At 61.1% G+C, this 57,671-nt stretch carries 43 protein-coding genes and 1 riboswitch (2 of these 44 only partly in view); of the genes, 37 read left to right on the top strand and 6 right to left on the bottom strand.

Going from position 1 to position 57,671, the window contains the following annotated elements; all coding sequences use genetic code 11:
- The 11 genes from GXP70_RS26220 to GXP70_RS26170 form a co-directional block, all read left to right on the top strand.
- Positions 1 to 674: the final stretch of a golvesin C-terminal-like domain-containing protein gene (locus tag GXP70_RS26220; RefSeq protein ID WP_162359541.1), read on the top strand. The gene continues 2,236 nt to the left of window position 1, outside the view; the window shows 674 of its 2,910 coding nt (coding positions 2,237-2,910); its start codon lies beyond the left edge, outside the window; its stop codon occupies positions 672 to 674.
- A 148-nt stretch (positions 675 to 822) separates the two neighbouring features.
- Positions 823 to 1,941: a peptidylprolyl isomerase gene (locus GXP70_RS26215; RefSeq protein WP_162359540.1), complete on the top strand. Its 1,119-nt coding sequence runs from the start codon at positions 823 to 825 to the stop codon at positions 1,939 to 1,941.
- 383 nt (positions 1,942 to 2,324) lie between these two features.
- Positions 2,325 to 4,688: a bifunctional diguanylate cyclase/phosphodiesterase gene (locus GXP70_RS26210; RefSeq protein WP_162359539.1), complete on the top strand. Its 2,364-nt coding sequence runs from the start codon at positions 2,325 to 2,327 to the stop codon at positions 4,686 to 4,688.
- Positions 4,689 to 4,946: 258 nt separating this feature from the next.
- Positions 4,947 to 6,710 carry a sensor histidine kinase gene (locus tag GXP70_RS26205; protein WP_162359538.1) on the top strand — a complete coding sequence of 588 codons (1,764 nt, stop codon included), beginning with the start codon at positions 4,947 to 4,949 and terminating at the stop codon, positions 6,708 to 6,710.
- Positions 6,703 to 8,325, top strand: a complete 1,623-nt coding sequence (locus GXP70_RS26200) for a response regulator transcription factor (protein WP_162359537.1) — start codon at positions 6,703 to 6,705, stop codon at positions 8,323 to 8,325. Before GXP70_RS26205 ends, GXP70_RS26200 begins: the two co-directional genes overlap by 8 nt.
- Positions 8,326 to 8,493: 168 nt before the next feature.
- Positions 8,494 to 9,441 (top strand): ABC transporter permease, encoded by a 948-nt coding sequence (locus tag GXP70_RS26195; protein ID WP_404822371.1) that lies wholly within the window; start codon positions 8,494 to 8,496, stop codon positions 9,439 to 9,441.
- A 20-nt stretch (positions 9,442 to 9,461) separates the two neighbouring features.
- Positions 9,462 to 10,424 (top strand): carbohydrate ABC transporter permease, encoded by a 963-nt coding sequence (locus tag GXP70_RS26190; protein ID WP_162359536.1) that lies wholly within the window; start codon positions 9,462 to 9,464, stop codon positions 10,422 to 10,424.
- Positions 10,425 to 10,488: 64 nt separating this feature from the next.
- Positions 10,489 to 12,099 (top strand): ABC transporter substrate-binding protein, encoded by a 1,611-nt coding sequence (locus tag GXP70_RS26185; RefSeq protein ID WP_162359535.1) that lies wholly within the window; start codon positions 10,489 to 10,491, stop codon positions 12,097 to 12,099.
- An 83-nt stretch (positions 12,100 to 12,182) separates the two neighbouring features.
- Entirely contained in the window at positions 12,183 to 13,091 is a 909-nt protein-coding gene (locus GXP70_RS26180; RefSeq protein ID WP_162359534.1) for a phytanoyl-CoA dioxygenase family protein, read from the top strand.
- A 95-nt stretch (positions 13,092 to 13,186) separates the two neighbouring features.
- Positions 13,187 to 15,790 (top strand): sugar-binding protein, encoded by a 2,604-nt coding sequence (locus GXP70_RS26175; protein WP_162359533.1) that lies wholly within the window; start codon positions 13,187 to 13,189, stop codon positions 15,788 to 15,790.
- A 69-nt stretch (positions 15,791 to 15,859) separates the two neighbouring features.
- Complete coding sequence (locus GXP70_RS26170) at positions 15,860 to 17,026, top strand: peptidylprolyl isomerase (RefSeq protein WP_162359532.1); 1,167 nt, start codon at positions 15,860 to 15,862, stop codon at positions 17,024 to 17,026.
- A 301-nt stretch (positions 17,027 to 17,327) separates the two neighbouring features.
- On the opposite strand, the gene GXP70_RS26165 is transcribed toward GXP70_RS26170, so the two are convergent.
- The gene (locus GXP70_RS26165; protein WP_162359531.1) at positions 17,328 to 18,197 is read right to left on the bottom strand and encodes an alpha/beta hydrolase; all 870 of its coding nucleotides are present in this window, start codon (positions 18,195 to 18,197) and stop codon (positions 17,328 to 17,330) included.
- Positions 18,198 to 18,399: 202 nt separating this feature from the next.
- Here GXP70_RS26165 and GXP70_RS26160 point away from each other — a divergent pair, with 202 nt between their 5' ends.
- From GXP70_RS26160 to GXP70_RS26120, 9 genes are all read left to right on the top strand, one after another.
- The gene (locus tag GXP70_RS26160) at positions 18,400 to 18,957 is read left to right on the top strand and encodes a GNAT family N-acetyltransferase (protein WP_162359530.1); all 558 of its coding nucleotides are present in this window, start codon (positions 18,400 to 18,402) and stop codon (positions 18,955 to 18,957) included.
- 177 nt (positions 18,958 to 19,134) lie between these two features.
- Positions 19,135 to 20,175: a zinc-dependent alcohol dehydrogenase gene (locus tag GXP70_RS26155; protein WP_162359529.1), complete on the top strand. Its 1,041-nt coding sequence runs from the start codon at positions 19,135 to 19,137 to the stop codon at positions 20,173 to 20,175.
- Positions 20,175 to 20,507: a cupin domain-containing protein gene (locus GXP70_RS26150; RefSeq protein WP_162359528.1), complete on the top strand. Its 333-nt coding sequence runs from the start codon at positions 20,175 to 20,177 to the stop codon at positions 20,505 to 20,507. The genes GXP70_RS26155 and GXP70_RS26150 overlap by 1 nt, the downstream gene beginning before the upstream one ends.
- A gap of 25 nt (positions 20,508 to 20,532) precedes the next feature.
- Complete coding sequence (locus GXP70_RS26145; RefSeq protein ID WP_162359527.1) at positions 20,533 to 21,045, top strand: phosphoesterase; 513 nt, start codon at positions 20,533 to 20,535, stop codon at positions 21,043 to 21,045.
- A complete protein-coding gene (gene coaD, locus GXP70_RS26140; protein ID WP_162359526.1) occupies positions 21,042 to 21,518 on the top strand; it encodes a pantetheine-phosphate adenylyltransferase in 477 nt (158 codons plus the stop codon). Before GXP70_RS26145 ends, coaD begins: the two co-directional genes overlap by 4 nt.
- Before the next feature lie 210 nt (positions 21,519 to 21,728).
- Positions 21,729 to 21,808: riboswitch (ZMP/ZTP riboswitch) on the top strand.
- Between the two features lie 64 nt (positions 21,809 to 21,872).
- The gene (locus GXP70_RS26135; protein WP_162359525.1) at positions 21,873 to 22,721 is read left to right on the top strand and encodes a bifunctional 5,10-methylenetetrahydrofolate dehydrogenase/5,10-methenyltetrahydrofolate cyclohydrolase; all 849 of its coding nucleotides are present in this window, start codon (positions 21,873 to 21,875) and stop codon (positions 22,719 to 22,721) included.
- 259 nt (positions 22,722 to 22,980) lie between these two features.
- Complete coding sequence (locus tag GXP70_RS26130) at positions 22,981 to 24,681, top strand: outer membrane protein assembly factor BamB family protein (RefSeq protein ID WP_162359524.1); 1,701 nt, start codon at positions 22,981 to 22,983, stop codon at positions 24,679 to 24,681.
- A 673-nt stretch (positions 24,682 to 25,354) separates the two neighbouring features.
- Complete coding sequence (locus tag GXP70_RS26125; RefSeq protein ID WP_162359523.1) at positions 25,355 to 26,335, top strand: helix-turn-helix transcriptional regulator; 981 nt, start codon at positions 25,355 to 25,357, stop codon at positions 26,333 to 26,335.
- Positions 26,332 to 27,516 carry a hypothetical protein gene (locus GXP70_RS26120; protein WP_162359522.1) on the top strand — a complete coding sequence of 395 codons (1,185 nt, stop codon included), beginning with the start codon at positions 26,332 to 26,334 and terminating at the stop codon, positions 27,514 to 27,516. Before GXP70_RS26125 ends, GXP70_RS26120 begins: the two co-directional genes overlap by 4 nt.
- An 851-nt stretch (positions 27,517 to 28,367) precedes the next feature.
- Here the strand turns inward: GXP70_RS26120 and GXP70_RS26115 are convergent.
- The 3 genes from GXP70_RS26115 to GXP70_RS26105 form a co-directional block, all read right to left on the bottom strand.
- Entirely contained in the window at positions 28,368 to 28,742 is a 375-nt protein-coding gene (locus tag GXP70_RS26115; protein WP_162359521.1) for a YciI family protein, read from the bottom strand.
- A gap of 251 nt (positions 28,743 to 28,993) precedes the next feature.
- On the bottom strand, positions 28,994 to 29,692 hold the full coding sequence (locus GXP70_RS26110) for a ThuA domain-containing protein (RefSeq protein ID WP_162359520.1): 699 nt from the start codon (positions 29,690 to 29,692) through the stop codon (positions 28,994 to 28,996).
- A gap of 12 nt (positions 29,693 to 29,704) precedes the next feature.
- Positions 29,705 to 30,430, bottom strand: coding sequence for an SDR family NAD(P)-dependent oxidoreductase (locus GXP70_RS26105; RefSeq protein ID WP_162359519.1), 726 nt, complete (start codon positions 30,428 to 30,430; stop codon positions 29,705 to 29,707).
- A gap of 280 nt (positions 30,431 to 30,710) precedes the next feature.
- On the opposite strand from GXP70_RS26105, the gene GXP70_RS26100 reads away from it, so the two are divergent.
- The 11 genes from GXP70_RS26100 (at position 30,711) to GXP70_RS26050 (ending at position 47,978) form a co-directional block, all read left to right on the top strand.
- Positions 30,711 to 33,065: a response regulator gene (locus GXP70_RS26100; protein WP_162359518.1), complete on the top strand. Its 2,355-nt coding sequence runs from the start codon at positions 30,711 to 30,713 to the stop codon at positions 33,063 to 33,065.
- A 15-nt stretch (positions 33,066 to 33,080) separates the two neighbouring features.
- Positions 33,081 to 34,886, top strand: coding sequence for a cache domain-containing sensor histidine kinase (locus GXP70_RS26095; RefSeq protein WP_162359517.1), 1,806 nt, complete (start codon positions 33,081 to 33,083; stop codon positions 34,884 to 34,886).
- Positions 34,887 to 34,962: 76 nt separating this feature from the next.
- The gene (locus GXP70_RS26090; protein WP_162359516.1) at positions 34,963 to 36,369 is read left to right on the top strand and encodes an ABC transporter substrate-binding protein; all 1,407 of its coding nucleotides are present in this window, start codon (positions 34,963 to 34,965) and stop codon (positions 36,367 to 36,369) included.
- 475 nt (positions 36,370 to 36,844) lie between these two features.
- Positions 36,845 to 39,856, top strand: coding sequence for an extracellular solute-binding protein (locus tag GXP70_RS26085; RefSeq protein ID WP_162359515.1), 3,012 nt, complete (start codon positions 36,845 to 36,847; stop codon positions 39,854 to 39,856).
- A 22-nt stretch (positions 39,857 to 39,878) separates the two neighbouring features.
- Complete coding sequence (locus tag GXP70_RS26080) at positions 39,879 to 40,832, top strand: carbohydrate ABC transporter permease (RefSeq protein ID WP_162359514.1); 954 nt, start codon at positions 39,879 to 39,881, stop codon at positions 40,830 to 40,832.
- Between the two features lie 15 nt (positions 40,833 to 40,847).
- Entirely contained in the window at positions 40,848 to 41,711 is an 864-nt protein-coding gene (locus GXP70_RS26075) for a carbohydrate ABC transporter permease (protein ID WP_225442556.1), read from the top strand.
- A gap of 12 nt (positions 41,712 to 41,723) precedes the next feature.
- Entirely contained in the window at positions 41,724 to 43,145 is a 1,422-nt protein-coding gene (locus GXP70_RS26070; protein ID WP_162359513.1) for a hypothetical protein, read from the top strand.
- The gene (locus tag GXP70_RS26065) at positions 43,142 to 43,789 is read left to right on the top strand and encodes a Yip1 family protein (RefSeq protein WP_162359512.1); all 648 of its coding nucleotides are present in this window, start codon (positions 43,142 to 43,144) and stop codon (positions 43,787 to 43,789) included. Before GXP70_RS26070 ends, GXP70_RS26065 begins: the two co-directional genes overlap by 4 nt.
- A gap of 13 nt (positions 43,790 to 43,802) precedes the next feature.
- Positions 43,803 to 46,070 carry a DUF5696 domain-containing protein gene (locus GXP70_RS26060; protein ID WP_162359511.1) on the top strand — a complete coding sequence of 756 codons (2,268 nt, stop codon included), beginning with the start codon at positions 43,803 to 43,805 and terminating at the stop codon, positions 46,068 to 46,070.
- Positions 46,071 to 46,073: 3 nt separating this feature from the next.
- A complete protein-coding gene (locus tag GXP70_RS26055) occupies positions 46,074 to 46,943 on the top strand; it encodes a carbohydrate ABC transporter permease (RefSeq protein WP_162359510.1) in 870 nt (289 codons plus the stop codon).
- 21 nt (positions 46,944 to 46,964) lie between these two features.
- Complete coding sequence (locus tag GXP70_RS26050; protein WP_162359509.1) at positions 46,965 to 47,978, top strand: carbohydrate ABC transporter permease; 1,014 nt, start codon at positions 46,965 to 46,967, stop codon at positions 47,976 to 47,978.
- 578 nt (positions 47,979 to 48,556) lie between these two features.
- Here the strand turns inward: GXP70_RS26050 and GXP70_RS26045 are convergent.
- Together GXP70_RS26045 and GXP70_RS26040 are read right to left on the bottom strand one after the other, a co-directional pair.
- Positions 48,557 to 50,233: a sensor histidine kinase gene (locus GXP70_RS26045; RefSeq protein ID WP_162359508.1), complete on the bottom strand. Its 1,677-nt coding sequence runs from the start codon at positions 50,231 to 50,233 to the stop codon at positions 48,557 to 48,559.
- Complete coding sequence (locus GXP70_RS26040) at positions 50,230 to 50,916, bottom strand: response regulator transcription factor (RefSeq protein WP_162359507.1); 687 nt, start codon at positions 50,914 to 50,916, stop codon at positions 50,230 to 50,232. Before GXP70_RS26040 ends, GXP70_RS26045 begins: the two co-directional genes overlap by 4 nt.
- Before the next feature lie 317 nt (positions 50,917 to 51,233).
- Here GXP70_RS26040 and GXP70_RS26035 point away from each other — a divergent pair, with 317 nt between their 5' ends.
- The 6 genes from GXP70_RS26035 to GXP70_RS26010 all read left to right on the top strand — a co-directional run.
- Positions 51,234 to 53,870 (top strand): ArnT family glycosyltransferase, encoded by a 2,637-nt coding sequence (locus GXP70_RS26035; protein ID WP_162359506.1) that lies wholly within the window; start codon positions 51,234 to 51,236, stop codon positions 53,868 to 53,870.
- Positions 53,871 to 53,891: 21 nt separating this feature from the next.
- Positions 53,892 to 54,902, top strand: a complete 1,011-nt coding sequence (locus GXP70_RS26030) for a glycosyltransferase family 2 protein (protein WP_162359505.1) — start codon at positions 53,892 to 53,894, stop codon at positions 54,900 to 54,902.
- Positions 54,899 to 55,303 (top strand): GtrA family protein, encoded by a 405-nt coding sequence (locus GXP70_RS26025; protein WP_162359504.1) that lies wholly within the window; start codon positions 54,899 to 54,901, stop codon positions 55,301 to 55,303. Before GXP70_RS26030 ends, GXP70_RS26025 begins: the two co-directional genes overlap by 4 nt.
- Before the next feature lie 2 nt (positions 55,304 to 55,305).
- The gene (gene galU / locus GXP70_RS26020) at positions 55,306 to 56,229 is read left to right on the top strand and encodes a UTP--glucose-1-phosphate uridylyltransferase GalU (protein ID WP_162360685.1); all 924 of its coding nucleotides are present in this window, start codon (positions 55,306 to 55,308) and stop codon (positions 56,227 to 56,229) included.
- A gap of 221 nt (positions 56,230 to 56,450) precedes the next feature.
- The gene (locus tag GXP70_RS26015) at positions 56,451 to 57,233 is read left to right on the top strand and encodes a phytanoyl-CoA dioxygenase family protein (RefSeq protein WP_162359503.1); all 783 of its coding nucleotides are present in this window, start codon (positions 56,451 to 56,453) and stop codon (positions 57,231 to 57,233) included.
- A 227-nt stretch (positions 57,234 to 57,460) separates the two neighbouring features.
- Positions 57,461 to 57,671, top strand: the 5' portion of a protein-coding gene (locus GXP70_RS26010) for an NUDIX hydrolase (protein WP_162359502.1). It continues 266 nt past the right edge of the window; only the first 211 of its 477 coding nucleotides appear in the window; its start codon is at positions 57,461 to 57,463; its stop codon lies off the right edge, out of view.

Here is a 57,671-nt window from a genome sequence, read left to right as displayed (position 1 = left end):
TGGCCAACGACAAAGTCGTCGCCGACGCCGTGAAGTTCCAATACCTGGCCGACTTCGGACTGGACAGCATCGCCACGGTGTCTGTCGCGCCTGACAAGTCGCAGCTCAAGACGGGCGACACGACGATCTTGGCCGTCATCGGCGCAGACGCGGCAGGCAAGACGCTCGATCTGACCAAAGAAGCGGTCGCCATTACGTATTCAAGCGACGCGTCTTCCGTCGCCTCCGTATCGGCGCAAGGCGTCGTAACCGCTGTTGCCGCAGGCACGGCCCATGTGCAGGCGGTCGTGACCATTAACGGCCGCGACATCGCCTCTGCTTCTGCGGCGATCATCGTCGGCAACGGTTTGACCGTCTCGACGCCGTCGTTCGCGAACGGCGACGGCACGCCGCTTGCGTCGTTGCAGCCGAGCGGCATCGTCAAAGTCTCGACGACGATCGTCAACTCCACGGACGCCGATCAGAGCGTGTCATTGATCGTGGGCGTGTACAACGCGAACGGATTGCTGGTATCCACGACGGAGAACGCGAATGTGAAAACCTTTACGAACCAGACGCTGACGGCTACGGTCGTGCTGCCGGCGAATACGAACGGCGTGAGCATCCGCGCATTCGTATGGGACGGCAAGTCGATGATGCATCCGCTTGCGGGCAAGACCATCTTCCCGCACTGAGAGGCGGCGTCTGACCGTTGTCTTGGCTGATATGGAAAGCCGGAAAGGGAGAACGCCAGAAAGGTAGAAATGTAGTAAGACAGGAAGGCAGACTGGCGCTTCAGCGAACCGGCTTGAAGCCGTTTATTCCGAAGGGAGACTTGCGACGATGAGAAACGCGGTTCTGAAATCACCGGCGCGCCCGCTGCCCGCGCGGTTGCCCGCATTCCTCCATAAGCGGCTTCGAGTCATCGTATTGACTGCCGTCGCGCTGCTGCTGGCCGTTATCGCCGTCGTCGCGCTGCTCGTGCAGCGCGGCGGAGGCGACTCCGGGCTGCGCGTTGCCGCCACCGCGGGCGGGGAGCCCATAGTCAAGGAAGAGCTCCGGCAGGCGATCGCGGCGCAGAAGGCGAAGACGGCGGCATACTTCAAAGCCGCCTACGATGCCGACGACGAACCGGGCTTCTGGACGAACACGTACGGAGGCGAAGTGCCGCTGACGAAGCTGAAGCAGGATGCGCTTGCGCAAGCCGTGCAGCTGAAGGTGCAGCAGGCGATGGCGAAACGGGAGGGGCTGACGGACGATATCTCGTACGCCTCGTTCCTGAAGCAATTGAAGGCGGAGAACAAGCGCAGGGCGCATGCGGGGAGCGACGATCCGGGCGTATACGGTCCGGAGCAATACACCGCGACCGCCTACTACAGTCTGCTGAACTCCAATCTGATCGGCGCCTTGAAGGGCAGGCTCGAGGCAAGCATGACCTGGTCGGACGACCAGCTCCGCGCCTTCTATAACGCGCATGCCGACGAGCAATTCACGGAACGGGCGGCGATTCAAGCCGAGGCCATCTCCGTCCCGTTCGGCGACGGCGCGGCGTTCACCGCCGACGAGGCGGAAAGCGCGGCGGCGTCCATCGCGGCCAAGCTCGATCAAGGCTTGTCGGCGGAGGAAGCCGCGGCGGCATTCCAAGGCAAAGCGGCCGTAACGGCGATCAATCTGGACGCGGATACGGCGCGCGAGGCTTCGCTGGAGACGCCGAAGCTCGTCTCGGCGGTACAGCAGCTCCAGGCGGGCGATCATTCCGCCGCGTTCCGGGAGAACGGCGCTTTCGTCGTCGCCGTCGTGACGGCGCGCGGAGCGGGCAAGACGCATCCGTTCGAGGAGGTCAAGGAGGCCATCGCGGCGCAGCTGGCCGACGAAGCCTACGACGCGCTGGTCGCCAAGGCCGTCAAGTCGGCCGCGGTCGTCATCGATCACGAGGTTTACGACGCGATCGGCCTCGACTAGGCGGCAGCCGCGCTTTGCCGGCTGCGGCATGACAGCAGGATCTGCGTGCCGGCTGACGTTGCGTGCCAGCTGACCGTGCGGACCGGCTAACCGCGCAAAATCGGCCATCCGCGCCGCGCCAGCGAGCCGTTCCCCGTACCATCCGGCCGTTCGAACCGGCCATCTGCGTGACCGGTTAAGCATCCCTTCATACGATCACGGAAGTGCAACAGCCGAGCAGCCCGCTCCCATTCGGAAGCGGGCTGTTTTTTTTATGTGAAATTCAAGGGTTTTTCGATTTCGTTCAGAATTAAAAGAGGAAGAATTTTGTAAATTGAAGCGGAATATTGTCGAATGAAGGCGGAAATGGTCATGGAGATCGGCGATATAAAGAGGTGGATCGTATGCGGTTCTTTAACGTAAGGACAAAATTGATTTTCTCCGTCTTGATCATTCTATCCCTATCCTGCGTGCTGATCGGCTGGTTCTCCTACGGAACGGCCTATAGGCAGGTATCCAAGAAGACGCTCGAGGGAATGCGCCGGAATGTCGAAATCCTCAACTGCTCCATCGAGCAGACGATCGAGCTGCGCAAACGCGAAACGCTGCTCATCGCGGGCTTGACGAATGCCGGGGACATCGGGCCGCGCCAAGGGGACGAAGACCCGGCGATTCGCGCGATGCTCGACGGGCTCATCAAGCAAAATCCGGAAATGGGCAATCCGCTCGTGGCGTCGGATCAAGGCGCTTATATGATTTCGCCGAAGTCGGCCGTGTTCACGGATCCCGATTACGATCCCCGAGGACGGGACTGGTACAAGCTGGCGATGGCGAACCCGGGCGAAGCGATGCTGTCCCGGCCGATCCTGTCCAAAGTGAAGGATGCCGGATACGTGGTGCCCGTATCGGCAGCGACGGCGGACCGACGGGGCGTGTTCGTCATTTCCATTCCGCTGGCCGAATGGACCCGCAGCGTGAATCAGTCGAAAATCGGCGAGAGCGGCTTCGTCTATATGCTGGACAGCGACGGGGGCTTCATTGCCGGCCCGCAGGGAGCGATCGGCACGAAGGCCGAGGCCGAGCCGTATGCCTCGATCCTTGCGCGGCCGTCGGGCGCGATCAGGTACAAGGCGGATGGCCGGCAGAAACAGGCGATCTTCCTGACCAATGACCTGACCGGATGGAAGATCGTCGGGGAAATCGATCAGGAGGAGATCAATCAAGCCGTTCGTCCCATCTTCCAAACGACGCTGTTCGTCCTGCTCGGCGCGCTTCTGCTGTCGGCGGGCATCATTTCGCTGATCATCCGTTCGATTATCCGGCCGCTCCATACGCTGGCCGCCGCCTCCGATCGGATCGGCGAAGGCGATTTGTCGGGGCATGTGACGATCGACAGCGACGACGAGTTCAAGAAGCTGGGCGATGCCTTCAATCATATGGTCGATTCGCTGCGCACGTTCGCCTTCTACGATCCGCTGACGAATTTGCCGAACCGCAGGCAGTTCGCGAACAGCATGCAGCGTGCCGTCGAGCATGCGGAAGCGGCCGGCGCGAAGCCGGCGATCGTCTTCCTCGACATCGACAACTTCAAACGGATCAACGATACCCTCGGCCATACCGTGGGCGATGGGCTGCTGGGGCAGGCGGCGAACAGGCTGACGACCCATTTTGGCGCGGAAGGCACGGTTGCGCGGTTCGGCGGAGACGAATTCGTCATTCTGCTGGAAGACGCGCCGGACCGGGAACGATTGAAGGCGTTGATGGATACGATCGGCGAGCTCTTCCTGCCGCCCTTCATGATCCAGGAGCAGCGGATTGTCGTGAAGGCGAGCATAGGCGCCGCCGTCTATCCGGAGCACGGCCTGTCGGGCGAGGAGCTGCTGAAGAACGCGGATACGGCGATGTATCGGGCCAAAGAGCTGGGCAGGAACAACGCGCAATTCTTCGAGGGCGGGATGAACGACGCCGTCGTCAAGAAATCGCGGATGGAGCAGGCGCTGCGCACGGCGCTGGACAACAACGAGCTGAGCGTGCATTACCAGCCGCAGCTGGAGACGACGACGGGCCGCATACGGGGCTTCGAAGCGCTGGCGCGCTGGCATCACCCCGAGCTGGGAGCCATCTCGCCGATGGAATTTATTCCGATCGCGGAGGAAGCGGGACTGATCGGGCGGATCGACGCATGGGTCATGCGGGAGGCATGCCTCAGAACGGTCGAATTGCAGCGCGCGTTCGGCAAGCCTTACAGCATCTCGGTCAACGTCTCGGCGGTAGAGCTGAGACAGTCCGGCCTGGCCGAGATCATCGCGCGGACGCTGCGCGATACGAAGCTGCGGCCGGAATGCCTCGAGATCGAAATTACCGAGAGCGTATTGATCGACTCGCTGGAGAGCTCGACCGCCGTCCTGCGGGAAGTGGAGCGCCTGGGCGTGCGAATCGCCCTGGACGACTTCGGCACCGGCTACTCCTCGCTCAGCTACTTGATGTCGCTGCCGATCCATACGCTCAAGATCGACAAGTCGTTCATCCAGAACATGGCCGCCGCGGCAGGCGAGAAAGCGATTGTCGAATCGATCATCGCGCTCGTGCATAAATTGGGACACCAGGTCGTCGCCGAAGGCATCGAAACGGAGGAGCAGCTTGCGCTGCTTAAGAATTGGGATTGCGACTATGTGCAAGGGTATTTGCACAGCAGGCCGGTCCCCGAGCCCGACCTGCCGAGCCTGATTGCCGCGCGCGAGGCGGCTGCCGCCGTCGATCGCGGTTAGCGGCATGATGCGCCGCACGGCAGAGCGAGGCCCCGCAAGGCTATCCTTCCAAGCGGCAGCGCCGAAAGGATAGCCTTCTTGTTGCGTTCGCTAGTATAATGTTGGAACAGGATTTCCCTTCCAACGGTTGTGGGCGGCAGGAACGGGCGCGGGGATCGTAGAATGTGTTATCGCATTTTCGACCCCGGAGTGCTACGCTAGGATTAGATCTAACGGATTAGGAGAGTCGTGTTTGAATGCGGAGGCGGGTAGATCGTCATGGTTCGGAAAAAACGTACGCTGCGGTATAAATTCATCATCGGCTTCATCATTGTCACCGTTCCTCTCATCCTGTTTCTATTCTATAACAACTATTACGCGATGAACGTCGTGCGGGAACAGGTGTCGCAGTCCAACAGCAACCTGATCTCTACCCAGGCGGCGAAGCAGGACATTGCCCTGGGGCAGACCGTCAGCTACCTGCTCAAGCAGACGGCCAGCAATCCGTCCTACCCGAATTTGTTAACGCTCTCATCGTATCCGGAGGAGAGCGGCGACTACTTCTTCGCCAAGCAGTCCTTGCTCAATTCGTTCGATCAGGACCAGGGCTCCTATAAGGAAGTCGATACGTTCTTCGTCTATCTGGACAAGCCGAGCAGACTGATCACGAGCCAGCGCTCGTACGGCGAAATCGAGCGGTATCACCATGTGCTCGACGAATACTTGTCCAATACGAAGCTTCGGCAAGTGCATGCGTGGGATATCATCCAAACGGAAGACGCCAATTATTTCGTCCGCATCGAGCGGGTGGCCGACGCCGCGATATTCGTCGGCGCCTTGATCAAGGCGGAGACCTTGATCGACGAGCTGAACGCGGCGCCGCTCGATTCCGGGCTGGAGGAGCTGCTCGTCTCCAACGCGGGCGTGCCGCTCACGGCAACGACGCTGACGGACGAAGACGTCGCGAATATCGAGCACAGCTTGAAGAAGCCCGGCAGCGAGGCTTACCGTAAGTTCAACCGCGAGAGCGGCCTCGGCTATCTGGCCGTCAGCGCCGCGTTCGCGCAGGCGCCGGCGCACATGATCGCCATCGTGCCCGAGAACAGCCTGCTGAAACAGCTGTTCTATTTTCAGTGGGCGATCTATCTGATTCCGGTGCTGGGGCTGATCGTTATCGTATTCTATTCGATCTTCCTCAAGCGGACGCTGCTCAAGCCGATGCAGGCGCTCATGTCCGGCATGCGGCGAATCATGCACGGCGACCTCAGCGTCCGGCTGAAGGAAGGATCGTCGTTCGAGTTCGCCTTCCTCATCGATACGTTCAACGGCATGGCCGGCCAGATCAGCCGGCTCAAGATCGACGTGTACGAAGGCATGCTGAAGAAGCAGGAGGCCGAGTTCAAGCATTTGCAGGCACAGATCAACCCGCATTTCTACCTGAACTCGCTGAATATTATCTACAGCCTCTCGTCCCTGCGGAAGAACGACCTGGTCGAGAAGATGACCGAGCATCTGGCCGATTATTTCCGCTTCATTACGCGGGCGCACCGCGAAACCATCACGCTTTCGGAAGAAATCGACCACATCTCGAACTATTTGGAAATCCAGAAGCTGCGCTTTCCCGACAAGCTGGCGTTCGAGGTCGATATTCCCGGCAGCTACGCCGAATATCCACTGCCGCCGCTCACGATCCAGCCCTTTATCGAAAACGCTGTCATTCACGGTATGCCGGAGGAGGAACGGCTCTACGTCATTTCGATTGCGGTCAACCCGCTGCCGAATGGCGGCGGCTGCGAGATCGTCATCGCCGATAACGGCCGCGGGCTGCCGCCGGATAAGCTGCGGCAGCTGCAGACCGGCGCCTCGGAGAGCGGCGGGGAAGGGGCCGGCGGGCTCGGCATCTGGAACGTCAAGCGCCGGCTCGGCATGATTTACGGTGACCGGGCGGAGGTCCGGTTCTCCGCCGGCGAGCCGGCGGGCACGGTGATCGGCATTCGGCTGCCCGTGGAACGGGATAACGAAGGAGGAGACAGCGATGTATAACGTGCTCGTCGTCGATGACGAGAAATATGCCGTTGAGGCGATCATGAATTGTATCGACTGGCCGTCGATCGGCGTTACCGGCTTGTTCAGCGCCTACGGCGTCAAATCCGCCAAGGAGCAGCTGCAGGCGAACCCCGTCGATATCATCATATGCGACATCGAGATGCCCGGCAGCAACGGGCTCGATCTGCTGGAATGGGTGAACGAGCATAAACCGGACACGCTGACGATCTTCTTCACCGGCCATGCGAATTTTGCGTATGCGCAGCAGGCCATCCAGCTGGGCGGCTTCGATTATTTGCTGAAGCCGGTCAAGCACAAGCAGATCGCGGAGGTCGTCTCGCGGGCATGCGAGAAGCTGCGGCAGGAGCGGAACAAGCGGGACTACTCGGAGCGGTACGAGAAGTACGCCCGGCTGTGGGAATCGCAGAAGCCGCTGCTATGGGAGAAGTTCTGGCGGGACGTGCTGGAAGCGCGCGTCATGCCGGGCGGCGGGCGGCTTACGCAGGCCATCGAGACGTACGGCCTGCCGATTACGCCGCAGACGCGGGTCAGGCCGATTCTGCTCAGCGTCGAGGAGTTCCGCGAAGCGTTCAGCAAGCGGGACGAGGAGATTCTGGAGTACGCGCTGCTCAAGAGCGCGGAGGAGATGTTCCTGGATTCCCGAAGGGGCGCCGTTATCCGGGATGCGGGCGGCGTGCTGTTCGTGCTGCTCTACGAAGACGAGGGGGCGCTCGGCGAAGAGCAGCTTGCCGACGTGTGCGGCCGATACATGCAGGCGTCGTCCGCATACTTCTATTGCCGCTTGTCCTGCTACATCGGCGAGCCCGCGGACATCGGCGGGCTGACGGAGACGTATCATGCCTTGCTGGAGATGGAGCAAAGCAGCGTGGCGGCATCGGAGACGGTCATGTTCCTGCGGGAGTTCGGCTTCGAGCGGAGCGGCCGGCAGCAGGCGCAGGCGCCGGCCTGCATCGACTGGGCGGAATGGATCGTCCTGTTCGAGGCGGGCAAGAAGACGGAGCTGCTGGAGCGGCTGTCCGCGGCGTTCAAGGAGCTCGCCGGACAGCCGGTGACGCACGAGTCGCTGGAGGCCGTCTATTATTTGCTGCTGCATATGGTGTACCATGTCTCCCACCGGAAAGGCTGGCCGGCCAAGGAGGTCGTCGGCGCCAAGCTGCTTGGCGGCGAAAGCTCCGCGACGCGGTCGCTTGCCCGTCTGAAGAGCTGGGCGGAGCGCCTGCTGACGGCCGGCATGGACTACTTCAGCCAGCATGAAGGCGATCACCGCGCGAATATCGAGAAGGTGAAGAATTACATTCAGGCGAATATCCGGGACGTCAACCGGGAGGATATCGCCGCGCACGTCTATCTGAATTCCGCGTATCTGTCCCGCCTCTTCAAGAAGGAGACCGGCCAGTCGCTGATGGACTTCATTATTCTGGCCAAGATCAATCAGGCGAAGATTCTGCTCACGGAGACGAACCAGAAAATCAGCGATATCGGCGATGCCTTGGGCTACGAGAACTTCTCGTATTTCGGCAAGGTATTCAAGAAGACGGTCGGCATTACCCCGCAAGAGTATCGCAAACGCTATCAGAGCATCGTCGGCTGACCGCGGCGCGCGCGGTCCCGGACAACCTCAACCCCTGCCAAGCTGCTTGGCGGGGGTTTGTCATAATAACGTCATCTATGTCATTTCTGTTCCTATCTGCTCCCATCGATCTCTTCTACAATAGGTCTAGAACAAAATCGATGTCGAAATAAACATGAGGTGAATGTACTGAACACGGAATTGAGAAGAAAACGCTTTTCGTTCGGCCGCAAAGTATATAAGAACCGCTACTTGCTGCTGATGATGCTCCCCGGAACGCTCTACCTGCTGATCAACAACTACCTGCCGATGTTTGGCACGCTCATCGCCTTCAAGAAAATCGATATGAACTTGCACTACTGGTGGCTCACCAGTCCATGGATCGGCTTCGACAACTTCAAGTTTCTGTTCAAGACGTCGGATGCCTGGATCATTACCCGGAATACGGTGCTGTACAACGCGCTGTTCATTACCATCACGCCGGTCATCGCCGTCACCTTCGCGATTCTGCTCAATGAGCTGCGCAACCGGATCGCCGCGCGATTCTATCAGAACATCATGTTCCTGCCCTACTTCCTCTCAGCGGTCGTCGTCGGCTATCTCGGCTATTCCATGCTCAGCGTGGAGTTCGGCTTCATCAATACGCATATTCTCGAACCGCTCGGCATGGATGCCATCGCCTGGTACAACGAGCCCAAGTATTGGCCGTACATTCTTCCGCTCATCTACATCTGGAAGAACATCGGTTATTCCACGGTCATCTACTTGGCGGCCATCGTCGGCATCGATAACGAATACTACGAGGCTGCCCTAATGGACGGCGCGTCCAAATGGCGGCAGGTCGTCAGCATCACGCTGCCCCAAATCCGGCCGATCATTATCATTCTTATGCTGATGGCCGTCGGACACATCCTGAACGCCGACTTCGGTCTCTTCTATCAGGTGCCGCTCGATTCCGGCTCGCTGTATCCGACGACCAACGTTATCGACACGTACGTGTACCGCGCGCTGCTTTCGCTAGGCGACATCGGCATGTCCTCCGCGGCAGGCTTGTACCAATCGGCAGTCGGCTTCGTGCTCGTCTTGACCGTCAACCTGATCGTCCGCAAAGTCAATAAAGAGAGCGCATTATTTTAAAGAAGGGAGCGACAACCGCAATGAGCATTACGACTGCGCAGGCTCCGGCAGCCGCGGCCGGCGCCTCCAACCCAAGGAAAGCCAAACGCATCAATTCGATTTCGAGCGGCTCCAATCTGGTCGTCAACGTCTTCTTCATTCTCTATAGCATCGCCTGCTTGTTCCCGATCCTGCTCGTCATCTCGGCTTCGCTGTCCGACGAGAACGCGATTACGCTGCACGGCTATTCGATTATTCCGAAAGTGTGGAGCACCGCCGCCTACCATTACCTCAGCTACGACATGCATAAAATCATGCTGGGCTACGGCATCTCCATCGCCACGACGATCATCGGCAGCATCGCCGGCATGCTCATGACGGCCTTGTACGCCTATCCGCTGTCGCGCATGGATTTTCAATTCCGGGGCTTCTTCTCCTTCTTCATCTTCTTCACGATGATTTTCGGAGGCGGTCTCGTACCGAGCTATCTCGTCTATTCGAATATCCTTCACTTGAAGGATACGCTGTTCGCCCTGATCATTCCCGGCTTGCTCATGAGCGCGTTCCTCGTGCTGACGACGCGGACCTTCTTCCAGCAGACGATCCATCCGTCGATTCTGGAATCCGCGCAGATCGACGGGGCAGGCGAGTTCCGCATCTTCTTCGGCATCGTGCTGCCGCTCTCGCTGCCGGTCATGGCGACGATCGGCCTGTTCTACACGCTGGGCTACTGGAACGACTGGTTCAACAGTCTCGTCTACATCAACAACGACAAAATGGTCAATCTCCAGTACATGATGTACCGCGTCATGCGCAACCTGCAGTTTCTGCAGTCCAACGCCCAGAGCAATACGGCCGTCGGCGCGCAGGAAATCGCCAAGATTCCGAGCGAAACGGTGCGGATGGCCATGTGTATCGTCGGCATGGGTCCGATCGTGCTCGCGTATCCGTTCTTCCAGCGGTATTTCGTCGCCGGCCTGACCGTCGGCGCGGTGAAAGGCTAATCCCGGGTTTCCGGTTAGCATACAGAACAATGGCATCATTCTAAAAAACAGGAGGGTTCCTACGATGAAAGGCCTAAAAAGCAAAGGATTGACAGCCTTAGCCGCTACTTTCGCGGTGTCCGCGCTGCTCGCGGGCTGCGGCAGCAATAACGACAACTCCGGCGGCAGCGCCGATTCCGGCGGCACGAACGCCGCGGCTTCGAACGATTCCGCGGCAACCAACGCAGCGAATGGCGGCGGCACGAATACAGCGGCGAACGACGGCGGCGGTTCCGACGCGGCCAAGCTGGAGCCGTACACGATCAAATGGTTCGTGCCGGGCGCCGCTTCCCAGAAGGATCAAGCGCTGGTCAACGAGGAAGTCAGCAAATATTTGAAAGACAAGATCAATGCGTCCTTCGACCTCGAAGTCATCGACTGGGGCAGCTGGGACGACAAAATGAACTTGAAATTCGCGTCCAGCGAACCGTTCGATCTCTTGTACACGGCTGCCTGGAACGGCTTCTCGACGAAGATTTCCCAAGGCAACATCATCGACCTGACGGACCTGATCGACAAGGACGCGCCGGATGCGAAAGCCGTCATCGAGCCTGCGCTGCTCGAAGGCTCCAAGGTGAACGGCAAGAACTACGGCATGCCGACCAATAAGGAAATGGCGACGCAATGGGGCGTTATGCTCCGCAAAGACCTCGTGGACAAATACAACATCGACATTACGACGATCAAGAAGCTGGAAGACCTGGAGCCGTACTTCGATATCATCAAGAAGAGCGAGCCTGGCGTTACGCCGTTCTATCTGAACAAGGACATTTCGCTGCTCAACGTATGGAACTCCAACAATTTCGACCACTTCGAAGGCGGCGCCGGAACGCTCCCGCTCGGACAAACGGACTTCAAGCTGATCAACGGCCTTGAAACGCCCGAGGCGAAAGCGGGCTACGATCTCATCCATTCGTGGTACCAGAAAGGCTACGTCAACAAAGACGCGGCAACGCTGCAGGACTTGAGCGGCGGTCTGAAAGCGGGCAAGGCGTTCTCGTATCCGGAGCAGCTGAAGCCGGGCAAAGACGCCGAAGTCAGCACGGCAACGGGCGTGCAATGGGTGCAGGTCGAGCTGACGCAGCCGATCATCGGCACCGGCGACACGCAAGGCGCGATGACGTCGATTTCCCGGACGTCCAAAGACCCCGATCGCGCGATGATGTTCCTGAACTTGCTGTATACGGATAAATATTTGGTCAACCTGATCGCCTTCGGCATCGAAGGCAAGCACTACAAGAAAGTCGGCGACAACACGATCGATTTCGCGGACGGCGTGACGGCCCAGACGTCGGGCTACAACCTGAACCAAGCGTGGCTGTTCGGCAACCAGTTCAACGATTACCTGTGGGCGAACGAAGATCCGCAGAAGTGGCAGAAGTTCATGGACTTCAACAAAGCGGCGAAGAACGACGCCTTGCTCGGCTTCGTCTTCGATCCGACGAACGTGAAGACCGAAGCGGCAGCCATCTCCAACGTCGGCAAGGAATTCAACTCGGGTCTCCAATCCGGCACGCTCGATCCGAACGTGTACCTGCCGAAGTATATCGACAAGCTGAAGGCGGCCGGCATCGAGAAAGTCATCGCCGAGGAGCAGAAGCAGCTCGACGCATGGCGTGCGGCCAAAGGCCAGTAAGTGTGATCTAGGCTGGGAAGTCAGTGCTCTCGCGGCGCTGGCTTTCTCGCCGTATTCAGGACGGAAAGCGAAGGTGCGGCATCATGGAGAACAAAGTATTGACGAGAGAGCAAATCGCGCATTTCATCGAACGCGGCTGGGTGAAGGTCGAAGAGGCGTTCCCGCGCGAGCTGGCGCTGGAATGCCAGCAGTTCATCTGGGAGAAGCTGGCCCAATTCGGCGTTGACCGGGAAGACCGCGGCACATGGCAGCGGCCGATGTACTACCTGCGGGAAGCGTATGACGGGGGCGCCTTCGACCGCTGCAATACGGTGCGGATGGCGGACGCGATCGAAGATTTGACCGGTCATGGCCGCTGGATCGACCGGGGCGTATACGGGCAGGAGGAGGTCGTCTCCACATGGGGCTGGTGGCCGGTCAATTTCGCGCTCGGCGCCGATCAGCCGTGGACCGTGCCGACGGGCGGCTGGCATTGGGACGGCGGCCATTTCCGCCACTACGTGGACAGCCCCGATCAAGGGCTGCTGTGTCTGTGCATCTTCTCCGAAATCGGACCTCGCGGCGGCGGAACGCTGATCATAGAAGGTTCGCACAAGGTCGTGGCGAAATTTCTGGAGAAGCATCCCGAAGGACTTGAGCCGCAGGAAGGCATCGACATGCTGAATCTGGAGCATCCGTACTTGTCGGAGCTGACCGGCTTGACCGGAGCAGGCGAAGAAGATCCGGAGCGGGTCAAGCGCTTCATGGACGAGTGGCATACCGATGCCGACGGCTTCAAGCTGCGCGTTGCCGAGACGACGGCATCGCCCGGCGACATTATCCTGTGCCATCCGTTCTTGTATCACACGCCTTCCCAGAACCATTCCGGCAGCCCGCGCTTCATGTGCAACCAGAAGACGCCGCTGAAGGAGCGGATGAATTACGACCGGGCCGACCCGGACGACTACTCGCCGGTGGAGATCAGCATCCGGCAGGCGCTGGGCAGGAAGTAGGCCAAGTCGGCCCGCGAAGGGGGTGATGCCGGTTCAGCATCGACGGTGACCGCGTTGTTTCATTGTCTGTAAGACAATAACAAGGAGGTTATGGGATGTCGGCTGGATGGAAGGCAAGAAACGCGGCTATTGGCTTCACCATGGCATTGCTGCTGCTGCTCGCTTCATTGGGATTGGCGGCGAAGCCCGCCGGGGCGGCGGGCGCGACGTATTACGTCGACTCGGTGTCGGGCAGCGACAGCAATAACGGTACGAGCACGAGCACCCCTTGGAAGACGCTGGCCAAAGTTAACGGCGCGTCGTTCTCGGCGGGCGACAGCATTCTCTTCAAATCCGGAAGCGCCTGGACGGGCACGCTCAGTCCGGGCAGCTCCGGCAGCAGCGCGGGCCGGATTACGTTCGGCAAGTACGGGACGGGCGCGGACCCGATCATCAACGGGGGCGGCGCGGAAGAAGCGATCAAGCTCTTCAACGTGCAGTACGTGACCGTGCAGAATCTGGAGATTACGAACGATTCCGCGACGGTCGCCAAGCGGCACGGCATCCTGGTGGCGGGACAGGGCGTCGGCACGCTGAACAGCATTTATTTGAACAACCTCAACATTCATAACGTCAAGGGCATTTCCGATCGCGACGCCTCGCCGGAGAACATGTACTACAACGCCGCCATCTATATTACGGTATGGGACGGCGCGCCGGGCTCCGCGCTTTCGCGGTTCAACGACCTGCGCATCGAGAACAATCAGATTCACGATATTTCGACCATCGGCATCTACTCGAACGGGACCGGCACGCAGTATAACGATGCGACGGCCGCGACCTGGTACACGAACCTCAAAATCAGCAACAACGCCATTAACCGGACGGGGGCCGACGGCATTGTCATCGGATACGGCAACGGCGCCGTCATCGATCACAACACGGTCTACAACGCGGGCGTGAACGGCACGAACCATCGCTGGATCGCCGCCGTCTGGTCCTGGTCGTCCAAGGATTCCACGTTCCAATACAACGAAGTGGCAAGAACGCATTTCCAATCCGGCGTGGACAACGATTCCATGGCGTTCGACACCGACCTCAACACGTACGGCACACACCTCTATCAATACAATTACTCGCATGACAATGCCGGCGGCTTCTTCATGAGCACGGGCAACCTGCAGAACGGACAGGATATCGTCCGCTACAACATCAGCCAGAACGACCATCATCAGCACTGGAGCACGGCAACGATCGTCGACGGCAATCCGGCGCATTTCTATAACAACACGTTCTATAACGGCGACGGATCCGGCTTCGTCATTCACGGCAACAAGATTGCTTCGTGGGATGGCGATACGCTGAACAATTCGTACGAGAACAATATTTTCTACGTATCGGGCGGCGGCACGGTCAGCCTGCCATCCGTGCATCAGTACGACCATAACCTGTACTACGGCTTCACGCCTCCGGCGGGCGACGCGCATGCGGTCACGGGCAATCCGCTGTTCGTGAACGGCGGTTCCGGCGGAGACGGGCGTTCGACCGTCGACGGCTACAAGCTGCAGTCCGGCTCCCCGGCGATCGACAGCGGCAAGACGATCACGGGCAACGGCGGCCTTGATTTCTGGGGCGCTTCGCTCTATAACGGCTCGCCGGACATCGGGGCAAGCGAGTATACGGGCGGCACGTCGTCAACGGCTTCGCTGTCGGCGCAGCAAGTATCCACGCCCATGACGATCGACGGAAGCCTGAACGAGACGGCCTGGTCGATCAATACGAACGTCGCGAAGACGATCAGCGGCGTGCCGAACAATACGGTCCAATTCGGCGCGGCTTGGGACAGCACGTATTTGTACGTCGGCATTCAAGCGCTGGACAGCGCGTTGTACAAGGATTCGACGGACATGTACAACGACGATTCGTTCGATATCTACGTGGACGCCGACCATAACAAAGGCACGGGCTACGATTCGTACGACCGGCAGTTCGCGATCCGCTGGAACGACGCTGCGGGCCTCTTCGAGCGAAGCGGGAACACGACGGGCGTGCTTCATGCGACGGCGAATATCTCCGGCGGCTTCAGCGGCGAAATCGCCATTCCGTGGTCCAATCTCGGCATTACCCCATCGGCGGGAACGGTCATCGGGCTCGATATCGCGAACAATGACGACGATGACGGCGGCGACCGCAACAGCCAGCTGATGTGGAGCGGCACGGGCAACAACTGGACCGATACGTCCGCGTTCGGCAACCTGACGCTTGCCGCAGGCGCCTCGGGCCCGCTCGTCAATAACGCGTATTACAAGATCGTTAACCGCCAGAGCGGCAAAATGCTCGGGCCGGAAAGCGGTTCTTCCTCCGATGGCGTTCAGATCGAGCAGTGGTCCGACCTCGGGGCGACGTACCAGCAATGGCAGGCAATCGACGTTGGCGGCGGCTATTTCAAATTCAAGAACCGGGCAAACGGCAAAATCCTGGAGATTTACGGCGCGTCCACGTTGGACGGCGCGATGTGCTCCCAGTACGCGGATAACGGCAACTGGAACCAGAACTGGTCGCTGACGAGCGCCGGCGGCGGGTACTACAAGCTCGCGAACCGGCAGAGCGGCAAGCTGCTCGACATGTCGGGCGTGTCGCTCGTCGACGGTGGCGATGCGATTCAATATTACGACAACGGCGGACAGAATCAGCAGTGGAGCTTCGTTCAAGTGCCTTGATCGCGTTTGGCAGGCGGCTTGCTTCTTGAGCCGCTTGCTTGTTTCATTTTCAGCCTGGCGGGGAGGTCGATGACGATCGCGACGAACAAGGATATGCGCAAGCGCAAGGGGAAATCTACCCAGAGAGGAGCGGACGCGTCCCGCCGTACGGCGACCGTTCCGGGGCGTCGAAGGAAGAGCCTGCGGTTCGCGGCTGCAGGATTCGTCGTATTGGCAATGATCCTGATCGGGGTGTCCGTCTATCGGGCGCAGGCGGCCAAGAGCCCGGACGTGCCGGATTCGGCGGTCGTGGCGACGATTGACGGGGAGCCCGTAACGGCGGCGGAGTTCCGCGGCAAGCAATCGACCAAGCGGGCGGGCGTCTACGATTATTTTCAACAGACGTACCGGCTGGCCGATACGCCGGATTTCTGGGCGAGCGCCTACGGCGGGGAGCGCACCGTCGACAAGCTGCGCGCGGATACGCTCGCGGCGATCGTAGAAGACAAGGTGCAGCTCCGGCTGGCGAAGCGGGAAGGCATCGTGCAGGATATCGGGTACGGGTCGTTCCTGAAGCAATGGGAAGCGGAGAACAAGCGGAGGGCGCAGACGCTGAAGAAAGGCGGTCTCGTGTACGGGCCCGCGCGGCTGGAGGCGTCGTTCTATTACGATACGTGGCTGACGGACAATGTCGAGCGGCTAAAGGAGAAGCTGGCGGCGCGGGACGTCATCGGCGATGCGCAGCTGAACGCGTATTACGAGGCGCATCTCGCCGACTACACCGGACAAGCGGCCGTCAAGGCGTCGCTCATCTCGATTGCGTGCGGAGCGGATGATTGCGGCGCAGGCGGCGCCGCGTACAAGCAGCTGGAGCGGGCGAGAGACGATTGGGCTGGCGGCGAAGACTGGACGAAGCTGCAGCGGCGTTACGGCGGCGACGGGGCGATGGCGTTCGCCTCCCGGACGTTCGACGCGGATTCCGCGAAGGCGGACACGATGGTGAATCCGCTTCTGCTGCAGGCCGCGCAAGCGCTGAAGCCGAACGAGGTCAGCGGCATCGTCGCGGAGAACGGCGCGCTCTACGCGGTCAAGGCCTTGTCCGTCGATCGTCCGAAGGCGGTTCCGCTCTCCGAAGTCGGCGGCCAAATTCGGAAGCAGCTCGCGGACGAAGCGTACGCGCAGCGGATCGAAGAGGCGGTCAAGCAAGCCAAGATCGTTATCGACCATGGCGCGTACGACCGGCTGGAAGCGGAATAGAGCATGCGGCGAAGCGGGGAACAAGAAAACGCCCGTCGGGGACGGCCTGGGATACAGGCGCGTCCGCGGCGGGCGTGTTTTGGTTTGCTGGGGTCGTGCATCGCTCTTCATGCGGGGCTCGCGGGCTTCATGACATAAGGGAAAGGCGAATGCGAATGCGAGATGGCGATAAGACAAACGCGATACGGCAGACGAGAAATGGCGAACGCGATATGGCAAACGCGATATGGCGAACGCGGAATACCGGCTAATCGCGGCCCATACCGGCCCGTCGCGCCTCATCTCGGCCGCTTCGCGTACTTCATCGCGCCGTGCCCGCATTGCGGCGGTTATCCTCCAGCCGCTCCTCCAGCCAATCCCGCATGACGTCGAACACTTCCTCGCGGTCGAGTTCGTTGTGCAGCTCATGCTTCAAGCCGGGCCATTCCATGAACGTGCATCTGGACCCGACGGCGTCGGCGAATTGCTTGCTGGCGAGGATGGACGTCACTTTGTCCGTGCCGCCGTGCATGAGCAGCAGCGGAGCGCGCCACTCGGACGCATGCTTGATCGCCCACAACCCAGCCGCTTGCACGCTGAGGAAGAACCGCGCCGTGATGGAGCCGTGGCCGAGCGGATCTTCCTGGTACCGCCTGATCATCTCGGGATCGGACGTCAAATGGTCGCCGACCATCGGCCTGTCGTTCGTATAGGCCGGGAACAGCCGGTTCACGATCCGGGCGATAATGAGCTGGAGCGGCGGAGGATTGAACGCAAGCCGCAGCCATGGTCCCGTGACGATGACGCCCGTAATGTCCGGCTTGCGCCGCAGGACGTAATTCAGCGTGACGTTGCCGCCCATGCTGTGCCCGTATAGAAACAACGGCGTGCCGGGGTAACGCTTCTCGGCTTCGGCCAGCATCGCGCCGACGCCGTCCAGCAGCGCCTCGTACGACTTCGTATGTCCGCGCTTGCCTTCGGTCATGCCGTGTCCGGCCTGATCGAAGCCGAAGACGGCATAGCCCGCATGCGTGAACATCTCGGCGACATGACGGTAGCGGCCGATATGCTCGCCCATGCCGTGCACGAGGGCGATGACGCCGCGGAGATCGCGCCTCTCGTCCGGTTCCCATTCCGCCGCGTACCGCCGCGAGCCGTCCTTGCATCGCAGCTCGAATTGACGCTCCTTCATAGCCTGTGCTGCCTCCTTGTTTCCATCATTCTCTATTTCAACTTTACCACAACGGTGTCAGAATTATGAAATCTATTGGTTCCGCTTACAACATTTTTTGGCATTCGCCGGCTTGGCGCGTATTCGAACTCCAGTATGCTGCGTAATGTGGTAAATTATAACTATATTCATCGTCAGGCTTAATGGTACAGGAGGAGGGAACATGAACGACTTTGCAATCGATTGCGGCGCGATCGTCCTGCGGCTTTTTCGCCCGGAGGATCTGGATGCCTTCCACGCGATCACGCACGAGCCGGAGATCGTCCGCTATTTGCCCGGCTGGAATGCCGATACCAAGGACATTCGCGCGGACTGGCTGCTGAATTACGAAATCCCCGGCAACGAGCGGTTCCTCGAAGCCGTCCGGGAGGGACGGGACATCGGCGATCTTCAGCTGAGACTGGCGATCGAGCTGAAGGAGACGGGCGCCTTCATCGGCTGGGTATGCACGGGCATCAAGGACGAGCTGCCGCCGCCGAACCGGGAAATCGTGTACGGCATTTCTGCCGCGTACGGCGGCAAAGGCTATACGACGCAAGCTGCGGCCGGATTGATCCGGTACTTGTTCGAACAGGGGCTGACGGAAGAACTGAACGCCCTGGCCCTCACGCATAATACTGCATCGAATCGGGTCATTGTCAAATGCGGGTTTCGGCCGGTAGGCGACATCATGATCGAAGGCGAAGCTTATCATCACTACAAGCGGTTTCGCGACGCATAGCCGAGGCGCGGATATAAGCGCCGGCGCCCCCTCGATTGGGACTTTCGAGATTGCCGCGGGAGTGCTACCATGGGGATAAACAGAAACAGATGTGCCGAATGGATTGGAAGCCGAATACCGCTAGGATGATACGCAACGAATCGGACAAATCGAATTGTCAAAGGAGCGATCACGAGCATGCAGGCGCTTATCTATGAAGGACCGCAAGAGATGGTGATCCGGGAGACGGACAAGCCCGTCCCCGGCGAAGACGATATTCTGATCCGCGTCGCGTACTCCGGCATTTGCGGCTCGGAGCTGAGCGGCTATCTAGGCAAGAACTCGCTCCGCAAGCCGCCGCTGATTTTCGGTCACGAGTTCTCCGGCACGATCGCCGAGATCGGCAGCCGCGCGGCGGCGGAGGGCCGCTGGCAGATCGGCCAGCGCGTCACGGCCAACCCGCTGGTGACATGCGGGCAGTGCGAGCCGTGCATCACGGGCAGGCAGCAGCTGTGCGTGTCGCGCAAGCTGCTGTCCGCTGCGCTGCCGGGCAGCAACGCGGAGTACGTCAAGCTTCCGGCGGCGTTCGTCTATGCCGTCCCGGACGCGGTCACGCTGCAGCAGGCGGCGATGACCGAGCCTGCCGCCTGCGCGATCCGCGCGGCGGAGCTGGCCGCGCCGAAACCGTCGGATACGGTGCTCATCCTCGGCATGGGGCCGATCGGCCTGCTCCTGCTGCAGGCAGTGCTTCAGCATGGCGTACGAGACGTGATCGCCGTCGACATGAACGCGGACCGGCTGCGGATTGCCGCCAAGCTCGGCGCGAAGCATATCGTCTGCCCGGCAGCAGGCGTCGATACGCTGGAGGAAACGAAGCGGCTGACCGGCGGCGCAGGCGTCCACGCCGCGATCGACGCGGTCGGCTCGGGCTTAACGCGCAAGCAGTGCGTGCTGGCGTGCCGGGGCGGCGGGCGCGTCGTGTTCACCGGGCTGCACGAGGAAGAGTCGGTGCTGCCGATTAATATCGCCATCCGGAACGAAGTGACGATGACGGGCGCCTTCGCCTACTCCGCCGCGAATTTCCGGACGGCGCTGAAATGGATCGAAGAGGGCCGGATCGGGCTTGCCGACGGCGTCGTCGAAGCGCCGCTCGAGGAAGGCGGCCGCTGGTTCGAGACGCTGCTCGGGCAGCCGGGCTATGTATCGAAAGTGTTACTACTACCAGGAGGTGGGGCATAATGCCGCGTTTTGAGGAATGGCACACGTCGGGCCCCGGCATCGAACGCAAAATTTTCACGCCGGGCAAGACGATCATGAGCATGATGGTTTCATTGAAGAACGGTGCGGTCGGCAAGGCGCATTCGCACCCGCACGAGCAGCTGACATTCGTCGTCAGCGGCAGGCTGCAGCTGGAGATGAACGGCGAGATCACCGTCGCCGGCGCGGGCGAGCAGTTCGTGATTCCCGGCGATGCCGTGCATGAAGTGACGGCGCTGGAAGACACGGTCGTCGTCGAGACGTTCACGCCGCTACGCGCGGATTTGCTGGCGACCATCACGGATGCCGAATAACGGCGTACAAGGGGCGTGATCTCGCATGGCAAAGGTATTCTTCATCTCCGACCATCATTTCGGCCATAAGGCGATCATCGATTTCGAATCGCGGCCGTTCGAGAACGCCGAGGACATGAACGAAACGATGATCCAGAAGTGGAACGCCGTCGTCGGCAAGGAGGACAAGGTGTTCCATCTCGGCGATTTCTCGTTTCTGAACCGGGACCGGACCAAGGAGATCGTCTCGCGGCTGAACGGCTGCAAGCATCTCATCCTCGGCAATCACGACCGCGGGCGCACGCGAAGCTGGTGGCTGGACGTCGGCTTCGACGAGGTGAGCGAGCATCCGATCATCTACAAGGATTTCTTCTTCCTGTCGCACGAGCCGATGTACATGAACCGGCATATGCCGTACGTGAACGTGCACGGCCATATCCACGGGCAGAAATACGAGGGCATCCACTACTTCAACGTCTGCGTGGAGCATTGGGATTACACGCCGCTGACGTTCGAGCAGATTCGCGATGCCGTCGTGCCGAGCGAGGAACAAGCATGAGAGTCGTCTACGCGGGAAGCTTCGATCCTATTACGCTGGGGCATATCTCGGTTATCGAGCGGGCGTGCAGCCTGTTCGACGAGGTCCATGTCATTATCGCGAACAACCGGAGCAAAAAGCATTATTTCGATATCGCGCAGCGCACCGAGCTCGTGCAGCTGTCGATCGCGCACATGGCCAACACCGTCGTCGTGCCGTTCGAGGGCATCGTGGCGGATTACGTGAACGCGAACGGCGTGAAAGCCGTCATCCGCGGCATCCGCAATTCCACGGACCTCGAGTACGAGCTGCAATTGGAGCAGTACATGCGCAGCACGACGAAGGCGGACACCGTCTATCTGTCGCCGTACGTGAAGGACACGCAGACGAGCAGCTCGCTCGTGCGCATGTTTCTCCAGTCGAACAAGACCGAGCTGGCACAGGCGTACATGCATCGGGACGCGTATGCGCGGATGGTGACGTTCACGGTTTAGCCGGGATGGGGGCGCCGCCGCAGCTGCTGGCGGCGATTCTATACGGATCCATCGGGATGGATCCTCGCGGCCTGGCCGGGTATCGGGATGCGGGCGCCGGCTCGCTCATGACGCGATGCCGGCAGCGCGCCGGCGGGCCGTCGGAAGGAACCGTCCGCCTGCAGGGTTGCCTGCGGGCATCCGGCGGGCGTATAATACAACCAACGATTCAGAGGCGAGTGTGACTGGCGTAACGCGGCGAACCGCGGGGGAGCACTTCGTTCATACGGCCGTACGCCTGGGCAGAGGTAAGGGAGCGATCCCTTGCCTCTTTCTGTTCTCGGAAGCTTTCATAAACGGAGAGGATGATGAACCATGTCTCACGCAATCAAACGGATACTTGACGGTAACGCAGTCGCGTCCCGGATCAAGGAGCAATTGGCGCCGCGCATCGCCAAGCTGGCGGAGCGGGGCGTAACGCCATGCCTGGCCACGATTCTGGTCGGCGACGATCCGTCCTCCGCCACGTACGTGCGGATGAAGGGCAATGCGTGCAAGCGGCTCGGCATCAAGTCCATTCGCGTCGATCTGCCGGCAAGCACGACGACGGAGGAACTAATCGACGCCATCGGCCAATTGAACGAAGACAAGGCCGTGCACGGCATTCTGCTGCAGCATCCCGTGCCGCATCACATCGACGAGCGCGCGGCGTTCGAAGCGATCGCGATCGAGAAGGACGTCGACGGCGTGACGACGCTGGGCTTCGCGCAGAACGCGTTCGGCTACGCGGATTATCCGTCCTGCACGCCGGCGGCGATCATGGCGATTCTGGCGCATTACGAGCTGCCTGTCCGGGGCCGCCATGCCGTCGTCATCGGCAGGAGCCCGATTCTCGGCAAGCCCGTCTCCGCGATGCTGTTGAACGCGGACGCGACGGTGACGACCTGCCATTCCCGGACGGAGAACCTGGCCGATCTCGTCCGGCTGGCGGATATCGTGATCGCCGCCGTCGGCAAGCCGAATTTCGTGCAGGGCGGCTGGATTAAGCCGGGGGCCGTCGTGCTCGATGCCGGTTACAATCCAGGCAATGTCGGCGACGTGGATTACGAGGCATGCCTGGCAAAGGCCTCCGCCATTACGCCCGTTCCGGCCGGCGTCGGCCCGGTGACGATCGCGACGCTGCTCAAGCATACGGTGGACGCGGCGGAGAAATTCGGCGCGTAGGCCGCGAGGATGCGGACGATCTTTCACCGATCCCAGGCATAGGTCGAGCCGCACGGCGAGTAGTTGCGCAACGGGAACGACTCCATTTCGCGGCGGTACGATGGAAGTCTTGATGGCAGTCATCAAGGCTTCTTTTTATGCCTTATTCGGGACAATCGCGGCAGCGTTGCGGCTTTTGAAGCGATCGTGTAACCTTTCGCGGCGGCTGCCCGTCTATGACGTAGACAGGATTCGAATAACCGAAGGAGGCGTTACCGCCATGCGCAAGTTCAAACCTATGCTGTTCGGCGTTCTGGCCGCCGGACTGGCCGCCGCTTCGCTCGGGGCCGCCGGCACGGCTTCCGCGCAATACGGGAGCGGGCCGAGCTACAGCCTGGATACGTCGTACAGCTTCGAAAATAAAGTGCCGGCCGCCAAGCCGCTCTGGAGCGCGGACCTTGATCCGCCTTCCGCGGCGAACCGCGTGACGTACCCGCCCGTCGTGAACGGGAACAGCCTGTACCTCATCAAGAACGGCACGCTGGTCGCGCGCAGCGTCGCTTCCGGCAAGGCGCTGTGGTCGTTCGGCACGAAGCTGCAGCCGGGCTCGGCCGTCGTCGCCGGCAGCTTCGTCTATGTCGGGGGCGCCGACGGCAGCGTCTACAAGGTGAACCCGTCAACGGGCGCGGGAGCGCGCATTTACCAGACGCAAGCGAAGAATATCTACTGGCTGAAGGCGGACGGCTCCACGCTGTACGCGGCTTCGAGCGGCGGCCTGGCCTCGATCAATCTGACAACGGGCAAGGCGAATTGGACGGCCGGAGGAGATGCGGCCGGGCACGGCGAGCCGATTGTGCTGGCGAATATGCTGCTGATCAGCACATGGGAATCGGGCGCGATTACGGTCAATACGTATTACGCCGTCGACAAGGCGACGGGCAAGACGCTGTGGCGGCTGTCCGGCAGCCATAACAAGCTGTTGCAAGCGGACGGCGATAAGCTCTATTTCAACAACGACTGGCCGCGCAACGACACCTCCGAATACGTCGCTTACGTGGATATCGTCAGCGCCAAGACGGGGCAGGTAACGAAGAGCTTATCGTTCGTCAAGGTCAGCACGGCGCTCGATCCGTTGTATCAGTCTCCGAAGGAAGTAACGATGGACGGCAACGACATCTACATCGTGACGCAGGAGAACGGCGTGTTCTCGTACAACGTCAATGACGCTCCGGACGCGCCGGCGAGATATGTCTCGGGGGATTATGTCGCGGGTCCGTACAACGGGAAGATTTTCTTCCGCAGCGCCAATAACCTGGGCCTCTATGCCCGCAAGCTGTTCGATCAATCGGCGGTGTATTACGAGGGGCTGGACAATCCGGCAAGCCGGGTCGATTTCATCGGCAGCGGCATGTATGTCGGGCAGACGGACGGCGCCGTCGTCGCGCTGAACGTGACGACGGGCAAAGCGGCGTTCCGTTTCCAGACGGGTGCCCGGAGCTACGGGCCGTTCCAGGCAGCGGGCAGCACGCTGCTCGTGCAGGCCGAAGGCAAGCTCTACGCGTTCCGGCTGCCGGCGGAGCTGACGAAGCCGCTTGATCAGGGGCCTTCCGGCGCGTTCATGAAGGCGGAAGCGAGCCTGATCATCGACGGCAAGCCGAAGCAGTTTCAGCCGGGGATGATGACGCTGAACAACCGGATGTTCGTGCCGATGCGTTTCCTCATGCAGGAGATCGGGGCGAAGGTGAGCTATGACGCGGCAAGCAGGCAAACGACGATCGCGTACGGGAAGGCGTCCTTCGCCCTTGCCGAGAATTCCGCTTCGGCCGTGAAGGACGGCCAGCCAATCCCGTTGTCGTACGCGCCGACGGTCATCGGCGGCAGCCTGTACGTGCCGGTCGGCGACATCGGGAAGCTGCTCGGCATCAAGGTGACGTGGGAGCCGGGCCCGCGGACGGTCGTCGTGACGACGACGGCTTCGTAGCAGCAAGCTGGAGAGTGCCGCGTTCGCGCGTACAGCAGGCTTATGGAAACACGCGGAAGCATGAAGCGTACGGGGCTAATCAACAGGCCTATGCAGGGAACGCTGCATGAACCGCCGCCGGCGCCGGATGCTTTTCAATCGTTTTCCCGACAGCCCGAGCATGACATCCTGCACCATTCCCGGGGTATCGAGAACGCACGGCGCCCGCATATGCTGAAAGGAACGGATCCCCCTCCAAGACTAGCGGACAGAGGATCACTTATTTTGGCGGAATCGGGCTATTGGGGCAGCGCACGGACAGAGGATCCGTTAATGTCCCCGAATGGTACCGAGAACATGGTATTCGGCTGATATAGCGGATCTCCTGTCCGCCAGCATACGAAAAAACGGGATCAAGCAGCGCATAACGGATCTCCTGTCCGCTTCCTTGCATCGACGGATGAACCGAGAATCAGCCGTCATGAAGACAGCCGGTCCGCAGCGGCTCCGGCAGCCCATGCCGCGCCGGCGAAGCGGCAACAGGATCCGTTCGTGCGCCTTGGGCGCAGGTTGGCACGAGCCTGATCGAATCATCTTATACGTTACTCAACAAGCTGAGAATGACATCATGCGTCATTCTCTCTTTGCTATAATGAGGATCAATAAGGTATCTGCGACGAGGAGCTGAGCGCTTGTGAGCAACCTGCACCGGTTAAGCTGGATCGACGGCCAAATCCGCGCCAAGCGGTATCCCAACTGCGTCCGCATCGCGGAGCAATTCTCGCTGTCGCCGCGGCAGGCAGCCCGGGACGTGGAGTATTTGCGGGATACGATGGGAGCCCCGATCGCGTATTGCCCGGTACGCAAAGGCTACTATTACGCGCATGACACGTTCGTGCTCGGTCATGTCGTCATGACGGATGAGCAGCGGCGCGGGCTGCAGTACTTGGCGGACCGTTACGCCAAGCTGGAATCGGAGCATGCGCGGCATCTGGCGCGGCTGTTCCGCAGGCTCGTGGATAACGGGGAGGCCGGGGAAACGGCCATCGCGCTGCCGCTGTTCCCGGTCGATCCGGCGGAATTGAACCGGTTCGACCTGCTGAATAAGGCGATCGAGAAGCGGGCCAAGGCGACGATCGCCTATGTCGACGGCGCCGGCGAGACGGTGCGCATGCTGCTGTCCCCGTACAAGCTGTATGCGTTTCACGGCCAGAATTTCGTTGTCGGTTATTGCGAGCCGGGCGGACAGATCCGGTTCTTCGCGTTGAACGGTTTGACGGCGGTGGAGGTAACGGATTCGGGCTACGACCTGACGCCGCTGCTGAAGCAGGCGGAGATCGTGCCGGAGCTGGCGAACGGGGCGAACATCGCCTATGTGCATTTGGACGCGCCTTCCTATGCCGGAACGTTTCCGTTTCGGTTCGAACCGGTCGGCGGCGGCTTGTTCCGCGTCGAGTATTACGATCCGCTCCGGCTGCTGGCGGCGCTGTTCGCTTCCCCGGCCGGCGCGGCGGTTGACTCGCCGAAATGGCTGCGCAACCTCTATTTCAACCAGCTCGACAAGAAATTAAGGCGAATGGAGGAGCATGACAGATTATGTCCGGCTCCCCGTATTAAGCTGGATGCGTACCGGGCCGATAAGCCCGAAACGATAACGGCGGAGGGACGCGCATGAAACGTTTGGACGGGTTGGCATGGCAATCGTTCTGGAATACGCAATTGGGCTGTTTGAAGGGATGCACGGATTATTTGGGGCTCGGGTTGTCCGAAGCTTGGCTGTTCGGCGGCACCGGCGCCGCGTTCATCGCGCTGACGGACGAGCAGGGCTTTGGCGCCGGGGGCTCCTGGCACCAGACGCCGATGACGCAGCTATGCAACAATTTGGGGTTTACGGTGAACGGCGTATACGGCTTCCGGACGGACGAGGATTTCGGCGTCAAGCAGCGGATGGCGTGGGAGCTGACGAGAAACGCCATCGACCGCGGCTATCCGTGCTACGGCTACAATCTCGCGATTCCGGAGTATTATGTCGTGAACGGCTACGAGGAGCGCGGCTATCTGTTCGCCGGCTTTGGCGTCGATGAGCTGGAGGGCCGCAACGAGCGGCGGATTTTCTACCCGGAGCCTCGGCTGCTGGAACGGCTGGCCGCCTACGGGGACGAGCCGTACGTGCCGCTGGAGGACGAGCGGACGCTTGCCATGCTTGCGGAGCTTGGGGCGACGCGAGGCTTCGAGCTGAAAGGCAGCGTGCGGATGGTCAGCAACGGCGGCGTGCGCGAAGTCATGTCGGACCAGGGCGACTGGATTATTTTGCAGGGGGAAGGGATGACGCCTTGGGAGCGGCTCGGCACGGTTCATATCGGGCTGCTCGAGATGTACGCGGTGGAACCGGGGCGGTCGTCGGGACCCGAGGATACCGTGAAGGAGGCGCTGGCGTTCGCGCTGGAGCATGCGGAAGGGCCGGCCAAATGGGTGCAGCCGCCGTATTCATCCGGCCTGCGGGCGTACGACGTCTGGATCGGAGCGGCGGAGAGCGGGAAGCCGAATATATTCGCGCTGTCGTACAATACGTCATGCTGGGCGGAGTGCCGCAAATATGCCGTGCCGTTCCTGGAAGAAGCTGCCGGACGTATCGGCGGCGAAGCGGCGGAGCTGCTGCTTGATGCGGCGGCCGCGTACAGGCAGGTGCATACTCCGCTGCAGGCGGCGGCCGACCTGCTGCCGTTCGAAGGGAAGAGCGACGAGCATTATTTGCAGACGGAGCGGCTCGCGGCGTACGCGGAGCGGCTGCGTCAGGCGAAGCGGGCGGAGGCGGCCGCGCTGCCGATGCTGCGGCGGGTTGCGGAGGCGTTGTAGCCGAGAGGGAGCGCTGGGGGCGTGTTGGCAGGAGCGTGTGGAGCGGTGCCAAGGCAAACGGACATAGAATGCTGGACGGGCGAATCAGCGCGGCTTGCAAGTCCGGTAGGCGTTTCGCTCGACAAGTTAGCCTGCTCGCCCGCCTGCACATCGCTTGCCCACACATCGCTTGCCCGCACAACACCTGTCTGCACAAGACCCGCCCGCGCAATACCTGCCTGCACATCGCCCGCTTGCACATCGCGCGCCTGCACAACATCTGTCTGCACATCGCTTGCCCGCACAACACTTGTCTGCATATCGGAACCGTTCATCGTAATGCTCGTTACGGCAAGTTTAGGGGCCATCAAGATGATGGTTTCAGCATGTAGAGAAACCCGGGTTTGATGACACGGAATGGCTCGTAAAACCTGAACGGCTGACTTCGGGCAGTTCTGGCGGCCGCGTCCCGTTCCCCCGCTTAGACAGCTCTAGCTGTTTGGATTACATCGTTTAAGGAGAGATAGGCAGCGGCCCTGTCTGCGAAAAGCATTGCATCCGGACAGGAGATCCGCTATTTGTCCGTTTTCATGGCTTTTAGTATGCTCGCGGACAGAGGATCCTTTATTTCGTCAAAAAGGCAGACTTTCGATGCTCTCCGGAGGCAATAACGAATCCTGTGTCCGTTCGCCAACCCGAACCTACCGATTTCCACCAAATAACGGATTCTGTGTCCGTTGCCCATGAAGACGACTTAGCCGGCATGGGCAATGCCGAGGAACCGAGTACTTTCTCGACAGCCAGGGGCCATCAGGATGATGGCCCCTTCGTCGTGCAATGAAAGCGATTAATCCGCAGATCGGCAGCCGACGCTAGATTTTCGATTCGAAGTAGTTAATCGGACGGATCTCAATCCCCCACCCGAATGGCTCGCCTGCATCCACCTGCACGGCCGGATGCAAGGATGCGATCCGGATCGCTTCCTCCATGTCCTGCGCTTCGATGAGGAAAGCGCTGCCGACCATCTCCTTCGCTTCGCTGAAAGGACCGTCCGTCACGTTCACTTTCCCATTGGTTCGCCGCAAGCATTTCGTGTCGGAAGCGAGACCGGCATCGAGCATTACTTGTCCGCTCCCGTAGAAATTGTCCAGGTGAGGCGGGCATTCGCGCATGGCGGCAGCGATCTCTTCCTCAGGGCGGGCATCCATCTTCGCGGCTTCCAAGTAACCCAAACAAAGGAATTTCATTGTCATTTCTCCTCTAACGTTCGATTGAAGCATCCATTCCTGCCTCTATTTAAAACGACGAAGGATACGCGGTCCGATCGACAGCACGATTAAAATTATTATTAGCGCTCGAGTGCGGCAAGCGGCGAATCCCGCGCAAGTCTTCGGCAAGCCCGGCATTGCCGCCTTGCAGAGAGCCTCGGTTTTCGCCTGAGAAAGCGGAAACGAAGGCTCTTTACGCTGTAATATGTTCGGCAGTTATGCGATCGGGCTTATGAACGTCCGCTGGCCCAGCGCGCGCAATTGCGCACAAGCCGCCGGTAGGAGGCGGGCTTGAACGAAGGCGCGTGATGCCCGGGCTGGAGATAGACGATTTTGCCGAGCCCATAAGTGCGTTCCCATCCGGCGGGGTAGCGATTGCCCTCGAATTCGAAGGCCAGGAACTCCGTCCGCGCGGCGATCGGGTCGAGCTCGAACATGTACGGCTCCTCATCCAGCGCGAACGGCTCGACGCCTTCGAGCAGCGGATGGTTCGCAAGCGGATGATACCGGAGCGGCTGATACGGCGGATGGCCGGTAAACCGGGCGCCGGCCAGCTGGGCAAGCTCGCTGCTGCTCTGCAGCGAAATGCCGTTGTGAATGACAAGGAGTCCGCCTCCGCCGGCCGCGTACCGCAGCAGGCCGGCCGTCAGCTCCGGCGCGACGGGGCGGTTCCAGCAATCCGCATACGAGATGAACAGCGGATAGTCTTCCAGGCTCAGCCGGCCCATGACGGCGTAATCCTCGGTCGCGGTCAGCTCGAACTCCGGCGCCAAAATCGCTTGAAGCTCCAGGCGCGCCGGCTCCAGCGGGTGCCACGGGGCATTCGTGAAATCGCCGAGCAGCAGCGCCCGCACGGGACCCGCCTGCTCGTTCGATGCGTTAGCCGTCCGCTCGCCGACAGACGCTGCGTTTCCGTTCGTTTCGCTCATCGTCCTCTCCCCTTACCACGGCAGCTCGTTGCCGGTATCCGCTTCGAGATACAGCGGCCGCTCGCGCAGCTCGCCCCGGCGTTCTTCGATCCGCCTCAGAATATGTGCCGCAGCTTCCTGCGGCGTATGCGTGCCGGCGTCGTTCCAGGTGCCGCTCATGAACGTCTTGACCCAGCCGGGATGAAGCAGCATTACGCGTCCGCCGTCCTTGCGAATCCGGTTGTGGATGATGGTCGAGCCCATGTTCAGCGCGGCCTTGGCCATGCAATAGCCGAACCAGGCTTCGCGATAGCTGTTCCCGATGCTGCCGGCTTCCGAGCTGATGTTCACGATCAGCTTGCCGCCGTTCATGACGGGCTCGAGCAGCGCGTTCGCCATGCGGATCGCGCCGAGGGCCGTAACGTCGTACACCCGCTGCATCTCGTCAAAATCCAGCTTGTCTTCCACCGTCTTCCCGGTGTCGCCGAGCAGCGCGGCGTTGTTGATCAGCATGTCCAGCGCAGGCGTCAGGCCGCGGATCCGTTCCGCGGCTTCCTGAACGCTGGCGTCGCTTCCGACGTCAAGCGCGAAGGCGTGCAGCTGTCCCGGAAACTGCTCCTTCAGCTGCTCCAGCTCGGGGTTCGGACTGGCGATGCCTCCCGCATAAACGGTACAGCCCGTCCGCAGCAAGCCTTTGACCAGTTCGAGCCCGATCCCGCGGTCGGTGCCGGTAATGCAAACCTGCCGTTGTCGTGTCATGGATTCTCCCTCCATTGCTTCATCGAACGGGTGCAAGCATAAGGCCATGTCATGCGGGTATTCCCGCTCTCAGCTTCATTATAGAGGGGCCGCGGCGAGTCGGCAATCGTCTGGACGAGTTGAGCCGGAACGGCTGATTACAGGTATGGAAGCGGATGGAAAACAAAAGATACCGCACCAAATCCAAAAATAGCATCATTTTGCCGTCTCTCGCGCTTCGGTAAGATTAAGAGAAGAGGTTGGTGCAGCAAGCACGGCGACTCGCGAAGGGAGCAATATGATGCTGAAACTCATTATCGTCGATGACGAGCTGTGGATTCGGGAAGGGTTGAAAAGGACTGTCGATTGGCAGGCGCGCGGCATCTATCTGGCCGGCGAGGCCGAGAACGGGCGGCAGGCGCTGGAGCTGTTGAAGGCGGAGAAGCCCGATATTGTCATTACGGATATTCGGATGCCCGCCATGGACGGGACGGAACTGATGGAAGAAGCGAGGAGGAGCGGAATCGCCGCGAAAATCATTTTGATCAGCGGTTTCGGGGATTTCGAATATGCGCAGAAGGCCGTCAAGCTGGGGGCATTCGATTATATTCTGAAGCCGATCGAGGAGGAGACGCTGCTCGGCATCGTCGACCGCTGCGCCGCCGAAATCCGGGAGGAGCGCATGCTGTCCGCCAAGCTCGAGACGCTGACGGACCTTGCCCGGACGAGCGTGCCGCTTGCCAGGCAGAAGCATCTGGAGCTCTGCCTGACGCGTCCGTTGGCCGAGCGCGAGCTGCAGCCGGCATGGCAGGCGTTCGGCATCGATTTGCATCCGGACAGGCTCGTCGTGCTGTCCGCCGTCGTCCACGATTGGGGCGACAGAGAGTTGAGCCCGGACGGCTGCGCGCTGATGCGCTACGCTGCGGGCAAGCTTCTGGAGGAGCTGCTGGCGGAGCAGGGCGTACGCGCCTTTGCCTGTCCGCGGAACGAGGATGTTCACGCAGACACGGTCGTCATTGTCTCGGCCGAAGTCCAGCGTGCGCCGGGCGCCGGATGGAATCAAGCTTCCCCTGACGCGGCCGCTGCCGCTGTTCGGATCGCCATTAAGCGGGCCGTCGAGCAAGCGCAGCAGGTGCTCGGCATACGGATGAGCGCGGGCTTGAGCGGCACGGTCGACCGGACACAGCTATTTTCGGCTTTTCGGGAAGCGCTTACAAATTGCGCGGACTATTTCGTCGACGGCGGCGGCCGGGTATATGGCGGCGAAGACGAGATTCGGCGGACCGGAGACGAGGATTGCCCGGATGACGGAGGCTGGGATGTCGGAGGCGCGTGGCAGTCCGCGGGCGAGGAAAGCGCGATTGGCGGCGCGTGTCAGTCCGCGGGCGAGGAAAGCGCGGATAGCGGAAGCCGGCAGTCCGCAAGCGCATGCCGATCGGGCGCCGTCGTCGGGCAGGCGGATGAACGGGATTGCGCCGATGCGGGAGGACTGCATTCCGTGGGGGCAAATCGCGGGGATACCGGAGGCTGGCAGTCCGCGGGCGCGAGTCGCCCGGATAGCGGGAGCTGGCAGTCCGCAGGCGCGAATCGCCCGGATAGCGGGAGCTGGCAGTCCGCGGGCGCGAATCGTGCGGATAGCGGGAGCTGGCAGTCCGCAGGCGCGAATCGCCCGGATAGCGGAAGCTGGCAATCCGCGGGCGCAAGCCGATCGGGCGCCGTCGTCGGGCAAGCGGAGGACCGGGATTACGCGGATGCCGGAGACCGGCATCCCGTAGGCGCGAATCGCGCGGATGCCGAAGGCTGGCAGAACGCAGGCCAGTACCGTCCGGGTGCCGGGAGCCGGCAATACGAGGGCGCGAATCGCGGGGATGACCGCTGCCGGCACGCCGCTGCCGTTGATCGCGCAGCTGCAGCCGGCGGCGCCCCATGCGCGGACAAGCCGGAGGCAGCCGCGGATGCGGAGGACGCTTGGCGGCAGCCCGAAGGCGAGCATGCGCAATCCGCCGTCAAGGCGGAGCTGCTCGACACCGCCTTGACCAATCGGATGGTCCATGCCATGCTCCTGTCGGACGAGCGCCGACTGGCGGAATTGCTGGATGAACAGGAGGCGATGCTCAGCTGCTGGGCGAAACGCGGTTCGGCCCTTGCCGTCCGCGACGAACTGAGTCTGTTCGTCGACCTGCTGCTGGCCAAACGCCGGGAGCATCTCAAGCCCGCCGAGATTTCGTATCAGGCGAAGCTGAAGCTGTACCGTTGTCCGCTTCGAGACTGGAAGCGGACCGCGCTCGAGGTCTTCGCGGCCGGCTGTCCGGAAGGCGCGACCGGCGGCATGAGCCAGCGGCGCGCCGTCGACAAGGCGCTGCGCTTCATTCACGACAACTATCAACGGGGCATCAGCCTGGCCGACGTCGCCGAGACCATCTACCTGAACCCGTCGTATTTCAGCCGCATGTTCCATGACGAGATCGGGGAGCCGCTCAGCAAATACCTGATTCGCATCCGGATCGCCAAAGCGAAGGAGCTGCTCGGGCAAACGCCGCTGAAAATCTACGAAATCGCGGATCTCGTCGGCTACAAGGATTTTCGGCATTTCGTCAGGACGTTCAAGGAGTGGGAGGGAATAACCCCGACCCAGTTCCGCAATTACGGCGCGTAGGAGGCTAGAATCATCGTGCTCAAGGTGTTCCGGAAATCCAATCTGGCCTCTGTCGGCGCCAAAGTGTTCGTCTGCTATGCCGCGAGCATGCTCGTCATCATCGCCGTCATGGGCTATCTCTCTTACGACAAGTCGGCCGCTATCATCGAAGCCAAAGTCGGCGGCATGGCGCTTCAGAACGTGCGTCAGATGAGCAAGCGGATCGACGGGATTTTGACGGGCTACGCGGACCGGTCGTCGCTTGTGCTCGGCAGCGAGAGCATCCAGAAGCAGCTGGCGGGGAACTACCGCAGCGAGCTGGAACGCATCGAGACGAACAGTGCCAATACGGCGTTCCTCGCGAACACGATCAACTCCCGGAACGACATCGTCAATATTTACCTGCTCGGCGAGCGGGGACATTCTTACCGGTATTCGCCGCGGGACTCGTCGCCGGTCTACAACCCGTACGCCTTCGATGCGCCGGACGGAGAATGGTACAGCAAGATCCGCGACGCCGACGGGGGCATCGTCTATTTCGGCATCGGTCCCTCCCTGATCCGGGAGGGGAGCGCGGATTCGGTCTTGTCCTTCGGCCGCGCGGAGCGGGACGTCGGCAACCGCGGCGAAATCCTCGGCGTCGTGCTGTACGAGGTGGACGCCTCGGAATTGACGGGGCTGCTGGGGGAGGTCGATTACGACGGCTCCGGCACGAACCTGCTGATCGACAGGGAGGGCATGATCGTCGGCAACAAGGACGGTCTGGCGTCTACGTACCTGTTCGAGCCGCCGGACAAGCAGGGCAAGGAAGGCATGCTGAACCGGACGCTGGGCGGCGAGAAGAAGCTGGTCGTCTACGACCGGCTGGGCGCCGCGGACTGGACGCTCGTCGGCCTGCTGCGGAGCGCGGACCTGAAGCGGGAGGCGCTCGGCATTCGCTGGTATGTGCTGACGCTCGGCCTGTTCTGCTTCGTAATCGGCATTCTGCTTGCCGTTCTCATCGCCTCGTCGGTGCACAAGCCGCTGCAGCGGATGATCGGCGCGATGCGCAAGGCGAAGAACGGCGATTTCGACACGCGCATCGCGGAGCGGCGCGCCGACGAGTTCGGCTACCTGTTTCTCCATTACAACGACATGGTGTCGCGGATCAAAGCGCTGATCGACGAGCTCTACGTGCAGAAGCTGCTGGAGCAGGAGCTGCAGCTGAAGATGCTCGGGTCCCAGATCAATGCGCATTTCCTGTACAACACCCTGGACTCCGTCCATTGGATCGCGCGGATTCATAAGGTCGACGACATCAGCACGATGGTATTCGGCTTGTCCAAATATTTGCGCCTCAGCCTGAACGAAGGCCGGGACGAGGTGGACATCGGGGAAATCGTGCAGCTTATCGACAGCTACATCCTGATCCAGAAAATCCGCTACAAGGACAAATTCACGCTGCGGCTGCACGTGGACGAGTCGCTTGGGAGCTGCCGGGTGTTGAAATCGATCTTCCAGCCGCTCGTCGAGAACGCCATCTACCACGGGCTCGAGAAGAAGCCGGGCAAAGGGCGGCTCGATGTCGTGTTCCGCCGCGAAGACGGCTGCCTGAAGTTCGTCGTCGTCGACGACGGGGCGGGCATGCCGCCGGAGAAGCTGACGGAGCTGCGGCAGCTGCTGTGTCGGGGCGAAGCGGACGTGCAGGGGCGTCACTTCGCGCTGCGCAACATCAATGCCCAGATTCGGATCGCTTACGGGCCGCAATACGGCATCGAGCTCGACAGCAGGCTGGGGGCGGGCACGCGCGTCACGCTCACGATTCCGCTGCGGACCGTTAAGTCGTCGAGGCTGACCGGCTGATGGGAAACAAGGCCGCGTTGGCGGAGACGATGCGCGGTCGTCAATCGAAGCGCAGCTTCGAGAAGGGGGAATACGGGTGAAGAAGCGGTTACTGAAGGGGAAAGCGGCGGCGGGGATTCTGCTCTTGCTCCTGCTTGTCGCGACAGGCTTGCTGCTGCAGGCGTTCGACAACGGGCTGTACCGGGCCGACGCGGGTCCGGTGGAGCAGACGGGGGCAGCGGCAGGGGGATCGGGCGGGGAGAAGGTGACGATCGATTTCTGGTTTCCGTGGAGCGGAGGCTTCAAGCAGGAGTTTTACGAGACGGTGGTCTCCTCCTTCGAAGAGGAGAACCCCGATATCAAGGTCCGCATGACGTTCGTGGAGAATTCCGATAACTCGCAGGCTTCCGACAAGCTGCTGACGGCCATTGCGGGCGGCTCGGGACCGGACGTCGCGCTGTTCGACCGGTTCGTCGTGAACGAATGGGCGGCGAAAGGCGCGCTCGAGGACGTTACGGAGCAGTCCCGGAAGGACGGCATGGAAGGCCTCTATTACCCGAGCGTCTGGTCGGAAACGCAGTACAGGGGCCGGACCTACGCGCTGCCGTGGAACGTGGACAGCCGCGCGTTGTTCTACAACAAGACGCTGATGGAGGAAGCGGGGCTCGATCCCGGGAAGCCGCCGAAGACCATCGCCGAATTGGACGCGATGGCGGCGCGCATGTTCAAGGCCGACAGCCAGGGAAAATACAAGCAGGTCGGCTTCATTCCCTGGCAGGCGCAGGGCTTCCTCTATACGTACGGCTGGGCGTTCGGCGGCGAATGGGAGCGCGAAGGGAAGCTGACGCCCGACGATCCCGCCAACGTGCAGGCGCTGCAGTGGATGCAAGAGTATGCCCGCAAATACAATGCCGGGAAGCTGGCCTCCTTCTCGGACGAGCTCAGGCAAGCGGGTCTGAACCCGTTCCTCTCCGGCAGGGTCGGCTTCTCGATCGAGGGCAACTGGCTGCTGAACGATACCGGATCGGCGACGTTCGAATGGGGCGTGGCCCCGATGCCGACGGTTGACGGCAAGGCCGACGTGACGTGGTCGGGCGGCTGGTCGTTCGTCATGCCGAAGGGCGCGAAGCACCCGGAGCAGGCGTGGCGGTTCATGCGCTACGTCGCCGGCCGGGAAGGCTCGCTGCTGTGGGCCGGACGGTCCGCGGCGGGCAAGTACGACCTGACCTGCATCCCGGAGGTCAACGCCCGGCTGGGGCTGGACACGAAAGAGCATCTGGACGTATTCGTGAAGCTGCTGGAGCATGCCCGGTTCCGGCCGGTCTCGCCCGTCGGCGGCTATCTGTGGGACGAGATGTACCGCGTGCAGAATTTGGCTATCAAGCAGCAGGGCGAGCCGCAGGCGCTGCTCGACGGGCTGAAGCGGAAGGTGGACGCGAAGCTTGACGTGCTGGCGAGCGACGGCGCTCCCGTGCGGGAGGATCCCGGGCAGCGGAAGAATTGAGCGCCGCTGGTTCAGCCTGCTCGGCGAGGCAATCCGGAACTGCGCGGCGGCAACCGGCGGCAACTGAATGCAGCTTAATGTAGCACGGCGATTGAATGCAGCGCAATGCAGCGTTGCGATAGAATGTAACGCGATGAATGGAATCCAGCGCGACGAATGAAATGCTGCGTGTCAACCGAGTTTGTCTCGCAATCGCGCATTGCGGCAGCCAGCTTAAATTGCGGCAGCCGGCAATCGCCTTCGGCAATCAGCCGCCTCCGGCCTCGTCGTGGCCGGGGCGGCTTCGCTCCTGTCATCTCTTGGCAATCGGACGCAACCGGGTCAAAATACTGCACCAAACCTCAAAACGCTCCAGTTACGAGGCGGGCGAAATGCCGCTACACTTAAAATTGGATGCGGTTTCATAACGAATCCCGAGCCTGCCGCGACATGCCGGGCGGGTGCGGGATTACGCGCAAGAAGGCAAGCGAACAGAATGACAAAAGAGGTGAAGGGCTTGAACCGGCACGGGAAATTGGTGTTGAAGGGCAAGAGAACCATGCTGTGCGCGCTCGTCTGTCTCGTCATCGCGTCGGCCGTGTCCGACGGGACCCGCACGTTCGCCGGCGAGCGGCTGCGGGATCGCAACCTGAATCAGGGCGTTCCGCTGACGGAGGGCGATTCGCTCGGCGTCGACGCGATCCTGGCGCCGACCTACGCGAAGACGCTGGCCGGGTACATCGAGCAAGGGGTGCAGCCCGCCGGGCAGCCGGATATCGCGCTTCGGGCGGACGGCTACACGGCGTTCGGGGGCGCGAAGCCGGAGGCGAAGGAGCTGGAAGGCCGGGCCGGGGCGCTCGTGTGGGACAAGGCGACGGAATGGATCGAATGGACGGCGGACGTTCCGCAGGACGGCTTGTACAGCCTGAACGTCGCCTACTACCCCCTGGCGGGCAAGAGACTGCCGGTCCAGCGCGATCTGCTGATCGACGGGCAGCATCCGTTCCGCGAGGCGGAGCGGCTGTATTTCTACCGCAACTGGGTCGATCAGGGCGAACCGGGCCGCAACAATCAGGGCGACGACGTCCGGCCGAAGCAGGTCGAGCAGCCGCAATGGATGGAGCAGACGCTTGACGACGGCAACGGCCAGTATCCGGAGCCGTTCCGGTTTCACTTGACGAAGGGCAAGCATGTCATCCGTCTCGGCTTCCTGGCGGAGGCGGTGGCGATCGGCGGACTGACGCTGACGACGCCGGCTGATCCGCAGACCTACGCCGACGCGAAGCAGGGCTTCGAAGCGGCGGGATACGCGCCGGCGGCGGACGTTAACGTCAAGGTGCAGGCCGAGGACAATCCGGACAAATCCGATCCGACGATTCGCCGGGAGGCGAACGGCGATCCGAAGGCCGAGCCGGCAAGCGACGGACGCATCAGATTGAACGCTTTCGGCGACTGGCGCTGGCGCAAGGGCGGCCAGAAGGCGACATGGACGTTCACGGTGCCGAAGGACGGCTTGTACAAGATCGGGCTCAAGGCCGGGCAGTGGTGGGGAGACGGTCTGCCGTCCTACCGCCAGATCCAGATCGACGGGAAGGTGCCGTACAAGGAGCTGGAGCTGTACCCGTTCCCGTACTCCCGCAGCTGGCGGATCGAAACGCTGCACACGGCCGATAAGGCTGCGGGCAAGGATGAGCCGCTTCTGGTGCCGCTGACGGCGGGCGAGCATACGATCACGATGGTCGCCGAGATCGGGCCTTACCGGTCCATCATCGAAGCGCTGACGGCGGACACGCAGCGGCTGTCGGATCTCTACCGGCGCATCATCATGGTGACGGGGCCGACGCCGGATCCGAACTTCGAGTACGAGCTGGGCAAGAAGGTGCCCGAGCTCATCACGGACCTGAAGACGATTGCCGACGATCTGCTCGTGCAGATGAACGCGCTCAAGGCGCTGTCCGACAGCGTGCCGAGTACGGTCAGCAGCCTGCGAATGATGAATCACACCTTCGAACGGATGGTCGCCAATCCGGACTCCATTCCGCGTCAGCTGTCCGAGCTGAGCAACAGCCAGACGTCGCTCAGCACGCTGCTGACGGGGCTGCAGAACGTGCCGCTCGTGCTGGATTACTTGCTGATCAGCGCGCCGGATACGAAATATCCGAACGTGAAATCGAGCTTCTGGCAGAAGGCCGTCAGCACGGTGAAGAATTTCGCGGCCTCCTTCACGAAGGATTACACGGGCGTCGGCAGCGTCTACGGCGAGGATGGCAAGGAAGCGTCATCGTCCGCGGACGATGAAGGCCCTGTGCTGCAGGTATGGGTAGCCCGAGGCAAGGAATGGGCGGAGATTATGAAGGAAATGGCGGAAGAAGACTTCACGCCGAAGACGGGCATCCGCATCAACGTCAACACGCTGCCCGCGGGCCAGTTGAATTCCGGCTCCGTCAACACGCTCCTGCTTGCGGCCAGCTCCGGCAGAGCGCCGGACGTGGCGACAGGCGTCGACGCGCATCTGCCCGTCGAGTTCGCGATCCGCGACGCGACCGTCGACCTGTCGAAATTTCCGGATTACGCGGAGATCAGCAAGCGTTTCCTGCCGGGCGCGCTCATCCCGTTCCAATACAACGGCGGCAGCTACGCGCTGCCGGAGACGCAGGACTTCAACGTGCTTGTCTACCGTAAGGACATCTTGAAGGAACTCGGCGTCTCGATTCCGCAAACCTGGAATGACGCCTACGCGATGCTCCCCGTGCTGCAGCAGAACGGCATGCAGATGTATTATCCGATCACGTCGCTCGGCTTCATGCCGTTCCTCTATCAGAACGGCGGCGAGTATTACCGGGACGGCGGGATGAAGTCCGGCCTCGATTCACCGGAAGCGTTCCAGGCGTTCACGGAATGGACGGAGCTGTACACGAACTACAAGTTCCCGGTCAACGCGAACTTCTTCAACCGCTTCCGTACCGGCGAGATGCCGATCGGCATCGCGGACTATCAGACCTACGTGCTGATGTCGACCGCGGCGCCGGAGCTGGTGGGACGCTGGGGCGTCGCGCCGTCTCCGGGGCACGAGAAGCCGGACGGGACGATCGACCGGACGAGCGGCGGCCTTGCGCAGTCCGTCGCGATCTTCAAACAATCGAAGCATCAGAAGGAAGCCTGGGAGTTCCTGAAATGGTGGACGAGCACGGAGAGCCAAGAGCAGTTCGGCCAGGAGCTGGAAGCATTGCTCGGCGTAGAAGCGCGCTGGAACACGGCCAACGTCGAGGCGTTCAAGCAGCTGCCATGGCCGGAAGACGACCTGAAGGCGCTCACCGACCAATGGAAGTATTACAAGGAACAGCCTTACGTGCTCGGCGGCTACTTCACGGCGCGCAACATCGACAACGCGTGGAACCGCGTCGTGCTCGGCGGGGCTAACGCCCGCGAGTCGCTGGAGCAGGGCATTAAAGATATCAACAAGGAATTGGCGGCTAAGCAAAAGGAATTCGGGTTCACCCCGGATTAGCTTCCGCGGAAGGAGGAGCGGTATGGAACGCAGCGTGGAAATCGCGGACAATCCGCTTCGGCTGGCGGCGGGGAAGGAACGGCGGTTTAAACTGTCGCAGGCAGGAAGGAAGACGGCGCTGGGGTATTTATTCCTCAGCCCCTTCCTGATCCTCTTCATCATGTTCACCGTCGTGCCGGTCGTGCAGTCGATCTATCTGAGCTTCACCTACTACAACATGCTGCAGCCCGCGAAGTGGGTCGGTCTCTCCAACTACAGCGTGCTGTTCCTGGAAGACGACATCTTCATCAAGTCGATCAAGAACACGTTCGTGTTCGCTATCATCGGCGGGCCGCTGAGTTATTGCCTTTCGTTCCTGCTCGCGTGGATCATTAATACGCTGCGGGCGAAAATGCTGTTCTCGCTCGCCTTCTACGTCCCGTCCATCACGAGCGGGATCGCGTTGTCCATCGTCTGGCTGTACATTTTCTCCGGGGACCGATACGGCCTGCTGAATAACCTGCTCCTGAGCTGGGGCATGATCAGCGAGCCGATTCTGTGGACGACGGACCCCGATACGATCATGCCGGTCATCATCATCGTCTCGCTCTGGATGAGCATGGGGACGGGGTTCCTGGTATTCCTCGCGGGGCTGCAGAACGTATCGCCGGAGCTGTACGAGGCCGGGTCGATCGACGGCATCTCAAGCCGGTTCCAGGAGCTGTGGTACATTACGCTGCCTTTGATGAAGCCGCAGCTGCTGTTCGGCGCGGTCAATTCCATCGTGGCCGCTTTCGGGGTCTTCGATATCGCCGTGGCCATTGCCGGCATGCCGAGCCCGAACTACGCGGGACACACGATCATCTCCCATTTGTTCGACTATGCATTCATTCGATTCGAGCTCGGTTACGCCTCGGCGATCGCGGTCTTCCTGTTCTTCCTGACCTTCGGCCTGGGACGACTCGTAATGAAGCTGCTGTCGTCCAAGGATCTATAAGGAGGCGTAAAGGACGTGACGGTCAACACTGCCAAATTCGTCGCCCGCTTTAACCGGGGCCTGCTGTACGCGTTCATGATCGCGCTGGTCGGGTTCACGGCCCTGCCGATCGTCTATATGATATCGACGGCGTTCAAGCCGCTCGACGAGCTGTTCCTGTATCCGCCGACGTTTCTTGTCAAGAAGCCGACGCTTCGCAGCTTCTACGATCTGCTGACGGCGACGGACAGCTCGGTCGTGCCGTTCACGCGGTACATCTTCAACAGCGTGTTCGTCTCGTGCTCCATCGTGGCGCTGAGCCTCTTCGTCTGCAGCCTCGGCGCGTACGTGCTGTCCAAGTTCAAGCCGCCGGGCGCGGGCTTCATCTTCGCCGTCATCCTGTCGGCGCTGATGTTCGCACCGCAGGTGACGCAAATTCCGACTTACATGATCGTATCCAGCCTCGGCCTCGTGAATACGTACTGGGCCTTGATTCTGCCGAAGATCGCGGTCGCGTTCAACATCTTCCTGATGAAGCAGTTCTTCGATCAGATCCCGGACGCGCTGATCGAAGCGGCGTACATCGACGGCGCCTCGGAGTGGAAGATCTTCTGGCGCGTCATCATGGCGGTGAGCAAGCCGGCCTGGGCGACGCTGATCATCTTCTCTTTCATCGGCAACTGGAACGACTATTTCTCGGCGCTCGTGTTCACGACGAGCGAGACGATGAAGACGCTGCCGCTCGCCATCCAGACGCTGGCCGGCGGACCGGGCGTCGTGGCGCGGTCGGGGGCGCTCGCCGCGGGCACGTTCCTCGTCACGCTGCCGCCGATTCTCATCTTCGTGCTCTTCCAGCGCCTGATCATGAATACGATGGTCCATTCCGGGATCAAATCATAGGGGGCGGACGGAATGCTTAAACGAATCGTGGTCGTTCTCGCCGGCTGCATGCTTCTGCTGGCCGGCGGACTGCCCGCCTACGCGCTCCCGCAAATGTCGTATACGATCGATCCGATGTACGGTTACCGCATGCCGATCCCGTTGACCTACGCGGTCGACGGCGTCATCCTCGACGTGGGCACGCCCGGCTTGAACAAGCCGAACGACCTGTTCATCGACGGCAAGGGCGTGCTGTACGTCGCGGATACCGGCAACAACCGGATCGTCAAGCTGGATCCGGACGGCAAGGTGCTCGGGCTGTACGGCAAGGAGCAGGGCGTCAAGCTCAATCAACCGAACGGCATCTTCGTGGACGAATACGGAGACATGTTCGTCGCGGATACCGGCAGCAGGCAGGTCATCCACCTCTCGCCGGACGGGAGATTCATCGAGGCGTTCGGCAAGCCGGAGTCGAGCCTGCTGAGCAAGGACCTGGATTTCGCCCCGGACAAGGTCATCATGGACCGCCGCGGCTATCTCTACGTGCTGAACAAGAACGATTTCGCCGGCTTCATGATGATCGACGCGCTGAACCGGTTCCGCGGCTATATCGGCGCGAACCGCGTTCCGTTCGACTGGTCGAAGCTGCTCGTCCGGACGCTCGCGACGCCGGAGCAGCGGGAACAGCTGAATAACGCGGTCCCGCCGCAGAACGCCAACCTGACGATCGACGCGAAAGGCTTCATCTACACGCCGACCGTGCTCATCGACAAGGACCAGATCAAGAAATTCAACGCCATGGGCGACAACATCTACCGCAAGGCGTCCTTCGGCCAGTCGTCCATCGAGAGCGGCGCGCTGGAGCAGCCGTATTTCGTCGACCTGGCCGTCGACCAATACGGCGTCATCAACGCGCTTGACGCGATGTCCCGCAAGATCTACCAGTACGACCAGGAGGGCAATCTGCTGGCCGTGTTCGGCGGACAGGGCGACGTGAAGAGCCGGTTCGAATATCCCATCAGCATCGTCACCGACAAGGCGGGCAAGGTGTACGTGCTGGACCGGGATCGGGGCAACATCCAGATTTTCCAGCCGACGCGCTTCGCGGACCTGATCCACCAGGCCAGCCAGCTGCATTACAACGGCCGGTACCAGGAAGCGCTTAAGCCGTGGAGGGAAGTGCTCGCGATCGACGAGAACTACCCGCTGGCCCACCGCGGCGTGGCGAAGGCGCTGATGAAGGAAGAGCAGTGGAAGACGGCGATGAAGGAATTCAAGCTGGGCGAGGACCAGGACGGCTACTCCAAGGCGTTCGCCGAGTACCGGCATGAAATCCTGCGCAAGTACCTGGGCTGGCTGCTGATCGCCGCGGCGCTGATCGTGTACGTCATCTACCTGCTGGCGAAATGGATGATCCGCATCACGGCGACCGTCATAAGGAGGTACGGCATATGACACAATCGGCGGTTGTGAAATCGTCCGGGCTGCATTCCCTGCGGCTCGGCATCGCCATTCTCGTGCATCCGGTTGACGCCTTCGAGGAGTTGCAGAAGTCGAGGAGCCTGATCGCGGCTTTCGTGCTGATCGTGCTCACGCTGTGCGTCCGGATCGTTACGATCTACATGACGAGCTTTCATATTACGTCCCTGCAGCCCGAGAACGCGGACCTGAACCTGGAATTGATCCGCTTCGTGCTGCCGCTCGTTTCCGGCGTCATCGCCTGCTATCTGATCACGTCGATCATGGACGGCGAGGCGCATTTCAGTCAGATTTTCACGGCGATGTCGTACGCTATGCTGCCCTACATCGTCTTCTCCATCCCGCTCGCGGCGTTGTCGCGGATCCTCTCGCGAGGCGAGCTCGGGATGTATCACGGCATCAGCACGATCATTTGGCTGTGGGTGGCGCTGCTGATCTTCCTCCAGCTGAAGGTGCTGAACGACTACACGTTCAAGAAAACGGTCGGGGTGCTGCTGCTCGTCATCTTCGCCTTCCTCGTCTTCTGGGGAACGGCGGGGCTGGTGTTCGCCCTGACGAACCATGTGCTTCAATTCGTGCGCGAGGTCATGGTTGAAGTGCGCTATTTAATGGAGAACTGAGGAGGGGGAAACCATGTCGACGAAAGCAAAGCGATGGCTCTATTACGCGACCGTCGCCTGCGTCCTCGCCGGGCTCGTTCTCCTGGCGCTGCCGTCCGTGCAGCGGGCGGTAGCTCGAGCGCAGCAGGAGTACAAGCCGTTATCGGCCGATGCCGAGGATGACGGGGACGATCCGTCGAATGCGGCCGGAGCGGACAGCGGCGATGAAGCCGCCGATTCGGAGCAGGAGCTGGGTGCGTACAAGACGATCGCGCAGTCGGACCGGCTCGAGCTGCTGTTCCGGGAAGGCGACTCCGCGATCGCGGTGAAGGATAAACGCAGCGGACATCTATGGGAATCGGCGGTAGAGGGCAAGGAGAACGACAGCCAAGGCAACGAGCTGTGGACGGCGAGCAGCCGCTCGATCTTCCACTTGACCTTCACGGATCCCCGGCTGCCTACGCTGGAGACGCAGGAGACGAACTCCGTCCTGGAGCGGCCGAAGATGACGACGAAGGCGATCGATAACGGTATCGCCGTACAGTACGAGCTCGAGCGGCTCGGCATCGCCTTCGAGATGCGCTTCCGGCTGAACGGCGACGCTCTCGAGGTCGAGGTCCCGGGGGATTCGGTCCGGGAATCGGATTCGAGCTGGCTCATGTCGATCGCGCCGCTGCCGTTCTTCGGCGCGGCGACGGACCATGACCAAGGGTATTCCGTATACCCGGACGGCGCCGGCGCGCTGGCGTCGTTCAAGCCGGTCCATCCGGAATATTCCAAGGGCTACAGCGCGAGCGTGTACGGACCGGATACGATCAATTTAAACAGCAACGCGCGGGAACAGAACGCTCTGCTGCCGATTTTCGGCCAGAAGGTCGGCGACAACGCGTTCGTCGGCATGATCACGAAGGGCGAATACGACGCGCGGATCCTGTTCTCGCCGAGCGGCTACCTGATCAACTTGAATCGCGTCTCGTCGGAGCTGGTGTACCGGCGCGACTACGAAGCGGTCAAGAAGAACGGCAACCTCGCCCTGAAGCCGGAGAAGGATCTGCTGCGCGAAGACCATACGATCCGCTATGAATTCCTGAGCGGCGAGGAGGCCGACTACGGCCATATGGCCGCCGCGTACCGGAATTACCTGGAGAGCGAAGAGGGCATCAAGCCGCGTATCAAGGCAGGCGATCCCGTTCCGTTCGGGCTGGACCTGCTGACGGGGATCAAGGAGCACCGGATCCTGCTCGACCGCTTCATCCCGACGACGACTTACGACGAAGCCAAGAAGATCATGACCGACCTGCGGAAGCGGGGCGTCGGCACGATGTCGGCGAACTTGCTGGGATGGACGTCGCGCGGCTATCTGGCGTACCCGTCAGGGAATAATCCGTCCTCGAAGCTCGGCGGCGAGAGCGGGCTGAAGGCGCTGGCGGAGTACGCGAAGTCAAGCGGCATCCAGCTATTCCTTCAGGACGACTACGTCGATGCTTGGAAAGGGTACGACGGGTTCTCTACCCGTACCGACGTCGTCGTCGGCGCGAACAAGCTCGCCGTAAGCGACTGGTACAGCGAAACGTTCTTCCTGAGCGCGGGCAAGCAGAACAAGCATTTCCAAACCAAGATTCTGAACCCGCTGCGCAAGCTGCCGATCGCGGGCATTAATTTCGACGGCATCGGCTACGTGGACTACTACGATTACAACCCGGATTATCCGGCGACGCGGGAAGTCACGGCGGACCACTGGACGGAGATGATGGCCAAGGCCGAAGCGCAGTTCGGCAGCGCGGCTTCGATCGGCGGCAACGGCTACACGCTGAAGCATTCGTCGCGGCTGTTCGGCATTCCGATGGAGGACAGCGGGTATTTCTTCACCGACGAGACTATTCCGCTCTATCAGATGGTCGTGCACGGACTCATTCCGTATTCCGGCGATCCGCAGAACCTGTTCTACGACCCGCAGCAGCAGTATCTCAAATTGGTCGAGTACGGGTACATGCCGTACTATCAATTCACCATGAACCACGCGGACGAACTGAAAGATACGTATTACAACGACTTGTTCAGCTCCGATTACGCGAGCTGGGTCGGGCAGGCCGTCACCCAGTACAAAGAAATGAACGAGAAGCTGCGGACCGTCTGGTCGCAGGCGATGATCACGCACCGGAAGCTGGCGGCCGATCTGTACGAGACCGGCTACGAGGACGGCACCCGCGTCGTCGTCAACTACGCGGCCAAGGACGTCAGGCTGGACGACGGCCATATCGTACCGGCCCGCGACTTCATCGTCGTGCCGAAAGGAGGTTAAGCCATGAGAGAGCGACGCATCGGTCTCGAAACGAAGAAAAAACTGGCGGGTTACGTCTATATCGCGCCATGGGCGATCGGGTTCGCCCTGTTCATGCTGTACCCGCTCGCGTATTCCCTCTGGCTGAGCTTTCACGAGGTAGAAGGCGTGGGCGATCTACAGCTGAGGGCCGTCGGATGGGGCAATTTCAACAAGGCGTTCTTGCTGGACACGAAGTTCGTTCCGCTGTTCATCTCGGTGATCCAGGATGCCGTCATCAACACGCCGCTCATTCTGGTATTCTCGCTGTTCATCGCCATTCTGTTGAACCATAAGGTGAAGGGGCGCGCGTTCTTCCGCGCGGCGTTCTTCCTGCCGGTGCTGATCGGTTCGGGCCTGGCGATGCAGCAGCTGCTGTACGCCGGGGTCGGCAAGGATACGCTCGTCAACGGCATCGGCGTACCGGACGAAGTGTTCCTGTACATGGGGCCGACGTTCTCCCAGCTCGTCTTCGACTTGCTGAGCCGTTTGACGGTCATTTTCTGGAAGACGGGCGTGCAGGTCCTGCTCTTCCTGGCCGGCCTGCAAGGCATTCCGGTCTCCCTGTACGAATCCTCCCGCTGCGACGGGGCGACGGAATGGGAGAATTTCTGGAAAATCACCCTGCCGCTCATATCGCCGATCATCCTGCTGAACCTCGTCTACACCTGCGTGGATTCGTTCACGGACATTAACAACCGGATGATGATTTATATCAAGGATACCGCGTTCACCAATATTCAGATGGGTTATGGTTCGAGCTTGGGCTGGATTTATTTCATGTTCATCTTCCTGCTGCTTGTGCTCGTAATCTTGTCGACCCGGCGCCTGATCGTGTATACGGGCGAAAAATAAGCCGCAAGGAGGTGCCGCTTCATGAAGTCGGCTCCCGTATCGAAGCCGGATGCGGATGCGTCAGCCCCTGCGTCCGCGCCTGCGCCGGCCATCGCGTCGGACAAAATCCGCAGCAAAGCCAAGGCGATCCGCAACAATACGCTCGTCAGCAAGATCGGCAGCAAGAGCCGCTGGATCGGTTTTGTCTACCGGGTGTTCGTTTACTTGATCCTGATCGACCTGGCATTCGTCTTCCTGTACCCATTCCTGTACATGGTGACGACCGCGCTCAAGCAGCCCGCGGATTTGCTTGATTTCACGCTCAAGTGGACGCCGGTGAGCCTTGCTTGGGAAAATTTCTACTACGGCATGAAGGGACTCCAGTTCTGGACCCACTTCCGCAGCTCGGCGCTCATCGCCGTGCTGAGCGTCGTCGGGCAGGTGCTGTCCTGTTCGTTCATCGCCTACGGCTTCGCCCGGATCAAATTCCCGGGCCGCGAGGTATTGTTCTTCCTCTGCATGTTCACCATGATCGTGCCGCCGCAGACGATTATCGTACCGCTGTTCATGCAGTACAAGTCGATGGGCTGGATGGACAGCGTGCTGCCGCTCATCGTGCCGTCCTTCTTCGGCAACGGGCTGCGCGGGGCGCTCTTCATCTTCATCTTCCGCCAGCTGTTCCGGGGCTTGCCCTGGGAGCTGGAGGACGCGGCGCGCGTAGACGGCTGCGGCAGCTTCCGCGTATACTGGCGCATCATTCTGCCGCTGACGCCGCCGGCGATCGTCGTCACGGCGCTGTTGTCGCTCGTGTGGCACTGGAACGATTTCTTCGAGCCGTCGATCTACCTGACGACCGAAGAGAAGTTCACCCTGCCGATGATGCTGCCGCGGCTCTACCAGTCGCTGGACCAGCTGACGGGCAGCAAGTTCGAGGTATTCAGCCTGCCTGTCGTCATGGCGGCGACGTTCATCTCGCTCGTGCCGATGCTGCTCGTGTACTTGTTCCTGCAGCGGTATTTCATTCAAGGCGTGGAGCGGTCCGGCTTGGTCGAGTAGGCTGGAAAGCTAGAGTAAGTGGAAGCGACAACAACGGCGGTCGTCCCGGACGCGAGTATCGCGTTTCGGGACGACCGCCGTTTGTTTTTGACAGGGGTTCATGCCATGGGAGCGGCATGGGCCGAAAACGGTGAAAACTTGGCATGAGGTGTGCTCTTTGCACTACATGGTGCGAGAAACGGTGAAAGCTAGGTATGTAGTGCACTCCTTGAACTACATGGTGCGGGAAGCGGTAGTAAGTCAGGCATGACTACTTCGCTGGGAATCACGGATTGCGGGATGTTCAGCAACGCAGAAGACTTCCTAAATAAGCCGCCTTATCTCGGTGTCGGTTGTAGGAGTACAAACATTTTACCGAAAGGCGGTTTTCTCATACCATTTTATGGTTAGTCAACACGCTCTCTCCATGTAGTGTACGTGGTACAAGGCACAACTCATTGCTCGAAACCGCCGAATTCTCTCCATGTTAGTGTACGTGGGCTAACTCTGAGCCCAAATCCGTTGAATTCTCCGCTTGTTGTGTACCTTTTACATGACGATACAGCCGGATTCGACGGCTTGCCTTTGAGTGCGCCGATTTACATCGGCAGCCGGACGATGAACATGCTGCCGTCGCCCAGCTTGCTTCGCACCGTTATGGTGCCGCCGTGCGATTCCACGATCGAATGCGTGATCGCGAGGCCGAGGCCGGAGCCGCCGTATTTGCGGGCGCGCGAGGCGTCGCTGCGGTAGAAGCGCTCGAACAGGCGGGGCAGATGCTCGTCGGCGATGCCTGCCCCGTTGTCGCCGACGGTGAGCTCGGCGAACGGATGTCCTTCACTGTCCGAGTCGGCCATCAGCGTGACGGCAATTGCGCCGGTGTCTGGCTCGGTGTGCTGTACGGCGTTCTGGAACAGGTTCAGCAGCACCTGCTTAAGCTTGTCGCTGTCGGCTTGCGCGTGGATGCCGGCCGTCAGCTGGAACGTGACGGCGCGATCGGCCGCGAGCAGCCGCAGCTGCGGTTCCATGCTGCGGACAAGTCCGTCCAGCGCTACGTCCGACCGCTTGAGCTGCGGCGTACGGTCAAGCTTGGCCAGGGTCAGCAAATCCTCGACAAGCTTGTTGATTCGCCGGGATTCATCGTGCATGCTTCGAAGGGCGGCCTCCAGCTGCTCCGGGTTGGCCGTCGCCGCTCCGCGCAGCAGCACCTCCAGGAAGCCGTGAATCGACGTGAGCGGCGTGCGCAGCTCATGCGAGGCGTCCGCGATGAATCGTCGCATCGCCTCGGTCGTCTCCTGCTCGGCGCGGAACGACGTCTCCAGCCGCTCCAGCATGCCGTTGAAGCTGACGGACAGCCGGTCGAGTTCCTGCTGGCCTTGATGATCCGGCAGGCGCTGCTCCAAATTGCCGGCGTCGATGCCTTTCACCGCTTCAACCATGCGGGACAGCGGGACGAGCGTGCGGCGAAGCACCTGCACGTACAGCGCGATTCCGGCGGTCAGCGCCGCTACGGACAAGCTGGCGAAGATGAGCAGCTGTCTCGTCATCACGTCGGTGACCTGCGATGTCTCGGCGCCCATCTGCAGCAGACCGCTTGGATTGTTCGGCGGCCCCGCGAGCCGGTAGACGACAAGCTGCCGGACGCCCCGGGAATCTTCCACGATGGAGTAGCTGTCGTGCATGTCGCCCCCGCGAGCCGCAACCATTCGTTTGATGATGTCCGCATAAGCCGCTTGCGTCAGCTGCGGCGATGGGACGCTGAGAGCGCCGGACAGATCCGTGAAGCTGCCGTTCGTGCCAATATAGGCGAACGACGTTGCGGGGGCGAACAGAAACGGCGCGTTACGGCCGGGTCCCTCGCCATGGGTACCACCGCCCACGGCATTACCACCGCCAGTAGCAGAGCCAGCGCTGCCGCCGCCCCCGGCGTTATCACTGCTATCGCCGCTGCCATCGGCGCTCGGCACGCCTGCTCCGCTGCCATCCCGCCCGAAGCCTTTCCCGTGGCGGTCCGGCGACAATCCGCTATCGCCTTCCGGGGCGTCGGCATCGTCGCTGAACCAGCCGATCGGTACCGTCTGGAGCTGCGTATGGAGCGCGTCCGCCTTGCTTCGGTAGAGCGAGTCCTTCATCAGCCAGTTTTGCATGAAACCGATCAGGATGAGCAGCGCGGCGAGAATGAGCAGCGACCTGGCCAGCAGCTGGCCGCCGAGCGAGCCGGGCAGCAGCCGGCGGGTGCCTTCGCCGCGTCCGGACTTCGAGGCTGCCCTCGTCATGGCAGATCGACCCGGTAGCCGGCGCCGCGCAGCGTGCGGATCAGCTTATGTTCCTTGTCCCCCAGCTTATCCCGCAGCGAACGGATATACACCTCGACGATATTTTCCTCGCCGCCGAAATCATAGCCCCATACCTTGTCCAATATAATCGCCTTGCTCTGCACCGTCCCATGATGCAGTACCAGGTACTTCAATAATTCGTATTCCGTCGGCGACAGCTCGAGCAGCCGGTCCTCGTAACGGATTTCGCCTCTGCGGTCGTCGACCTTGAACGGTCCGAGCGCGACTTCTCCCAGCAGGTCCGGAAACTGATTCCGCAGCCGCGCGCCGATGCGCGCCAGCAGCTCGTCGAAGCTGAACGGCTTCACCATATAATCGTCCGCGCCGATCGTTAGACCTTTGACGCGATCGTCTATCTCGTCCTTGGCCGTCAGCATAATGACGGCGACCGCGTTGCCGGCTTCTTTCAGCATGCGGCATACATGGTAGCCGTCCATGCCGGGCATCATCACGTCGAGCACCGCCACATGCGGGCGAAAATCCATCGCCAGGCCGTAGGCGCTCATCCCGTCCGGCGCGCTCCGCACCGTATAGCCTTCATTGACGAGTCCCATCTCTAGAAACTGCACGATATGCGGTTCGTCGTCCGCCAGCAAAATACGTATTTCCTTCGAAGGCTTCATCCTCGCTGTCGTCTCCTTTCCATAACAAGCGGCCTGTCCGCCGCGCGTATCTTCATGCATTATCGCACACAATGGGCACGCATTCGAGCGCATTCAGCAAGCCTTCAGCGAGCATTCAGCAAACATTCAGCCGAGGTTCATTTGGCGTTCAGCTACGAAACCCATGATGAATACATCGCCGGCGCGCCGCCCGACAGGCAGCGATGACGGCAGCAAGCAGGAAGGCTTACGCAGAGATAAAACTTTGCCTCGCGTCGGTTCATGCGTTCATTGAAACGGCCGGGGGAGAGGGATTAAGAAGAGGAGTGATTCAACCAATGAAGGCGCGCAAGCCGTTCAAAATCGATTTGTATCTATTGGCCATCGCGATCGTATCCGCGTTCCTGAATGGCTATAACATCTGGGAAGACAAGTACGCGAACACCTATTACACCGAGGCGGTCGCGAGCATGCTGCAGAGCTTCTCGAATTTCTTCTTCGGGTCGCTGGACTCGGCGGGCTCCGTCACGGTGGATAAACCGCCGCTCACGTTCTGGATTCAGACGGCATTCGCGTACGTGTTCGGCGTGCATGGCTGGAGCGTTATTCTGCCGCAAGCGCTGGCCGGACTCGGCAGCGTGCTTCTGATCTACTTCATTCTCAAGCCGACCTTCGGCGTCAAGGCGGCGCGGATCGGCTCGCTCGTACTGGCGCTCACGCCGGTCGTGCCGTCGATCAGCCGGACGAACAACATCGACAGCATGCTCGTTTTCGCCTTGCTGATCGGGACGTGGCTGTTGTTCAAAGGTATCCGGAACCAGCGGTCGCGCACCGTCATCGGCGCCTTCGCCATGATCGGCGTCGCATTCAATATGAAAATGCTGCAAGCCTACATGGTGCTTCCGGCATTCTACCTGTGCTACGTGTTGGCGGCCAAAGTCAATTGGAAACGCAAGACGGCGGTACTCGCCGGGGCGACGGCGCTCATGTTCGTCATTTCCATCTCGTGGGCGGTCGTCGTCGATTCGATTCCGGCGGACAAGCGGCCGTACATCGGCAGCAGCGAAACGAACTCCGTCATGAACCTTGCTTTCGGCTATAACGGGGTATCCCGTTTGACGGGTGAACAAGGTCCGGGCGGCGGAGGCGGCGGCCGCGACGGGACGCCGGGCGGCCAAGGAGGCTTTGGCAGCGGCATGTCCGCGCAGCGCCAGGGCAGTGACGGCGCGGCGCCGCAGCCTAACGGCAGCGTTCCGACAGGCGGCGGCAGCCTTGACGCCAATGGCAGCCTCAACGCCAACGGCCAAGCGGTGGCAGGAAGCGCCGATGGCGGCGCGCCAAGCGATAACGGAACCGTGCCAAGCGACGGGACCGCGAACGGCGCAGCGCCTAGCACTGACGGCAGCGCGCCTAATAACGGCAGTGCGCCAAACAACGCCGGCGTGCCAACCGGCGGCGGCGTCAACGGCAGCGCCCCAACCGGCGACGGCAGCAACGGCGGCATGACAGCTCCGGCCGACGGCTCCGGCGCGGGAGGTTTCCCGAACCAAGGCGGCTTCGGAGACGGCGGCCGGGGCGGATTCCCAGGCGGCGGCGGAGCAGGCGGCGGAATGGGCAATATGTTCGGCACCGGCAATCCGGGCGTACTGCGTCTGTTCCAATCCGGCTTGTCCGGCGAAGCAAGCTGGATGATTCCGTTCGTATTCTTCGCTTGCGTCGGACTGTTCGCGAGCTTCCGCTTCCAATCGTTCAAGCGGATGCGCTTCACGCAGAAGCATAAAGAAGCGCTGTTCTGGCTCGCATGGCTCATGCCGGGCATGGCGTTCTTCAGCGTTGCGGGCTTCTTCCATCAGTATTACCTCATTATGCTCGCGGCTCCTATCGCGGCGCTTGCCGGCGCAGGCTGGGTGGAATTATGGAGCGCCTACCGCGGCGGCACAGGCTGGACATCGTATCTGCTGCCAGCATCCATAACGGCAACGGCGGCGCTGCAGTGGTACATCATGCAGAACTTCGACGATAAGATCGGCAAAGGCTGGTCCATCGGCGTTGCGGCGGCAGGCGTGCTGACGACCATGCTGCTCCTGACGCTCAAGAACGGCGTCGAGTTCAAGCTGAACCGCGTCATCGGCGCCGTCAGCGTGTTCGTGATGCTGATCGGTCCGGCTTACTGGTCGCTGACGCCGATCACGTACGGTCAGAGCAGCATGACCCCGATCGTCGGACCTGACGGCGCGTCCGGCGGCTTCGGCGGCGGCCAAGGCGGTTTCCCGGCTATGGCCGATATGGGCGGCATGGGCGAATCGGGCGGCATAGGCGGCATGATGCCAGGCCAAAGCGCTCAGGGCACTCAAGGCGCTCAAGGCACTCAAGGCACTCAAGGTCAAGACGGCCAAAGCGCCGATGGCGCATCGCAGGATGGCCAGAACGGCTCGGCTGCCGACGGCCAGGACAATCAAAGCCAAGGCCAGCCGGGCTTACCGGGTCAGGAAGGCCAAACGGCGAACGGCGCGATGCCGGATTTTGCCGGAGGCATGCCCGGCGGCATGGGCGACAGCTCGATCAATCGGCAGACGCTGGCTTATTTGCGGGAGCATAACACGGGCGAAGAATACCTGTTTGCGACCTCCGACTATAACACGGCGGCACCGTACATCATCGACGAGAACGAGAAAGTCGTTACGCTCGGCGGATTCTCCGGCTCCGATCCGGTCTACTCCGTGGAGAAGCTGGAGAAGCTCGTGGCAAGCGGCAAGCTGAAATATTTCATGATCTCCGGCAGCGGCGGCGGCTTCGGAGGCGGCCGGGGCGGCAGCTCCGAAGTGACGACCTGGATCCAGGAGCACGGCACGGTCGTTCCGACGAGCGAGTGGCAATCAATCGGCGACAATGCTACTAGCGAGCAGCCGGCGGACGGCGGGTTCCGCGGCGGCAGAGGCGGCAGCATGACCCTGTATGAAGTGAAACTGCAATAATTACAGAAGGAGGGATTGTCAATGAGCAGAAAAGTCACCTTCTCCATTATCATTCCCATGTATAACGAAGAAGCCGTCATACAGGAAACGTACCGGCGGCTGAAGAAGGTTATGAGCGCCGCGGGGCAGCCTTACGAGCTGCTGTTCGTCAACGACGGCAGCAAGGACCGCAGCGCAGGCATTATCGCGGAGTACGGCTACTGGGACGAAACGGTGAAGCTGATCGACTTCTCCCGCAACTTCGGACACCAGATCGCCATCACGGCGGGCATGGACTACGCTTCGGGCGACGCCGTCATCATCATCGACGCGGATTTGCAGGATCCGCCGGAGCTGATCTTGCAAATGATCGACCAATGGCGGGAAGGCTACGAGGTCGTCTACGCCACGCGAAGCAAGCGGAAAGGCGAGAGCAAGTTCAAGCTGTGGTCGGCGGCGGCGTTCTACCGCATCCTGCGGGCGTCCACGGAGATCGACATTCCGGTGGACACGGGCGATTTTCGCCTGATGGACCGCAAGGTCGTCGACCAGATGAAACGGCTGCCGGAGAACAACCGGTTCGTGCGGGGACTCGTCAGCTGGGTCGGCTTCCGCCAGACGTCGATCATGTACGACCGCGACGAGCGGCTGGCAGGGGAGACCAAATATCCGCTGCGCCGCATGATCAAGCTGTGCCTGGACGGGATTACGTCCTTCTCGTATAAGCCGCTGAAGCTCGCGGGCTACATGGGCGCCGCGCTGTCGGGCATCGGATTCGTCTTCCTGCTGTACGTGCTCTACTTGGCGGCGTTCACGCACTCGACGATGAAAGGATGGCCGTCTCTTATGGGCATCTTGCTTATTTTCAACGGATTCATTCTTCTTATGCTCGGCATACTCGGCGAATATGTCGGCCGCATCTACGATGAGACGAAAGGCCGCCCGCTCTATATCGTCCGGGACATGCAAGGCTTTGCGGCCGGGGCAGGCGGCGCCGCTGGTACCGTCGCCGAGCAACCGCCGCTGCCGCGGGCCGGAGGTGGGCAGCTATGACAGCCCGGCTGCTGAAATTCGGCGCCGTCGGGCTGCTGAACACCGGCGCCGATTTCCTCGTCTTCGCCATGCTGACGGCCGCCGGAAGCCCGGTGCTGACGGCGCAAGCGATCGCTTATGCCTGCGGGATGCTGAACAGCTACCTGTTGAACCGCAGCTGGACGTTCCGTTCGAGCGCCAGCCGCACCCGCGAAATGCCGCGTTTCATCGTGCTCAATCTCGTCGTGCTTGCCTGCGTGACCTTGGTACTGGAGCAGCTGCGCACGGGAGCGGGCCTGCCGCTTCTGCTTAGCAAGCTGCTGGCTACGGGCGCAGGCATGATCATCAACTACGCTGGCAGCCGATTCTGGGTATTCGGGGCTCGCGGCTATTCATCCGAAACAAGGAGTGACACCCCATGACCATGACCATTCGCAAAGCCGTTATCCCCGCGGCGGGACTCGGAACCCGTTTCCTGCCCGCAACGAAGGCGCAGCCGAAAGAAATGCTGCCGATCGTCGATAAGCCGGCCATTCAATATATCGTCGAGGAAGCCGTTCAGAGCGGCATCGAAAGCATCATTATCGTGACGGGCCGGAACAAGAAATCCATCGAGGACCATTTCGACAAGTCGGTCGAGCTGGAGCAGCTGCTGGAGGACAAGGGCAAGGAGAAGCTGCTGCAGGAAGTGCAGGCGATCGGCGACATGGCCAGCGTGCATTTCATCCGCCAGAAGGAGCCGCTCGGCCTCGGGCACGCGATACTGTGCGCCAGGCAGTTCGTCGGCGACGAGCCGTTCGCGGTGCTGCTCGGCGACGACATCATGGTGTCGGAGCCGCCGGCGCTCTCGCAATTGATCGACGTCTACTCGCGCACGGGGCGTCAGGTCGTCGGCGTTCGGGAAGTGCCGAACGAGGACGTCAGCAAATACGGCATCGTGCGGCCCGCCGCGGCGCTGGCCAACGGCGCGTACCGCATCGGCGGTCTCGTCGAGAAGCCGTCCGCGCACGAGGCGCCGTCCAATCTGGCGATCATGGGGCGGTATGTGCTGAAGCCGGATATTTTCCCCGTGCTGGAGCGGCTCGAACGCGGTGCCGGCGGTGAATATCAGCTGACGGATGCGCTGCACGCCATGTGCGCTTCGGACGAACTGTTCGCGCTCACGCTGGGCGGCAAGCGGTACGATATCGGCGATAAAATCGGCTACATGAAGGCGATCATCGAGGTCGGCTTGCAGCGGGCGGAGCTGCGGGACGTCCTGCTGCCGTACTTGCGCGATATCGTAGGCGAACAGTCGTACTTGCGCGAACTGCAAGGCTTGGTAGGCGAGCATCCGCTGGCGCGATAAGGGAACGATGGCGCTGCAGGAGGTCGACTTCCGTCATGCCATGCCCCGGATGTCTCGTGCATCGCGCCCTCGCGACGGAAAGAGGCGTGAGGCGGGCCGAGCTTTGCGGAGAAACCGCGATTTTGGCAGATCGTCCGTGTTTTTCCCCGTATCGTCCAAGAAGGCGGCCTTGATCGGGTGTATTGTAAAGGTATCCGATGAGAGAAGGGGAATGAGCAAATATGTTGCGTGCGAACTTTCAAGTAAGCGAGGAACAAGCGGCGTTTTACCGGGAGAACGGCTTCGTGCAGATCGACGATCTATTGTCGCCGGAGGAGCTGGCGGAGCTTCGCGAATATATGGACGAGACGATGAACTATCAAGGCGGTCGGAGCATGCAGACGGACCAGGCGGGCGGCGCGTACTTCAAGGTGCTGAACCAGCGCGTGAACACGTGGAGGGATCACGGCGGCATGGCGAAGTTCGTGCTCGGCGAGCGTTTCGCCGACGTAGGCAAGCAGCTGACGGGCTACGAGGGCATCCGCCTGTTCCACGACCATGCGCTGCTTAAGATGCCGGGCGATTCCAAAGTGACGCCTTGGCACCAGGACCGTCCGTACTGGCCGATGAACGAAATGAATGCGTTCTCGATCTGGGTCGCGCTCGACGACGTCGACGAGAACAACGGCTGCATGATGTTCGTGCCGAAATCGCAGCGCATCCGCAATTTGAAGGGCGTCGACCTCGTCACGCCGGAAGATATTTTCGGGCAGGACGGCGCGAAGGACGTCGACCGCAACACGGCCGTCATTTGCCGGATGAAAGCGGGCAGCGCGACGTTCCACGACGGGATGACGTTCCATTTCGCCCATGCCAACAAGACGGACAAACCGCGCCGGGCGCTGGCGATCGTCTTCATGGCGGACGGCACGACTTACAGCGGCGCAGGCCATGTCATCACCGACGGGCTTGGCCTGGAGAAGGGCGAGGCGCTTGGCGGCGGCTTGATGCCGAAGCTGGCGTAAGCGGAATAGCATAGGAAGAATGGCCGAGCGGTAATGCTCGGCCGGCAGGCTGCCGAGCGGATATTCGCTTGGCGGCTTTTTTCTTTTACCGTTCTTCCATTGGCGCCGGGATCTTGAGAAATGCCGATTTTCTATCGGAGCCTTCCCGCAGAACGAGGGAATTGCGGTGCTTTTGCAGAATTATACATCCATTAGGATCAATAGTTGAACTGGATGGTGATCATTGAATGAGCCTAGAGCAACCGAAACATACGATTTCGGTGGCGGCTTTCGTCAGAAACGAGCATGGCGAAGCGCTGCTGCTGAGAACGCGCCGGCGTTCGGATACGTGGGAGATGCCGGGAGGGAACGTAGAGCTCGGAGAGCCGCTGGAAGAAGCGGTTCGGAGGGAATTTCTCGAGGAAACCGGCATCGTCATACGTCCGACCGGTATCACGG

This window comes from Paenibacillus lycopersici (genome assembly GCF_010119935.1).
Classification (GTDB): domain Bacteria; phylum Bacillota; class Bacilli; order Paenibacillales; family Paenibacillaceae; genus Paenibacillus_Z; species Paenibacillus_Z lycopersici.
Note: the sequence above shows the minus strand (reverse complement) of the source record. Positions and strands in the feature narration are given on the sequence as shown.

What these genes read in the sequence shown, in the direction of transcription:
- GXP70_RS26120 (WP_162359522.1), top strand. Translation starts at nt 26,332, where the DNA reads ATGAAACGTTTGGACGGGTTGGCATGGCAATCGTTCTGGAATACGCAA.
- coaD (WP_162359526.1), top strand. Translation starts at nt 21,042, where the DNA reads ATGAGAGTCGTCTACGCGGGAAGCTTCGATCCTATTACGCTGGGGCAT.
- GXP70_RS26085 (WP_162359515.1), top strand. Translation starts at nt 36,845, where the DNA reads ATGACAAAAGAGGTGAAGGGCTTGAACCGGCACGGGAAATTGGTGTTG.
- GXP70_RS26105 (WP_162359519.1), bottom strand. Translation starts at nt 30,430, where the DNA reads ATGACACGACAACGGCAGGTTTGCATTACCGGCACCGACCGCGGGATC.
- GXP70_RS26190 (WP_162359536.1), top strand. Translation starts at nt 9,462, where the DNA reads ATGAGCATTACGACTGCGCAGGCTCCGGCAGCCGCGGCCGGCGCCTCC.
- GXP70_RS26155 (WP_162359529.1), top strand. Translation starts at nt 19,135, where the DNA reads ATGCAGGCGCTTATCTATGAAGGACCGCAAGAGATGGTGATCCGGGAG.
- GXP70_RS26215 (WP_162359540.1), top strand. Translation starts at nt 823, where the DNA reads ATGAGAAACGCGGTTCTGAAATCACCGGCGCGCCCGCTGCCCGCGCGG.
- GXP70_RS26055 (WP_162359510.1), top strand. Translation starts at nt 46,074, where the DNA reads ATGAGAGAGCGACGCATCGGTCTCGAAACGAAGAAAAAACTGGCGGGT.
- GXP70_RS26100 (WP_162359518.1), top strand. Translation starts at nt 30,711, where the DNA reads ATGCTGAAACTCATTATCGTCGATGACGAGCTGTGGATTCGGGAAGGG.
- GXP70_RS26060 (WP_162359511.1), top strand. Translation starts at nt 43,803, where the DNA reads ATGTCGACGAAAGCAAAGCGATGGCTCTATTACGCGACCGTCGCCTGC.
- galU (WP_162360685.1), top strand. Translation starts at nt 55,306, where the DNA reads ATGACCATTCGCAAAGCCGTTATCCCCGCGGCGGGACTCGGAACCCGT.
- GXP70_RS26205 (WP_162359538.1), top strand. Translation starts at nt 4,947, where the DNA reads ATGGTTCGGAAAAAACGTACGCTGCGGTATAAATTCATCATCGGCTTC.
- GXP70_RS26210 (WP_162359539.1), top strand. Translation starts at nt 2,325, where the DNA reads ATGCGGTTCTTTAACGTAAGGACAAAATTGATTTTCTCCGTCTTGATC.
- GXP70_RS26160 (WP_162359530.1), top strand. Translation starts at nt 18,400, where the DNA reads ATGAACGACTTTGCAATCGATTGCGGCGCGATCGTCCTGCGGCTTTTT.
- GXP70_RS26025 (WP_162359504.1), top strand. Translation starts at nt 54,899, where the DNA reads ATGACAGCCCGGCTGCTGAAATTCGGCGCCGTCGGGCTGCTGAACACC.
- GXP70_RS26150 (WP_162359528.1), top strand. Translation starts at nt 20,175, where the DNA reads ATGCCGCGTTTTGAGGAATGGCACACGTCGGGCCCCGGCATCGAACGC.
- GXP70_RS26115 (WP_162359521.1), bottom strand. Translation starts at nt 28,742, where the DNA reads ATGAAATTCCTTTGTTTGGGTTACTTGGAAGCCGCGAAGATGGATGCC.
- GXP70_RS26130 (WP_162359524.1), top strand. Translation starts at nt 22,981, where the DNA reads ATGCGCAAGTTCAAACCTATGCTGTTCGGCGTTCTGGCCGCCGGACTG.
- GXP70_RS26080 (WP_162359514.1), top strand. Translation starts at nt 39,879, where the DNA reads ATGGAACGCAGCGTGGAAATCGCGGACAATCCGCTTCGGCTGGCGGCG.
- GXP70_RS26050 (WP_162359509.1), top strand. Translation starts at nt 46,965, where the DNA reads ATGAAGTCGGCTCCCGTATCGAAGCCGGATGCGGATGCGTCAGCCCCT.
- GXP70_RS26135 (WP_162359525.1), top strand. Translation starts at nt 21,873, where the DNA reads ATGTCTCACGCAATCAAACGGATACTTGACGGTAACGCAGTCGCGTCC.
- GXP70_RS26070 (WP_162359513.1), top strand. Translation starts at nt 41,724, where the DNA reads ATGCTTAAACGAATCGTGGTCGTTCTCGCCGGCTGCATGCTTCTGCTG.
- GXP70_RS26065 (WP_162359512.1), top strand. Translation starts at nt 43,142, where the DNA reads ATGACACAATCGGCGGTTGTGAAATCGTCCGGGCTGCATTCCCTGCGG.
- GXP70_RS26170 (WP_162359532.1), top strand. Translation starts at nt 15,860, where the DNA reads ATGACGATCGCGACGAACAAGGATATGCGCAAGCGCAAGGGGAAATCT.
- GXP70_RS26035 (WP_162359506.1), top strand. Translation starts at nt 51,234, where the DNA reads ATGAAGGCGCGCAAGCCGTTCAAAATCGATTTGTATCTATTGGCCATC.
- GXP70_RS26185 (WP_162359535.1), top strand. Translation starts at nt 10,489, where the DNA reads ATGAAAGGCCTAAAAAGCAAAGGATTGACAGCCTTAGCCGCTACTTTC.
- GXP70_RS26175 (WP_162359533.1), top strand. Translation starts at nt 13,187, where the DNA reads ATGTCGGCTGGATGGAAGGCAAGAAACGCGGCTATTGGCTTCACCATG.
- GXP70_RS26045 (WP_162359508.1), bottom strand. Translation starts at nt 50,233, where the DNA reads ATGACGAGGGCAGCCTCGAAGTCCGGACGCGGCGAAGGCACCCGCCGG.
- GXP70_RS26165 (WP_162359531.1), bottom strand. Translation starts at nt 18,197, where the DNA reads ATGAAGGAGCGTCAATTCGAGCTGCGATGCAAGGACGGCTCGCGGCGG.
- GXP70_RS26200 (WP_162359537.1), top strand. Translation starts at nt 6,703, where the DNA reads ATGTATAACGTGCTCGTCGTCGATGACGAGAAATATGCCGTTGAGGCG.
- GXP70_RS26040 (WP_162359507.1), bottom strand. Translation starts at nt 50,916, where the DNA reads ATGAAGCCTTCGAAGGAAATACGTATTTTGCTGGCGGACGACGAACCG.
- GXP70_RS26145 (WP_162359527.1), top strand. Translation starts at nt 20,533, where the DNA reads ATGGCAAAGGTATTCTTCATCTCCGACCATCATTTCGGCCATAAGGCG.
- GXP70_RS26180 (WP_162359534.1), top strand. Translation starts at nt 12,183, where the DNA reads ATGGAGAACAAAGTATTGACGAGAGAGCAAATCGCGCATTTCATCGAA.
- GXP70_RS26030 (WP_162359505.1), top strand. Translation starts at nt 53,892, where the DNA reads ATGAGCAGAAAAGTCACCTTCTCCATTATCATTCCCATGTATAACGAA.
- GXP70_RS26015 (WP_162359503.1), top strand. Translation starts at nt 56,451, where the DNA reads ATGTTGCGTGCGAACTTTCAAGTAAGCGAGGAACAAGCGGCGTTTTAC.
- GXP70_RS26110 (WP_162359520.1), bottom strand. Translation starts at nt 29,692, where the DNA reads ATGAGCGAAACGAACGGAAACGCAGCGTCTGTCGGCGAGCGGACGGCT.